Raw genomic sequence first — 57,671 nt, 5'->3', positions numbered from 1 at the left:
CCGTGTCCGAGGCGCCTGACTCGTGCACGGCGCGGGCGGCCTCCAGAGCGCGTGCTGCCCGGGCGGCCGGATCCGGGGTCAGCTGCGTCGCTCGCAGCAGGAACGCTCCAGCGGCCGCATAGCCTCCGCGGGCTCGGGCGCGGGCGGCCGATCGCTCCAGCTCACCGGCGACGCGCTCGTCGACCCCAGGGGTCGCCTGGGCCGCATGCCAGGCCCGACGGTCCGGCTCCGACTCCGGATCGGTGACAGCCGCCAGGGCCGCGTGGGCGCGGCGACGATCGACCGGTCCTGCCGCTGTGTAGACGGCCGACCGCACGAGCGGATGCCGGAAGCGCACCCGGCTGCCGATCTCGAAGAGTCCGGCCGCCTCGGCGGGGGCAGCCGAGTCGGCCGCGATGCCGGAGTGACGGGCGGCGCGCTGGAGCAGCGTGGGATCCCCGGTCGGGTCCGCCGCGGCGAGCAGCAGCAGTCTCTGGCTCTCCTCGGGGAGCCCGTGTGAGCGATTCCGGTACTCGCTCTGGACGCGACCGGAGAGGTCTGAGAGATCGGGCTGCTGGAACCCGCCGGCGAGCCGGGCCGGCGGGGTGTGGGTGGGAAGCTCCACCAGGGCAAGCGGGTGGCCGCGCGTTTCGGCGATGATCCGTTCCCGCACGTCCTTGTCGAGGGGCACCGGGACGACCGAGTCCAGCAGCAGCCGGGCATCCGTGTCGCGGAGTCTCCTCAGGGGCAGTTCAGGCAGGCCGGTGAAGACTGTGGCTCCGGGCTCGCCGTCGCGGACGCCGAACACCATGGCCACCCGATCGGCTCCGATCCGGCGTGCGACGAAGGCGAGCACTTCGGCCGACGCGGGGTCGAGCCACTGAGCGTCGTCGACGAGACACAGCAGTCCGTTGCTCTCCGCTGCCTCGGAGACCAGCCCCAGAGCTGCCAGGCCCACCAAGAACCTGTCGGGCGCCGAGCCGGCCCTGCGACCGAGCGCGACGCCGAGAGCCAGCTGCTGCGGCTCAGGCAGCGTGGGCAACTGGTCCAGCAGGGGAGCACACACCTGATGCAGGCCCGCGTACGCGAACTGCGTCTCGGCCTCGATGCCCGTGGACGTCTCGATGCGGAAATCGAGCTCCAGGGCTCTGGTGTGCAGGTGCTCCAAGAGGGCCGTCTTGCCGACGCCGGCCTCGCCGCGCACCACGAGCGCGCCGCTGCGCCCGGCCCTCGCCTCGCCCAGCAGCTGCTCGACCCGGCGGCACTCCGCGTGCCGACCCAGAAGCACCGGCCGTCTCCTTCCGCCCAGGAACGATCCGCATCAAACCCTGTGCCTACAACAGCCATTATGACCGTTCTCGCAGAAGCCGGCTCGGAAACTTTCTCGGCAGGGGCCCGGAGCCCGCAGAAGGTTGACCGTGTGCCGGGAACACGGTGCAGAATCCCGTTGCAGGATCTGTCGGCGCGAGAAGGGCGTGGAGCAGCGCCGAGAACACACGTCAGAAGCCCGTCATGGGGAGGCCCACCATGAACAACTCCGCATCCCCACGCGTCCGTTCCACGGACCGGACCTCGGCGAACGCGGTCGACGGACGTGAGGCGCGCAAGGTGGCGCCCCGCCGAGCCGCTGCCACGTGGGATCCCCGGGTGCGTCAGATGTCCGCCCTGGACCGGCTGCGGGCCCAGGATGCCGTTCGCGACCCGGATCTCCTGCCACTGAGATACGCACGTATGGCCTCCTCACCGTGGACCTACCTGCGCGGGGCCGCCGCCGTGATGGCCGCGGACCTCGCCTCTGCGTCGCACTCTGGACTGAGAGTCCAGATGTGCGGCGACGCACACATCCTGAACTTCGGCTACTGGGCATCGCCGGAGCGGCGACTGCTCTTCGACGCCCGCGACTTCGACGAGACACTCCCCGGTCCCTTCGAATGGGATCTCAAGCGCCTCGCCACCAGCATCCACGTGCTCGTCGAGACAGAGACGATCGACCCCGCGTGCGCAGAAGACTCCGCCGCAGCAGCCGTCGACGGCTACCGCAAGGCCATGCGGCGCTGCGCCCGCATGGGCGAACTGGATGTCTGGTACGACCACATCGCGGTCGACGTGCCTCTGAAAGGCCTGGCCTCGGACTTCGCGGAGGTCACGGTCAGCTCCATCGAGAAGCGGGCGAAGAAGCGGACCCACCACGGCGCCGCACGGCAGCTCGTCGAGGAGGTGGACGGACGACCCCGCATTCGCCTGGACCCGCTGAAGCGGGTTGACGAGAACATGAGCCCCGAGCAGGTCACGAGAGCCTACGAGGAGGTCTACGACACGTACCTGGCCTCCATCCCTCCCCACCTGCGTCGACTCGTCGACCGGTTCACCCGAGCCGACTCGGTGCGCCAGATCGTCGGCGTGGGCAGCGTCGGCATGCGCGTGTGGCTGCACCTGCTTGAAGGTGACAGCGGCCGCCAGCCGCTCTTCTCGCAGGCGAAGCAGGCCGAGGCGTCTGTATACGAGCAGTTCCTCGGTCCCAGCGAGTTCGCGAACCACGGCGAACGCATCGTGGTCGGTCAGCGACTCATGCAGACAGCCAGCGACATCTTCCTGGGGCACATGCGAGTCGGCGGCATCGACTACTACGTGCGCCAGTTCCGCGACATGAAGGTCATCCCGCGCGGACACGAGATCGCAGGCTTCCTGCCGCAGTTCGCACGTGCGTGCGGCCAGGCACTCGCCAAATCGCATGCGCGCAGCGGTGATCCCGAAGCCATCGCCGGCTACATCGGAAAAGGCACGGCGTTCACTGACGGAATCCTGGACTACGCGCGTGCCTACGCGGGCCAGACTCGCACTGATCACAGCGCCTTGAGCGCAGCCATCGCGAGCGGGCACGTGGAGGCCGCGGAACGTGCATGGTGAACGGCCGCCGCGTGCCGCGGCCCTCGCCGCCGGACTTCTCCCGCACTGCTCCGACGCGCAGACGATCCGCACCACCCACGGGAGCGGCCCGGTGGAGTAAAGTTGTGGAACTGTCCAGCTCACGATCCCGAAGCGACCGGCTCCCATTCCATGACACAGCTTTCATGACCGCGGCAGCGCAGCTCCAGGTCTACCGGCAGCACACCAGCCGCGGCGCCGAAGCTGATCTTGAGCGGGCACTGACTCTGCTGAACCGCACCCGGGATGCTCAGCGCACCCCCGATGCGCAGCGCTCCCGGGATGCGGGCCGACCGGGCGAAGCTGGTATCGCTCCGCTGCTGCGGCTCTACCGGCCGGAACCCACGGTGGCCTTCGGGCAGCGGGATGAACGGCTGCCGGGCTTCGCCGCTGCGGCCCAGGTCTGCCAGGAGGAAGGCTTCACCCCGCTGGTGCGTCGCGCCGGGGGGCGTGCGGCGGCCTATCATCAGGGATCCCTGGTCATCGACCACATCGAGCCGGACCCCGATCCGATCCGGCACTCCCAGGCCAGGTTCACCGAGTTCGGCGAGCTGCTGCGCGAGGCGCTTCAGATCGCGGGCGTCTCGGCCCGCCTGGGTCCCATCCCGGGGGAGTACTGTCCGGGGGATCATTCGATCCACGGGGTCTCGAGGGTTCATCCTGACGTCAGGATCAAGCTCATCGGAACCGCCCAGCGGGTGATCAGCTCGGGCTGGCTCTTCTCCTCCTCGATCATCGTCGAGGACGGAGCGCCGATACGTCGGGTGCTCTCCCGGACCTATGCGGCGCTGGGGATTCCCTGGGACCCGCTCACGGCAGGTGCGATCACGGACCTGGGCGCAGACGCCACCGTGGAGACGATCGAAGCGGCGGTGCTGCAGGTCTACCGTCGGCACTGGACGCTGGAAGGGATCGACGAACCCTCGCCGATCCCTTCCAGCATCACAGCAGGCGCCTGACCAGCTCATCAGCCGATCACGTCACCAGCCGATCAGTTCAGCAGCTGATCGAATCAGTCGCAGGTCACTCGCCGCGATCGATCCATTCCTGCAACTTGGGTGACTCGGTCCCGATGGTGGTCGACGGGCCGTGCCCGGTGTTGACCAGCGTCTCGGCCGGCAGCTCCTGGAACAGTCGAGTCCGGATCGACTCGATGATGGTCTCGAAGCTGGAGTAGGACCGCCCGGTGGCGCCGGGGCCGCCGGAGAACAGCGTGTCTCCGGAGAACAGCACCGGCTGCGTGGTCCCGTCGGGGCCGGTCAGCGCCTCGGAGTAGAAGCAGGTGGACCCGGGGGAGTGGCCCGGAGTGTGGATGGCCACCAGGGTGGCGTCACCGACGGTGAAGACATCGCCGTCGCTGATGTGCACATCCGGCACGGTGCCCTCATGGACGGCGTCCCAGAGCATCTGATCCTCTGGGTTGAGGTGAATCCTGCCGCCGAGGCGCTTCTGCACCTCGAGGGCCTGACTGATGTGGTCGTCGTGCCCGTGGGTCAGCAGGATCGCGCTGACGGCACGTTCCCCCACGGCCTCCGCCACGGCGTCGGCGTCGTGGGCCGGGTCGATGATGATCACCTCGTGCTCGTCACCGATGATCCAGACGTTGTTGTCCACATCCCAGGTTCCGCCGTCGAGGGAGAAGGTTCCGGAGGTGACGAGATTCTCAAAGCTGGTGCTCATGGTGCTCCTCAATTCTGCGTGGAGGACTGCAGCTCGACGACCGAGCGCAGCACCTCGCCGCGGTTCATCGTGTCGAAGGCTTCCTGGACCTGGTCGAGGCTCACGCGTTCGGTGACGAAGGCGTCGAGGTCGAGGTTGCCGCTGCGGTAGTGGCTGACCAGCATGGGGAAGTCCCGGGAGGGCAGGCAGTCGCCGTACCAGGAGGACTTCAGCGAGCCGCCTCGGCCGAAGACGTCGGCCAGCGGCAGCTCCAGGGTGAGGGAGGGATCGGGCACCCCGACCAGCACCACGCGTCCGGCGAGATCCCGGGCGTAGAACGCCTGCTTATACGTCTCGGGCCGGCCCACGGCGTCGATGACCAGATCGGCGCCGAAGCCGCCGGTCATCTCGCGGATGGTCTCCACGGCGTCGGACTCGCTCGAATTGATCGTGTGGGTGGCGCCGAGCTCTGCGGCCTTGGCGAGCTTCCGCTCGTCCAGGTCCACCGCGATGATCGTGGTGGCTCCGGCCAGCTTCGCGCCGAGCACCGCGGCGGTGCCGACCCCGCCGGCGCCGATCACGGCGACGGACTCGCCGCGCTTGACCTCACCGGTGTTGATCGCGGCACCGATGCCAGCCATGATCCCGCAGCCGAGCAGTCCGACGGCGGCGTTGGACTCCGCGGGGACATCCTCGATCACGGTGCACTGTCCGGCGGCGACCAGGGTCTTCTCGGCGAAGGCTCCGATGCCCAGGGCCGCCTCCAGAGGGGTGCCGTCGGTCAGCGTCATCTGCTGCTGGGCGTTGTGGGTGTCGAAGCAGTACTTCGGCTCACCCTTGCGGCAGGCGCGGCATTCTCCGCAGACTGCACGCCAGTTCAGGATCACGGTGTCGCCGACCTTCACGTTGGTGACACCCTCACCGATCTTCGAGACCCGGCCGGTGGCCTCGTGGCCGAGCAGGTAGGGGAAGTTGTCGCCCACCTCGCCCTGCTGGTAGTGCTGATCGGTCTGGCACACGCCGCAGGTGAGGACATCGACCACGACCTCACCAGCGATCGGGTCCGGCACGATGATCTGCTCGAGAACGGCGGGACCGTTCTTCTCTTTGACGACGACGGCACTAACGGTCTGGGACATTGCCAGCTCCTAAATATCTGCAGGTCACACGTTCAGCGAGTCTTGCACGCCGGTTTCCACGATATCCCAGGAGCACCAGGCCGGACCTCAGCCGGTGAAGGCCTGAGGGAACTGCACGATGATGCTGCCCAGCACCACCAGGTAGATCAGCACGATGAACACCCACCACCAGTCAGCGGAGAACTTCTGCAGCCCGGGACCGGCCGGCAGCGCACCGGTGGCGATGTTGCGAGCCGTGACGATCACGAACATCGGGATGACCGCCGCCCACACCACCATGCAGTAGGGGCAGAGCGCACCGATGACGAACACGGCCTGGGACCAGAGCCAGATGCAGAAGCCCAGCGCGAAGGTGACGCCTGACTGAAGCCCCAGCCAGTACCAGCGCGGCAGCTGGACCCGGCCGAGGATGGTCACCGCGACCAGGATCGCGACCGGGAACCCGATCACGCCCAGGAAGATGTTGGGGAAGCCAAAGCTGGAGGCCTGCCAGGAGTCCATCACGAGCCCGCAGGAGACCCACGGGTTGATGTCGCAGGCCGTGGTGTAGTCAGCGTCCTGCCAGAGCTGGATGCGCTCGTGCATGAGCAGTCCGCTGGCCACCGCGCCGATCACAGAGGTCAGCAGAAGCCACAGTCCTACCGAGCGCGTGGAGGCGACGCGGGGGCGAATCAGCTGATCAGTCGGGTGTAAGGCCATGCGGGGATTCTACGCAAGATAACTGGAGGGGTATGCGATACTGAGTTGCATCGGCGAGCGGACCACACCCGCAGACCGAGAAGGCTTGCATGACGTCCCCTCAGCCTCAGAGATGCCGCCGTGAGAAACGTTCACAGCAGAGGACAGGGGAGCGATGAGCATCCGCTGGAAGGCCGCGCAGAGCGCGCTCCGAGAAGCATAGGAGCAGCGCCCGGAAAGCCGGTGGAGCTTGGAACATAGGTTTAAGACAACATCAGATACGTGGAACGAGCAGGTCGCACCCTTTGTGAGAGCCAGGGTCAACGCGACCGGCTGAATCCACCTAAGCAGAGCCGCAGACGCGGTGAGTGTGGCACCGTGGGAGCGGTCAGGAGCAATTCCATATAATGTCCCACCCCGAGACCCCCGCAGACGACGCCGCGGGCAGCAACGACATCTTCAATCCGTTCAGCGCTCCGCAGCCGTCGAAAGAGAGCTCCGAGCCCTCCCGCGGCGACGCTGATGCCCAAGAGGCCGAAGCCCCGCGGGCAGCCGTCCAGGACGACGCCGTGAGCGTCCTCTTCCAGGCACCGGATCTGGCCACCGTGAAGGCACGGACCCCGTCGAAGAGTCGCAGCGCCGACACCGACGACGCTGATGACCAGAACGACGACGAGCCCGAGTCCGGATCGCGTCGTCGCGGTTCGCGCCGCAGCGGCTCCTCTGCCGGGCGCCCGTCCCAGGACGACGCCGGTTCTTCCACGCAGAACAACGACACCCGGAACTACGACTCCGGTGGCAGTCGCTCGGAGGACCAGGATGCCGAGGACGAGGATTCCCAGGGTTGGGATTCACAGTCCGAGGATGACCAGGACGGTGACGGCCAGGGCCGTCGCTCGCGCCGGAAGCGTCGTCGCGGCGGGCGGAACAAGAACCGCAGCTCTGATGACTCCCAGGCCGACGACTCCGGATCCTCCGAATCCCAGTCCTCCGGCGGGAACAGCAGCTCGGGGAACAACAGCTCGGGGAACAACGACTCCAAGAACAGCGACTCCGACGACGCCGACTCCAGCGACTCGTCGAAGAACGGATCCGACTCAGAGAACCGCGCCGAGCGTCGGTCCGGCTCCGCCGATGACGAGGAGCCGGTGATCCGCAAGCGTCGTCGTCGTCGCCGTGGCAGCTCCGATCTCGAGGTCGAGTCCAACGAGGACGACGCGCACACCGTGACCCGGGTGCGCGCACCGCGTGAAGCCGCCGAGGCTCCGGCCTCGGACAAGGTCACCGGACTCAAGGGCTCCACCCGGCTCGAGGCCAAGCGCCAGCGTCGCCGGTCCTCCCGGGACACCGGACGCCGCCGCCAGGTCATCACCGAGGCCGAGTTCCTGGCCCGCCGGGAATCTGTGGACCGCAAGATGATCGTGCGCCAGCGCGGCGAGCGGATCCAGATCGGCGTGCTCGAGGACGGCGTGCTCGCGGAGCACTACGTCTCGCACACCACCCAGGACTCGCTGATCGGCAACGTCTATCTGGGTAAGGTCCAGAACGTGCTGCCCTCCATGGAGGCCGCGTTCGTTGACATCGGTCGGGGTCGCAACGCCGTGCTCTACGCCGGTGAGGTCGACTGGGCCGCCTGCCGCCTGAACGGGGGGCCGCGCAAGATCGAGAACGCTCTGAAGTCCGGGGACTCCGTGCTCGTCCAGGTCACCAAGGACCCGGTCGGACACAAGGGTGCCCGGCTGACCAGCCAGATCTCGCTGCCCGGCCGCTACCTGGTCTTCGTGCCCGGCGGCTCGATGACCGGCATCTCGCGGAAGCTGCCCGACACCGAGCGCGCCCGACTGAAGAAGGTCCTCAAGGACCACATGCCGGACAACGCCGGCGTGATCGTGCGCACCGCGGCGGAAGGCGCCTCCGAGGAGGAGCTGACCAACGACATCAACCGGCTGCGCGCGCTCTGGGCGCAGATCCAGCGCCAGGCCGATGACAAGAAGGTGCTCGCGCCGGAGCTCTTCTACGCCGAGCCCGACCTGACCATCAAGGTGGTCCGCGACGTCTTCAACGAGGACTTCTCCTCCATGGAGGTCCAGGGCGAAGAGACCTGGGACAACATCGAGGCCTATGTCACCTACGTCGCCCCGCACCTGCTCGACCGGCTCCAGCAGTGGATCCCGGAGGAGCAGCAGACCAACGACATCTTCTCCCACCACCGGATCGACGAGCAGCTGAACAAGGCGCTGGAGCGCAAGGTCAACCTGCCATCCGGCGGCTCGCTGGTCTTCGACCGCACCGAGGCCATGACCGTGGTCGACGTCAACACCGGCAAGTTCGTCGGCTCCGGCGGCAACCTCGAGGAGACCGTCACCAAGAACAACCTCGAGGCCGCCGAGGAGCTCGTCCGGCAGCTGCGGCTGCGCGACATCGGCGGGATCATCGTGGTCGACTTCATCGACATGGTCCTTGAGGTCAACCGTGATCTGGTGCTGCGCCGTCTGGTGGAGTGCCTGGGGCGTGACCGCACCAAGCACCAGGTCGCCGAGGTGACCTCGCTGGGTCTGATCCAGATGACTCGCAAGCGGATGGGCACCGGCCTGCTCGAAGTCTTCTCCGAGGACTGCGAGCACTGCGCGGGACGCGGCGTCATCACCCACGCCGAGCCGATCGAACACGGCGCCTCCTTCACCTCCCACGGCGACCCGCAGAAGGCCCGGGCGCCGAAGAAGCGCCGCAAGGCCAAGGGTCGTCGCCCGGAGGATGACAACGACTCCCAGCAGTCCACGCCCGAGGTCAGCGCCGAGGAGAAGGAGCGGCAGGAGAAGGCCCGGCAGGCCCTCGCCCAGGTCGCAGCCGCCACCGCCTCCAAGCACGCCGAGGAGGAGCAGCGCTCCTCCGGCGGCGACCGTGCCAAGGACGCCGAGCAGGACCCGGCTGGGCAGGACAAGGCTGGGCAGAACAACACCCGGAACGATGGCGACCGCTCCCACGAGAACGCCCAGTCCGGGTCCGCCAGCGGGTCCGGCACAGGCTCACGCCCGGCACGCCGTCGAGGCCGCCGCAGCGCCAGCCAGCCCGCGGGCAGCACTGCCCAGAGCACTGCAGGTCAGACTGAGACGGCCGGCCCAGCCGGCGACTCGGGCTCAGGCTCTGCCAAGAAGGAGTCCGGCACCTCCGACGCAGCGGCTCCGGCCGATGCTCCCGCCGAGAAGGTGCTGCGGATCGGAGGCGAGGAGGTGCCGCTGCCGCGCGCCGAGAAGCGCGAGCAGAAGGCGCCGGCCTCCGCAGGGGCCTCCGGCCAGGACAAGCTGGCCTCGCTGGACACCCTGGGTCAGGCGCTGGACTCGCGTGAACCGCGCAGCCCGGCCCCGACTCGTCGCCGTCGTCGTGCCGCTGGATCCGTCCAGGGCGCCTCCGGTGAGGTCCAGCACATCGCCGCCGCGCAGAAGCCGGAGGGCAAGACCTTCTCCTCGGCTGCGGCCGAGCAGGGTGCTGCCGAGACCCCAAAGAAGAAGCCGGCCAGCGAACCGGTGATGTTCGGCGTCGGGGTCAAGGCCGAGGAGATCGTCCGCCCCGAGTAGCCGGCGGGCCGAGCCTGTCTCCCCTCCTGGGGGAGCGGGCTCGGCCAACTTGCCGTCCATGGGGTACTGGCGTAGGGTTGATCCTTGGTGTTGTAGGCACCAACATGTCTTCCGTGCAGCTTGACGGAGAATCTCCATCGAGGAGAATCCGCCGCCGAGATGCACGATTGGTTTAGTCCGAAATGATCATCGAGAGAAGTGAGTCCCAAGTGGTGTACGCGATTGTCCGCGCTGGCGGCCGCCAGGAAAAGGTTTCCGTTGGAGACCTCGTGACCGTTGACCGAGTTCCGGGCGCGGCAGGCAGCACCATTAAGCTGCCGGCAGTGATGCTGGTGGACGGGGACAAGGTCACTACCGCAGCAGATGAGCTCGCCAAGATCACGGTTGAGGCCGAGGTCCTGGAGAACCTGCGCGGTAAGAAGATCGTCATTGAGAAGTTCAAGAACAAGACCGGCTACCGCAAGCGCCAGGGTCACCGTTCTGAGCTCACCCGCATCAAGGTGACCTCGATCGCCTGAGGCGATCAAGGTTCGCAGATTCCCCGTTCTTCCCGAGAGGTAGGCAGACCCAATGGCACATAAAAAAGGTGCGAGCTCGACTCGCAACGGCCGCGATTCCAACGCACAGTACCTGGGCGTGAAGCGCTTCGGCGGCCAGAATGTCTCCGCTGGTGAGATCCTGATCCGCCAGCGCGGCACCAAGTTCCACCCCGGCGTCAACGTCGGACGCGGTGGCGATGACACCCTCTTCGCACTGGCAGAAGGCGCCGTCGAGTTCGGCAGCCGTCGCGGTCGGAAGGTCGTCAACATCGTCCCAGCAGCCTGATCCAGGCCTGCACAGACGTTTCGCACGTAAAGTCGAGGGTGGGCCCACTTGATGGGCCCACCCTCGACTTGTCTTAAGTCAGAATATTCTTCAAGGAGTCTCCAGCCATGGCACATTTCGTCGACCGAGTGGTCCTCCACACCACAGGCGGTAACGGTGGCCACGGCTGCGTCTCCGTGCACCGCGAGAAGTTCAAGCCCCTGGGCGGGCCCGACGGCGGCAACGGCGGTGACGGCGGCTCCGTGGTCCTCGTGGTCGACCCACAGACCACCACGCTGCTGGAATACCACCACCGGCCCCACCGCCACGGCGAGAACGGGGGAGTGGGCCAGGGCGATCTCCGCCACGGCACCCGCGGTCCTGTGCTGGAGCTGCCCGTGCCTGAGGGCACCGTGGTCAAGGATCGCGACGGCCGCGTGCTGGCCGACCTGGTCGAGCCCGGGGCCCGCTACACGGTCTCCGAAGGCGGACAGGGCGGTCTGGGCAACGCCTCACTCGCCTCGAAGAAGCGCAAGGCCCCCGGCTTCGCGCTGCTCGGCACCCCCGGTGAGGCCAACGACATCGTCCTGGAGCTGAAGTCCGTCGCGGACATCGCCCTGGTCGGGTTCCCCTCCGCCGGCAAGTCCAGCCTGATCGCCGCGATGAGCGCCGCGCGGCCCAAGATCGCCGACTATCCCTTCACCACCCTGGTGCCCAACCTGGGCGTCGTGGAGGCCGGAGACACCCGCTTCACCGTCGCCGATGTGCCCGGGCTCATCCCCGGCGCCGCCGAGGGCAAGGGCCTGGGTCATGAGTTCCTGCGCCACGTGGAGCGCTGCGCCGCCCTGGTGCATGTGCTCGACTGCGCCTCCCTGGAGAGCGACCGCGACCCGCTGGGCGATCTGGACGCCATCGAGGCCGAGCTCGCCGCCTACGCGCCGGACAAGGTCGAAGGAGCCGGCGGCACCGAGGACAACTCCTCCAACGCCGTCCCGCTCAATGAGCGGCCCCGACTGATCGCGCTGAACAAGACCGACCTGCCCGACGGCGCCGCGATGGCCGAGATGGTCCGCGCCGACCTGACCGACCGCGGCTACCGGGTCTTCGACGTCTCCGCGCTGAACCGCGACGGCCTGCGCGACCTCGGCTTCGCCATGGCCGAACTGGTCCTCGAGGCCCGCGCCCAGCGCGAGATCGAGCCCGCCCCGGTGCCGGTGACCGTGCGGCCCCGCTCGGTGAACCGCAAGCAGTTCACCGTCACCGCCGAGTCCAAGGGCGGCGAGCCGCTGTGGCGCGTCCGCGGAGACAAGCCCGAGCGCTGGATCCTGCAGACCGACTTCGGCAACGACGAAGCGGTCGGCTACCTCGCCGACCGGCTGGTCGCCGTGGGCATCGAGGACGCACTCTTCAAGCAGGGCGCCAAGCCGGGCGAGGCCGTGGTCATCGGCTCGGAGCAGGACGGTGTGGTCTTTGACTGGGAGCCCACCATGGCCGCCGGTGCCGAGCACCTCGGTGGTCCCCGCGGCACCGACCTGCGCCTGGACGACCACTCCCGCCCCACCCGTGCGGAGAAGAAGCAGGAACAGGCGGACCGCCGCGCCGCGAAGGTCGCCACCCGCGCCGAGATGGACGTGGAGTACCGCACCCAGAACGGCGTGCCGACCAAGCGCAAGGACGACGGGGCGCCCACCAGCGTCACCGACGAGGACGGCGTGGAGATCTTCTACCCGCACGGCAACCCAGATGATCTGCAGGACGAGGGCTTCGGCACTGATGAGGCGGAGGCCGACCGGCCATGAGCACGCCCCGGCTGACCGCGTCCATGGTCACCTCCCGCACCGACCTGGTCAACGCCCGGCGCGTCGTGGTGAAGATCGGGTCCTCCTCACTGACCACCCTTGACGGGGGGATCTCCGTGGACGCGCTGAACCGGCTGGTCGCCGACCTGCAGGTGCTGCGTGACCGCGGCACCGAGGTCGTGCTGGTCTCCTCCGGGGCGATCGCCGCGGGGCTCGCCCCGTTGGGTCTGGGGACCCGGCCGGCCGACCTCGCCACCCAGCAGGCCGCGGCCGCCGTCGGCCAGGGGCTGCTGCTGGCGCACTACACCCGTGCCTTCGCGCAATATCGGACCACGGTCTCGCAGGTGCTGCTGACCGTGGAGGACCTGATGCGGCGCACCCAGTACACCAACGCGCTGCGCACCTTGGAGAAGCTGCTCAGCCTCGGTGCGGTCCCAGTCGTCAACGAGAATGACGCGGTGGCCACCCATGAGATCCGCTTCGGCGACAATGACCGGCTCGCCGCGCTGACCGCGAACCTTCTGCGTGCCGACGCGCTGATCCTGCTCTCCGACGTGGACGCGCTCTACGACGGACCCCCGGAGAAGGGCGGTTCACCGGTCTCCCAGGTCTCCGGTCCGGAGGACCTCACCGGGGTGACCCTGGGTCGGCGCGGCAAGGCCGGAGTCGGCACGGGCGGCATGGTGACCAAGGTCGAGGCTGCCCAGATCGTCGCTTCCAGCGGCATCCCGGCGCTGCTCACCTCCGCGCCCAACGCCCGCCGGCTCTTTCACGGCGAGCACGTGGGCACCTTTTTCGAAGCCCGTGGCCGACGCCGCGGCGCCCGGTCTGCGTGGATCGCGCACCTCGCGCACCCCAAGGGTCAGCTGAGCATCGACGACGGAGCCGTGGCCGCCGTCGTGGAGGGACGCCGTTCCCTGCTGCCGGCGGGGATCCTCTCGCTCAGCGGCGACTTTGAAGCCTCGGACCCGGTGGAGATCATCGACCGGGCAGGGACCGTCCGGGCCAGGGGACTGGTGGGGTATTCCTCCACCGAGCTCCCGAAGATGCTGGGCCGGTCCACCGCCGAGCTGGGCACCGACCTGGGCCCGGAATATGAACGTGCAGTGATTCACGCAGATGACATCGTCCGCATCGAGACTAGGCTGTGAGCATGGCAGAAGATCAGCAGACCCAGCAGACCGAGACCGCCTCGACGGAGACAGCCTCCACTGAGGACGTCGCCGAGGGCATCCGCGAGGTCGCCCAGCGCGCCCGCGAAGCCTCCCGGGGGCTGCGCGGCCTCGACCGCGAGCACAAGGACCGGACACTCGCCGCCGTGGCCTCCGGCCTGCGCGAATCCGTGGCCTCGCTCACGGCGGCCAACCAGGAGGACCTCGACCGAGGCCGGGAAGCGGGCCTCAGCCGCTCCCTGTTGGACCGACTGGCGCTCAGCGAAGACCGCATCGAAGCTCTCGCCGCCGCCGTCGAGGAGATCATGGGTCTCAGCGACCCGGTCGGCCGGGTGCTCCAGGGCCGGACCCTGCCCAACGGGCTGCGCCTGACCCAGGTCAGCGTCCCCCTCGGAGTCATGGGCGTCATCTACGAGGCTCGTCCCAACGTCACCGTGGACATCGCCGCGCTGGGCCTGAAGTCCGGCAACGCCGTCATCCTGCGCGGCGGATCGGCCGCGCAGAAGACCAACGAGATGCTGCTGGCGATCATCCGTGAGGCACTGCGCACCACTGCGGTGCCCGCGGACGCGGTCCAGTCCATCGACGGCTTCGGACGTGAGGGCGCGACCGCCCTGATGACCCAGCGTGGATCCGTGGACGTGCTCATCCCGCGCGGAGGCCACGAGCTCATCCAGCACGTGGTGCAGAACTCCCGGGTGCCGGTCATCGAGACCGGCGTGGGCAACGTCCACATCTACATCGACGCCCACGCCGACGCCGAGACCGCACGCAACATCGTGGTCAATGCCAAGACCTCACGACCCAGCGTCTGCAACGCCGCCGAGACGCTGCTGCTGCACGCCGATGCCGCCGACGCCGGCCAGGAGGTCCTGCGCGGGCTGCTGCGCAGCGGCGTGAACCTGCATGTGGACGCGCGCGCCCGGGAATGGCTGCCCGCCACTCAGCCCGAGAGCCTCACCGAGGACCCGGTGAAGTTCGGCACCGTCACCGAGGTCACCGAGGACGACTACGCCACCGAATACCACGATCTGGAGATGGCGGTCGGAGTGGTGGACTCGCTCGATGACGCCATCGCCCACATCACCCGCTTCTCCACCGGCCACACCGAAGCCATCGTCACCGACTCGGTCACCAATGCCGACCGCTTCGTCGCCGAGGTGGATGCGGCCGCCGTGATCGTCAACGCCTCCACCCGCTTCACCGACGGCGGACAGTTCGGACTCGGTGCCGAGGTGGGCATCTCCACCCAGAAGATGCACGCCCGGGGCCCCATGGGCATGGCCGAGCTGACCACCACCAAGTGGGTCGTGCGCGGCGAGGGCCAGGTCCGCGCCTGATTCGGCGTACACTGGGGACCGATCAATCCACGTTCATCCCATGTGAGGGAGAAGCATGCTCAACCTGCACGTCATCGCCACCGTCCTCGGGGCAGAAGCCGAGGAGACCAGCGCGCTGCCGATCGATGCCCTCTGGTTCGGACTGATCATGTTCGCGCTCCTGATGTTCCTGCTGCTGATCACCGTGAGCTTCGCCAATAAGGGCCGCGAGCTCCCCGCCGCACCCCACAGCGATCACTGACCCTCTTGGCTGAACGTCACCCGCGCGCCGCGGCGACCTCAGAGCGTGCATCAGGTCGGCTGCGACTGGGAATCATGGGTGGCACCTTCGACCCGATCCACCACGGGCACCTGGTCGCGGCCAGCGAGGTGGCGACCGAGTTCGCGCTCGATGAGGTGATCTTCGTCCCCACCGGTGAGCCGTGGCAGAAGGTTGGCCGCGAGGTCGCGCCCGCTGAGCATCGCTACCTGCTGACCGTCGTCGCCACGGCGGCGAACCCCCGCTTCACCGTCTCGCGCGTGGACATCGACCGAGGGGGAGCGACCTACACCATCGACACGCTGCGCGACTTCCGCGAGATGTATCCGGACGCTGAGCTCTTCTTCATCACCGGCGCCGATGCGATGGCTCAGATCATGTCCTGGAAGAACGTCGACGAGCTCTGGGAGCTCGCGCACTTCGTCTCGGTGACCCGTCCCGGCTACGTCTCCGAGGATTTCGGCCGGACCAAGGAGATCTCCCTGATGGAGATCCCGGCAATGGCGATCTCCTCCACCGACTGCCGGGAGCGAGTCCGCGGAGAGAAGCCCGTCTGGTACCTCGTGCCCGACGGTGTCGTACAGTACATCGCCAAGCACCGGCTGTACCAGCCAGAGTCTGCTGACTCAGCGCGTTGAGTGCCTCGCATGCTCGCGCTGCGGCCTACGATGGTCATTGGCGCTTCATCGTCGAGACCGAATTGATTCAGGGACATGTTTCGACTCGGACAGCATTGTCTGACCAGGCACTTCAGGAGGCTGCACGATGACCGCAGAGAACACCGGGCCGAACCTCGCGCCAAGTGGCGATGACCTGCGCGCCCGCTACCTTCCGGTCTCACGCAAGGAGCTGCGCCGCCGCCGGGAAGCCGAGCTGAAGCAGTCCCGCCGCGGGAAGCCCAAAAAGGCAGCGGCCGCGGTCCCCGGGCCGTCCCTCGCTGACGAGAGTCCGGATGAGCCGATCCTGGACGACTCCGTCCTGACCGGCAGGGCTGTTGACCAAGAGGCCGAGAGGGAAGGCGATGTCCCTGCTGATGCGCCGGATGCTGACGTGTCATCACCAGGCGCTGAAGTTGATCCTGGCTCCAACAGCTCCCTGTCCTCCAACGCTGTTCCCGGGTTCACGACCGGCTCGGAGTCCGCCAGCGGAACCACCTCCAGTGGTGCGCCGGTCACACCCTGGGGATTCACGCTTCCGTCTTCGGCTGCGGACCCGTCCGCCGCCTCGGTCCCCGTGGCCGCCGCGGAGGCGGACCTGGCACAGGCTGAACCGACGACCGAAGACGCGGAACAGGATCTCTCCGAGACGCCGGCCTCCACAGAGCCGGCCGACGAGCAGACCGATCCCGAGGCCTCCGAGGACTCGGCCATCCAGGACACCGCTGCGGATGCCGCTGGTGCCGAAGGTGACGTTCCTCACGACCAGGTCCTCGAGGATCAGGGTCCTGAGGATGAGGTTCCCGACGTCCAGACAGCCGAGGATGGGACCGCGGAGGAACCGGATCTCAACGAGGAGGACGGCGCCCCGGTCCCCGCGGACAGGCTCACCGAGCTGCAGGAGCTCAACGCGGCCGTGGCCGCCGCGGATGATCCGCACCGCGTGGACCCGGAGCTGCTGAAGAAGCAACAGGCCCTCGCCGCCCGTGCGATGCGGGCCAATCAGGAGCGGCTGCGCGAGGAACAGCTCGAAGCGGACCCGGATGCGAAAGAAGGCCGTGGTGGCGCGGGCCCCGAGTCCGTGATCATCACGCGCAAGACCCTGCGGGGCCACATGGACTCTGACGAGTCCCCCGAGCCCTCCGACCACGCGACCGGTGCCATCGAGCCGATCCAGGCGCGCGGAGCTCATGGTCTCGAAATCGACGCGATGGTCGAACACAGCACGCGCCAGGGAGCGCGCCAGTCCATGATGGGCTGGCTCGTGATCATCCTTGCCGTGCTTCTGATCATCACCGTCGGCGTTGTACTCTCATTCATCCTCTAAGCTTGGACGTCATGGCTATCACCGAACTTGTGCTCTCTGAACTCCGCACCGCGGCCTCTGCGGCTGCGGACAAACTCGCGACGAACATCGTCGGGCTGGACGTGGGGGAGCGACTCGGCATCACCGACGCCTTCCTGGTCTGCTCCGCACCCTCTGAACGGCAGATCGGCGCCATCGTCGATGAGGTCGAGCGTCAGCTCAAGGAGGTCCACGACTCCTCGCCGCTGCGCCGTGAGGGCCGCGGCACCGGCACGTGGGTGCTGCTGGACTATGGACATATGGTCATCCACGTCCAGCACGAGGAGGAGCGGGCGGTCTACGGACTCGACCGGCTCTACGCCGACGTCGACAAGGTCGATCTGCAGCTTCCCGACGCGCCCTGACCAAGGACGTATAGCTCCATGTCAGCGACTGGGCCGGGTGATTCTCCTGCAGCTGGGCGCCGATTTGCGCAGCGATTCGGGTTCACAGTACAGTAGGGGAGTTGCCGCGGCGCAGATGCTGAGCCGGGGCGATGATCTGGGGGTATGGCGCAGCTGGTAGCGCGTCCGCATGGCATGCGGAAGGTCAGGGGTTCGAATCCCCTTACCTCCACCAGAGTGAAGCAGGTCCGGAGTCCCTACAGGGCTCCGGACCTTTTTCGTGTGCCCGCCCGCTGGGGCGCTGACCAGCCCGTTGCCTGCGCTCAGCGCGGTGCCCACAGGCCCGGGACGTGTCTGTGGCGTGTCCCTGGGCAGGAGTAGGGTGGAGGCAGACGTCACACCCAATCTCGGAGGTTCTCCTATGCAGCATCGTGTCCTTGGTCGCACCGGCCGCGAAGTGTCCACCATCGGCCTCGGCACCTGGCAGTTCGGCGGGGACTTCGGTCACGTCGAGGAATCCGACGCCAATGCCGTCATGGACGCCGCAGCCGAGCACGGCGTCACCATGTTCGACACCGCGGACGTCTATGGTGACGGCCTCAGCGAGCAGCTCATCGGCAAGTGGCTGACCAAGAACCCGGAATGGACGGGCCTGGTCGCCACCAAGATGATCCGCCGCGCCGAAGCACCCAGCCTGGAACACGCCACCGCCGAGAACTTCCAGGCCTGGATCGACCGATCCCGGAAGAACCTCGGCCGTGACACCCTGGACCTGGTGCAGCTGCACTGCCCCGATGACGATGTCTTCAGCTCAGACGCCGTCTTCGACCGCCTGGATGCGCTGGTCGAATCGGGTGCCATCGCGCACTACGGGGTCAGCGTGGAGACCGTGGACCAGGCACTCAGCGCCATCGCCCGCCCCAACGTCGCCTCGGTGCAGATCATCCTCAACGCCTTCCGGCAGAAGCCGCTGGAGAAGGTCCTGCCGGCGGCGCGGGAAGCCGGAGTCGGCATCATTGCGCGCGTTCCGCTCGCCAGCGGTCTGCTCAGCGGGCGCTACACGAAGGACACCACCTTCGAAGACACCGACCACCGCAGCTACAACCGATCCGGTGAGGCCTTCGATGTGGGAGAGACCTTCTCCGGAGTGGACTTCGCCACCGGCGTCGAGGCTGCCGCGCAGTTCACCGAACTCGCAGAGCAGGAGGGGCTGAAGCCGACGACGGCGGCGCTTGCCTGGATCATCCAGTCCTCCGGCGTGAGCACCGTCATCCCGGGGGCGCGCAACGCGAAGCAGGCCAGTCAGAACGCCGAGGCCGGCGCCGCACCGCAGCTTTCGGATGATTTCCGGGCAGCCGTGCGGAAGCTCTACGTCGACAAGATCGCTCCCTCGGTCCACGAACGCTGGTGAACCCTGCAGCGGACTCCGCGCACTGAGCACCCAGACCAGACACCACCGAGCAGGAGAAGCTATGCGCATCGCCGTCATCGGAGCCACGGGAAACGTCGGAACAGCGGTGCTGCGGCACCTCAACACCCGCCCCGAGGTGGACAGCGTGCTGGGCATCGCCCGCCGACTCCCCGACACCGACGCCGCTCCGTATGCGGAGGTGACGTGGCATCGAGCAGACATCCAGTACCCGGAGGTCGTGCCGGACCTGGCAGAGGCGCTCTCGGGCTGTGACCCGGTGATCCATCTGGCCTGGCTGATCCAGCCCAACAGTCAGCGCAGCCTGCTGCGTCGGGTCAATGTGGAGGGCACCCGGCACGTGCTCGATGCGGCGGCCCAGGCAGGGGTGCCCCAAGCAGTCGTCGCCTCCTCGGTCGGGGTCTACTCTCCGGCCGAGGACGACGTCGCTCACGACGAGCAGTGGCCCACCGAAGGCATCCCCGGGTCCCACTACAGCGAGGACAAGGTCGCCCAGGAGCGCGTCATGGACGAGTTCCTGGCCGAACATCCGGACTTCTCGCTTGCCCGCCTGCGCCCGGGTCTGGTCTTCCAGCGCGAGGCCGGCTCAGAGATCCAGCGCTACTTCGCCGGTCAGCTGGCCCCGGTGCAGCTGCTGAAGCTGTTCAGGCCCCCGGTGGTCCCGGTGCCCGGCGGCATCCGGACCCAGGCGGTGCATGCAGATGACCTGGCGGCGGCGTACGCACAGGCCGCGATCCTCGGCGCCGAGGGTGCCTTCAACATCTGCGCCGATGACCTGCTCGACGGCGATGCCATCGCGACGGTCGTCTCCGGCGACAAGACTCCCGGAGTCAAGCTTCCACTGCCCGGCGCGGCGCTGCGCCCGCTGATCAAGGCCGCGCACCGGGCTCGGATCCTTCCCACCGACGAGGGCTGGCTGGACATGGGGCTGCATGTGCCGGTGATGGACAGCTCGCGGGCGAAGAAGGAGCTTCACTGGGCACCGGCATACTCGGGTGCGCAGGCGCTGGAGGAGCTCGTCCAGGGCATGGCCGCTGGCGTCGGTGCAGCGTCCCTGCCGCTGCGCCCCCGAGACCTCGACGAGTCGGACCGGCCCGAGCTTCCCGGCGCGGAGCACGAGCTCGGTGAGGAGGTCGACGCCGTGCTGATGCGTCAGTACATGGCCGATCACCTCGCCGGGGCCACCGGCGGCACGAACCGGATCAAGCGGATGGCGGCGGACTACGTGGACACCCCGGTCTTCCCTGAGATCTCCGAGGTCGCCGAAGCCATCCGGCGAGAACGCGGCTTTCTGGTCCAGCTCATCCAGCGGCAGGGCTTTCCCACATCCCCGGCCTCCACCACCATCGCTTGGGTGGGGGAGCGGGTCGGACAGCTCAAGCCCAACGGTCGGCCCCCCGGAGGACGCTCTCCCTCCACGCTGGTGGTGGAGGCGGAGATGATGATCACCGCCGTGACCGGAAAGCTGCATGGCTGGAAGGTCATGCGGGACCACGCCGAGGCTCTCGGGGTCGAGCCGGCTGTGTTCCAAGGACTGATCAATGATGCGGAGAACCAGCGGGAGCAGCTGGAGACGGTCCACGAATACGCGCGCCACCGGGCTTTCCGGAAGGACCGGGACACGTTCGAGAAGACACGCTGAGCGAGTAGTTCTGAACTACTCGTAATAACTTGTCGAGCTTGCTAAGCTCAGAGAGTCCACCCCATAGGCCTGCTCGCCACGAGTCGGGCTCGTCAGAGTCCTTTTGCGTCCATGAGACGTGGGGGACCTGGCTGCAGCGAAGAGGAGAGCGAATTGGCACAGACCGATCCGATCCTGACCACTCGACAGGGCCACCCTGTCGCCAATAACCAGAACCAGCGCACCGTGGGAAGCCGCGGACCCGCCACGCTGGAGAACTACCAGTTCCTCGAGAAGATCAGCCACTTCGACCGGGAGCGCATCCCGGAGCGCGTGGTCCACGCTCGTGGATTCGTCGCCTACGGCGAGTTCGAGGCCACCGGCATGATCGGTGACGAGCCGGCGTCGAAGTACACCCGCGCCAAGCTCTTCCAGGAGGCTGGCAAGAAGACCGACCTGGCCATCCGCTTCTCCACCGTCATCGGTGGCCGCGACTCCTCCGAGTCTGCCCGGGACCCTCGCGGCTTCGCTGTGAAGTTCTACACCGAAGACGGCAACTGGGACCTCGTGGGCAACAACCTGCCGGTGTTCTTCATCCGCGATGCGATCAAGTTCCCCGACGTGATCCACTCGCTGAAGCCGGACCCCATCACTTTCCGCCAGGAGCCCAACCGCATCCTGGACTTCATGAGCCAGACTCCCGAGTCGATGCACATGCTGACCCACCTCTTCAGCCCCCGCGGCATCCCGGCGACATACCGCCACATGGAGGGCTTCGGCGTCAACACCTACAAGATGGTCAACGCCGAGGGCGAGACCGTCCTGGTGAAGTACCACTTCCACCCCCGCGCCGGCGTCGCCTCGATGACCGAGGCGGAGTCCGCCAAGGTGCAGGGCCAGGACCTGGGCCACGCCTCGAAGGACCTCTTTGAGGCCATCGAACGCGGCGACTTCCCGCAGTGGGACGTCCACGTCCAGATCATGGAAGACCACGATCACCCCGAGCTCGGCTGGGATCCGCTGGATGACACCAAGATCTGGCCCGAGGATCAGTTCCCGCTGCGCAAGATCGGCGTCATGACGTTGAACCGCAACGTGGACGACCACCACAATGAGAACGAGCAGATCGCCATGGGCACCGGTGTCCTGGTCGACGGACTGGACTTCTCCGACGACAAGATGCTGGTGGGACGCACGTTCTCCTACTCGGACGCCCAGCGCTACCGGGTGGGCCCGAACTACCTCCAGCTCCAGGTCAACCAGCCCAAGGGCCGTGACGGCAAGGTCTACACGAACCAGCGCGGGGGACTGATGTCCTTCGGCAATGACGTGCACCCTGAGCAGAACCCGCACGTGAACTACGAGCCGTCCATCCACAACGGACTCCACGAGTCACCGGAGGCGCAGCCCAACAACGCCCCAGCCGTCAGTGGTCAGGTGACACAGGCGAACCTGGATCGCCGCAATGACTACCTGCAGGCCCGGGGCCGCTACAACACCATGATGGACTGGGAGCGCGATGAGCTGATCAACGTGCTCACCGGCATGTTGGAGCAGTCGGAGCGCGACGTGCAGGAGCGCATCGTCTGGCACTTCCTCATGATCCACGACGACTACGGTCAGCGGATCGCGAAGAACATCGGCCTCACCGTGGACGACGTGAAGCACCTGCAGCCCCTTCCGGTGCAGAACTTCACCGAGGAAGAGACACAGCGCCTTGCCAACCTCGGCAACAATGGCGACACCATCGACCCCGAGCAGTGGGGCCGCTGGACCGGTTCTGTGGAGAACCGGCAGGCCTCCGGGGAAGACGTGCTCGCAGGCACGCTGGGAACCCCCAGCTACAGCGAGTGACGATTCGAGACGTCTGAGCACCCGCTGAGACAGTGATGGCCGGGAACCCCGCGGGGTTCCCGGCCATCACTGTCTGCGGGCACTTTGCGGGACGATCTCAGCCCGGCTCATCAGTGGCACGTCACCTCGGCGCCGCTCAGTGATTGCGCAGCGCGTCGATCAGTTCGTCCTTCTTCAAATCCGAATAGCCGGTGAGGCCGAGCTCCTTGGCTCGGTCCCGCAGCTGCGCCACGGTCCGGTCCTCGTAGTTCGACGCCTCACCACCCTTCTCGCCCTCACTGCTGCGACCTTCTTTCGCAGCGGCGTTGGCGATGCGGGCGGACTTCTCTTTGGAGTTGTCCTCCTCGCGAAGACGTTCGTAGAGCTCCTCATCCTTCACGCTTGACCGGGCCATGACGAGAATCCTTTCCTAGTGCGAGCTGGAACAAGGCTCGGGCTCAGAAGCCTTTTCCGCCGGTCACCGGGATGACCGAGCCGGAGACATAGGACGCCTCTTCGCTGGCGAGGTAGACGTACGCCCCGGCAAGCTCGGCTGGCTGCCCCGGTCGACCAAGGGGAGTGTCCTGACCGAACGCAGCGATGCCGTCGAACCCGGTGGCGGGGATCAGCGGAGTCCAGATCGGTCCCGGTGCGACACCGTTGACCCGGACGCCCTTCTCGGCGAGCTCGGCCGCCATCGACTCGATGAAGGCGACCTGAGCCGCCTTGGACATCGCGTAGTCGAAGAGCACCGGCTTGGGGCCGACCGCTTGGATCGACGTCGTCACGATGATGGACGCACCAGGGTTCAGATGGGGCACCGCCTCGCGGGTGATGACGATATGGGCGATCAGGTTCGTCTCGAAGACCTTGCGGACCTCGGCGGTCGGTGTCGAGTCGACGCCGTCGCGCGCCCGCTGGTAGGCGGCGTTGAGGATCAGCACATCGAGCCCGCCGAGGTCTTCGACGGCGCGGCGAACGATGCCCACGGCGGCATCCTCTTCGGTGATGTCCACCGGGTAGGTGGCGCACGCTCGGCCAGCCTCGCGAACATGCTGCGCGGTGACCTGCGCATCCTCCTCCTCGGCGGGGAGGTAGGCGATCGCGATGTCTGAGCCTTCACGGGCGAACGCGATCGCGACGGCGCGCCCGATGCCGGAATCGCCGCCGGTGATCAGGGTCTTGCGGCCCTTGAGCCGGCCATGACCGACCCAGCTCTCCTCGCCGTGATCGGGCTCCGGCGCGGTCTTGCCGGTCAGCCCGGGCTGATCCGCCTGCTCCTGCTCGGGAAGGTCGCTGTGGCGATATTTCGTGCGGGGATCCTGCTGGGCATATGGATCGGTCGTCATGACTGCATTCCTTCAGGGGTGTTGGGGCCGACCCGAGGTCGGCTCGGCCTGGACGCGCCGCTCAGACTGCTGACTTGGTGGGATCCAGGACGACCTTGATGCATCCGTCTTCCTTCTTCTGGAACATCTCGTAGGCGCCGGGAGCGTCGGTCAGCGGCAGGGTGTGGGTGATGAAGTCGTCCACGCCCAGGGGATCTGCTGGATCTTCGAGGAGCGGCAGGATCTTGTCGACCCAGTTCTTCACGTTGGCCTGGCCCATCTTGAAGGTGATCTGCTTGTCGAACATCGTGATCAATGGGAGCGGGCTGGCCGCCCCGCCGTAGACCCCGCTCAGCGAGATCGTGCCGCCGCGGCGGACGAGCTCGATGGCCGAGTACAGGGCCGCGAGGCGGTCCACGCCGACGGTCTGCATCATGGCCTTGCCGGCCGCGTCGGGCACGAACTGCGCCGAGATCTGCGCCGCCTTGGCGATGGGGGAGCCGTGGGCCTCCATGCCCACGGCGTCCACGACACCGTCCGGGCCGCGGCCACCCGTGGCCTCGCGGATCTGGTTCAGCGACTCCTCGCCGATGTCAAAGGCCACGACACCATGGCGGGCGGCCATCTCGCGGCGCTCAGCGACGGGATCGATCGCGTAGACCTTCATGCCGTGGTGCTTGGCGATGCGGGCCGCGAACTGACCGATCGGGCCGAGCCCGATGATCGCGATGCTGTCGCCGCTCTTGAGTCCGGTGTAGGCGACCCCCTGCCAGGCGGTGGGAATGACGTCGGAGAGGAAGAGGTAGCGGTGATCGGGAAGCTCGTTGCCCACCTTGATCGGGCTGTAGTCCGCGTGGGGGACACGCAGGTACTCCGCCTGGCCGCCGGGGACCGCGCCGTACATGGCGGAGAAGCCGTAGAGTGCGGCGCCCATGCCCTGATCGCGGACCTGAGTGACCTCACACTGGGTCTGCAGGCCGCGCTGGCACATGAAGCAGCTGCCGCAGGAGATCTGGAACGGGATGACGACCCGATCACCGACGGTGAGGTTCGAGTCGGCGCCCGCCTCGACCACACGGCCCATGGGCTCGTGGCCCAGGATGTCGCCGGGGGTCATGAACGGACCGAGCACCTCGTAGAGATGCAGGTCAGAGCCGCAGATCGCGGTGGAGGTGACCTCGATGATCGCGTCGTTGGTCTGCTGGATCTGTGGATCCGGAACCGTCTCCACACTTACCTTGTGATGGCCCTGCCATGTCACTGCTTTCACGTCGTGTCTCCTCCGAGGTTCTGTTGCGAGGCATACCGGGGAGAAATGTCATTCTTCAATCCCTCAATCACCCTTACTGTTCCTACGGTATCGACTATCACCTGGGAGTGGGCTGGACGTCAGCCGTACGTTGGCCCCCACGCGAGGACCGACGATCTGTGATCAGCCCGCTCAGCAGTCGTCTGCCAGCCAACAGGGTGCCCAGCACGCCCAGCGCCACAAGGATGAAGGACCACTCGGCACCGCCGCCACCACTGAGCACGCGCACCGTCATGCCCAGTGCCACGGTGCCGAGGATCACGACGACGGCGTCGGGCCAGAGCCGCGAGGGACGACGCCAGAACCGCACGGCAAGCGAACTGACGAGCAGTCCGAGCAGAAACGGGGCTGCCGTGCCCATCACTTGGGCCAGAGCCAGCCCGGTCTCGTGGGAGCGATTTCCCATGGCGGCGAAGCCCACCACGAGCAGGCTGTCCAGTACCAGGAGCAGCCAGGGGAGTGGGGCCGAAAGGGACGGCGCTGGCCGGCGCGAAGGGAAGGGGTGCATAGGGCGAGTCTAGGAAGATTCGGCCGCGTGCGTCGGCGCAGCCCGGTCGTCGATCGAGGCGGTGCAGGCATCGATGCGGTCGATCGCGGCGGTCAGCGTCTCCACCATGGTCCAGAGCTGCGGGTGCTGGTGCTTGATGTCCTTTAGGGAGGTCCCAGAGGACTTCAGTATGGAGAGATCGAAGCTGGCGTTGGTGCGGGCACCTGCCACGGCGGCGCGGAGTGCCCCGAAGGCGACAACGACGTCGGCGATCACGGCTCGCTTCCCGTGCTCCGCCAGCCAGGAGAGGTCCTCGATCGCGGCGGCGGCGTGTTCGCCGAGTTCGGCGGAGGTCTGCGCCGCCGTGATGGAGGCTTCCCTGATAGCTGCATCGCGCTCGGGGCCCGGGTCGACCTTGAAGGCGGCACCGAAGGCGTGGGAGGCGGTCGCGTCTTCGTCGGCCAGCTGCAGAGCGGTCTGCCGCAGGTCTGTAGCTCGAGCGAGTATCGCGTCGAGCCGGTCCCGCAGGTCGCGATCCGCCTCGGTGTACCCGGCGACCATGGAGGTCAATGACGCAGCGATCGCGAGCATCACCCCCGCGCCAGCACCTCCACCAGGGGAGCCGTTGGACTGGGCCAGACCCTCAGTCCAGTCAGCGACGGTCGAGCGCTTGGTGGTGAACTCTCCTGCGTCTGTCATGGATCCAGTCTGCACTACACGCAGGACGAACCGAGACAGTGGACGAAGGGGCGGTGAGCCGCACCAATTCCTTGCTCGGCGCCGGGACTACGGGTCAATGATTGGGAGAGTCTCTGGGCGAAGACTTCACTATGCGCGTTCACGCGGCACTCCAGGGGTTCTCTACTCCGACGTACTGGGTCGTCGTGTACTCAGCGATGCCTTCAGCTCCACCCTCGCGACCCAGACCCGATTGCTTGACACCACCGAAGGGAGCCGCCGCATTGGATACGACGCCGACGTTGAGGCCCAACAGCCCAAATTCCATCCGATCACCGATACGCAGCCCACGAGAGATGTCTTCGGTGAACACATAGGATGCCAGACCGTACTCAGTGGAGTTCGCAAGAGCCACTGCCTCGTCCTCGTCGCTGAAAGTAAGCACCGGAGCGATGGGCCCGAAGATCTCCTCGCGCAATACGCGAGCGTCCAATGGGACGTTTCGCAGCAGCGTTGGTTCAAAGAAGTATCCAGGACCGTCAGCGCGTCGACCTCCGACCACCACATCTGCGCCTCGATCCACAGCGTCAGCGACGAGCGTCTCCATCGAGTCTCGAGCTTTGGCTTCCACCAGAGGACCCACGTCGACACCATCATCGATGCCGGAGCCCAGGTTCAGCGCGCCCATCTTCTCTGCAAGCTTGGCCACGAACTCTTCGGCGCGTGATTCGTGGACCAATAGACGATTGGCCGCAGTGCACGCTTCACCCATGTTGCGCATCTTCGCAGCCATGGCCCCGGAGACTGCCTTGTCGATATCGGCGTCCTCGAACACGATCAGGGGTCCGTTGCCGCCTAGTTCCATGGACGTCCGGAGCACGTTCTCAGCCGCCATCTTCATGAGGTGCTTGCCCACTGAGGTGGAACCGGTGAACGAGACCTTTCGCAGACGTGGATCGGCGATGATCGTCTCGGAGATGGCCGCAGGCGAGTCCGTCGAGGTCACGTTGAGGACTCCAGCAGGCAGCCCCGCATCAATCATGATCTGGGCGAAATAGTTTGAGGTCAGCGGCGTCAGTGCGGCCGGTTTGAGCACCATGGTGCACCCGGCTGCTACGGCGGGGGCGACTTTGCGTGTCGCCATCGCCAGCGGGAAGTTCCAGGGAGTGATCAACAGACACGGGCCCACTGGCTTACGGGTGATCAGCATGCGCAGATTCCCCTCGGGCGCGTGCGCGTAGCGGCCGTAGTCTCGGACCGCCTCCTCGGAGAACCACCGCAGGAACTCGCCACCGTAGGTGACCTCGCCGCGTGACTGCGCCAGGGGTTTGCCCATTTCCAGAGTCATGAGCAGGGCCAGGTCTGAGGCGCGGTCCTGGACCAGGTCGAATGCTCGACGCAGGATCTCGGCCCGCACGCGTGTGGGGGTTCGAGCCCAGGACCGCTGGGCGTCTGCAGCGGCGTCCATGTCCGACTGAGCATCAGAAGCGGTGGCCGAGGCCATCGTGGCCAGGACCTGACCGGTGGCCGGGTTCTCCACGTCGAAGGTGGAATCCTGGGCGGACTCCCGCCACTCTCCGTTGATCAATAGTCCGGTCGGAGTCTTCGCCAGTACGGCGTCGACGCATTCTTGGACAGAGGAAGCCGAGTCAGTCATGTTCCGAGCGCTCATTCTTATGCCTCTCGAGTAGTTCCTGGTTCAGTCCTGCTTCGCGAACGTTCCATCGTCCTCGCCCACGAAGAACTGGCGTCCGTAGATGACTGCGCACAGCAAGATTCCGACGGCCAGTCCCCAGCCCGCTCCCAGGAGCGCCAGAGCGCCCGCGGTCACACCGGCAATTCCTAGATCACGTTGGCTGCGAGCCTGCATGATGCCTATGCGCACACTGACGAAAGCTTGAATGAGCAGGGTCAAGGCCAGGGCCACTCCGAGGATCGGCTCGACGAGAGTGACGATGGGCAGCAGCAGAAGTCCCGTGTTGGTGCCCCAACGGAAGGACCCCATGCCCCCATAGAGGTTCTTCATCGCCTTCTTGCCCTCTTTGTAGCGCTCGGAGATGACCACCTGCATGGCCGCCCAGACGGGTCCGGCCATGGCGACATCGGGACCGATGACTCCCATCAGCGTGTTGCGGGCCCCGAAGATCATGTGGGCCCGGTCAGGGTTGTATTCCACCTTCTGGTCGGGCCGAGTCTTGTCTGCCTCCTTGATGACCGCATCTGCCTGCAGTGAATCTCCAAAGACCACGATGTAGGTGGCCAGCACCGTTGGGATGGCCATGAGGAACATCGACATTGGGGGCAGCCCCAGGCCGAAGACCGTATATTCACGCCACAGGGTCATGAAATCGGGTTGGATGATGCCCCATTCAACTTCAGACCATTCCGCTTCTCCAACGAGGGGAGCGACTACTACGGCGACCAAGATGCAGGGAAGCACGCCCAGCTTGCCGATCTGCATGGCGAAGCTGTTACGTGCGCGCCACGAAGCGAAGCCGCGTGAATACATGAGAAAAAACGCTAGTCCTACCGCGATGGTGATGGTGATGGGGAAATCACCGAACTCCCCTCCTTCACCGAAGATGCGCTGGACGGCCGCGATTCCGGCACCCATGAGCACCCCAGCTTTGATCGCGGCGGGAATGGCTGTGACCACACGCCGTGCCAGACCGGTGACTCCAAGCGTGATGGAGAAAAGCCCCAGCAGAATCTGGAAGGAGATGAGCGCGTGGATTCGTTCTTGGCCCTCGGGAAAGGTTTCACAGTACGCCATCACGAGGGGAATGGCGGGGGTGATCCAGCCAGGCACCACCGGGTCGCCGAGCATGTGATGGGTCAGGTAGAGAAGACCGTTGATCAGGACTACTGCCAGAGCTACTTCGAAGGGCATGCCCAGGAGGTCGACCATGAGTGGGATGGCCGCCAGGTCGACGGCGCACATGAACAGCCCCTGGGTGTAGTCGGGCCATTCGATGCGGTAATGCTTGAAGGGAAGCCGAACTTCGAAGGGTCCCGCCTTCCAGTGGGGGGAGGGCGCTGGGCCCCGCGGATCGTCCTCTTCTGGGGCGGGACCCGCACTCCTGACGGTGTCGGACATGACTACTCTCCCTGCTCTTCGAATTCGATGATTTGACGCACGGCTCGACCGTCGGCCAGGTCGTCCATGGCCTGGTTGATGTCTTCAAGTCGGATGCGGGAGGTGATGAGTTTCTCAACGGGCAATCTGCCCTCGCGCCAAAGCTGTTCGTAGTGCGGGATGTCACGACTGGGCACCGAAGACCCCAGGTAGGATCCGATGATGGTCCGGGCCTCTGACGTGATGGTCAGTGGTGAGATCGTGGCGGTCGCAGAGGGGTTGGGCAACCCGGTGGTCACGGTGCGGCCTCCAGGCTTGGTGGCGCGGAAAGCTGTTTCAAAGGCCAAGGGATTGCCGGCACATTCGATCGCGTGGTGGGCCCGGATCCCTTGATCCTCGACCTCGTGCGGAGTGTAGGCCTCGTGGGCACCCAGGTCGCGCGCCATCGCGAGTTTGTCCTCCGACATGTCGACACCGATCACACGTCGGCATCCCTCTGCCAGCGCGGTCAGCAGTGCGGCCATGCCGACACCGCCGAGGCCCACGATCATCACGCTCTGCTCCGCTGCGGGTTCAGCAGCATTGAGGAGGGCGCCCCCGCCGGTCAGGACCGCGCAGCCCAGAACAGCGGCTACCGCAGGCGGGACATCAGCGCCGACAGGGACCACCGTGGCCCGATCGACCACGACGTAGGTGGAAAACCCGGAGACGCCTAGATGGTGATGAACCGTCTCACCGTTGCGGCTGAGCCTGCGGGCTCCCGAGAGGAGGGTGCCGTCATTGTTGGCCTGCGAACCTGGGGTACAGGGAAGCTGGCCCCCGGCCGCGCAGTTCTCGCAGTTCTCGCAGCGCGGCAGGAAGGTCATGACCACACGTTGACCCAGCGGTACGTCCAACACGTCCTTGCCAGCTTCTTCGACGATCCCTGCAGCCTCGTGTCCCAGCAACATCGGCACTGGTCGCGGACGGTCGGCGTTGACCACTGAGAGGTCCGAATGGCACACGCCGGCAGCTTCCATACGGACCAAAAGTTCGGAGGGTCCAGGACCCTCCAGCTCCAGACTCTGAACGGTGATCGGACGGCTTTGAGCGTACGGACCGGGACGGCCGACTTCTTCCAAGACTGCACCAGTGATGCGCATGAGAGTGGCTTCTTCCTGCTTCATCGAAAGCGTGTGATTTGTATCACGGCTGTGGGTGATATAACCAGCATTTGGGAAGGGAATCCACCACAACGTGTGTGCGTGGTCACCATAATCAGACATAATCTATGTGCATGACTGACATTCAAGCCGGTAATCGGGAAGCATTCCTTCTGGCCCTTCTCGACATCACGGCAGAGCTGTCCAGCCTCCAGGACGTGGAAGCAGTTCTCATGTCGATCGTGCGGCATGCCCGACAACTCATGGGATCAGACATGGCGTACATCAGTCTCAACGACTACGCCACGGGAGAGACCTATATCCGGCAATCGGATGGCGTGCTGACAAGTGAGTACCGAACCATCCGCATGCCGATAGGCACCGGCATCCTGGGCCTGGTGGCCTCCGGCGTCGCGCCCTACCAGACCACTGACTACCTGAAGGACGATTCGGTCCCACACATCGCTCGCATCGACGAGATCGTGGCGGCAGAGGGCGTGCGAACCATCATGGGTGTACCAGTGCTGGTCCGTGGACGAGTGATCGGCGCCCTGCTCGCCGCAGAACGCACTCCACGGGTGTTCAGCCCTGATGAGGTGGACATGGTCAGCTCTTTGGGTTCGCACGCCGCCATCGCTTTGGACAATGCGCAGAAATACGCCCAAGCGCTGGAAGACGCGGAATCTCTTACTCGACGAAACAAGGAGAGCCTTCAGGAAATCCTCTCACTGCGGCGGACCGCCGAATTCGATGATGAACTCATGCACCAGCTTCTGAAGGGGAACGACGAAGAAGGCGTACTGCGTGTGACGGCTGCAGCTTTGGGATGTTCCATCATTCTGCTCGACGAGATGGGGCGAGCGGTCTCCATGGGCTCGCCTCGGGCAGCAGAGTCGACTCGGGGTATCGACCTGCAGCAACCAATCTCGACACCCGGCAGAGACGCACGGCAGGCATTGGACTCCGCCGCGGGTACCGGACGCGCCCAGCACTTACGGGGCCCCGGCGAAAGCGTCATAGGGACAGTCGCCGCGGTACGCAGCGGTCGAAGCCTGCTGGGTTTCCTATTCACCACAGCCGAGCTGACTTCCAGCCAGCAGCTGCTGCTCGAGCGCTCGGCCGTCCACTGCGCTCTTGCGCTGTTGTTCGTCCAGGCCGAGGAGGATGCACAGCATCGCATGCAGCTCGATGTGTTTGAAGAGCTGCTCTCCGGAGACCCGATTCCTGCGGCTCGACTAGATCGGAGGCTTCGCCCGTGGGGCCTCACCTCGAGGGAGGTTGTATCGATTGCACTGATACGTCACCCACAGGTCTTCGAGCGGGACTTCCAGCGCACCCTCAGACAGCTGAGCGGTACGCGATTCCTCGCGCCCGCGCAGGATGATCTGTGTGTGATCTTCACCGATCGAAATTGGATACAGCGCTTCGCGTCCTTCGAGGAGAGCCGAGGCGTGGGGCTGCTGGCAGCGGTCTCGGGTCCTATGCCTGATATCACGGACCTGCCAAGCTCCTTCAGGCAGGCGCAGGCAGCGTTGTCCGTGCTCGAATACGCCGGTGAGACAGGAGTCATCGATTCAGGCGAGGTCGGCTTGGTTGGGACCGTGATCCACCTTGCGCAGGAGTCTGACACAGTCGATCTCGCTGCGGGAGTGCGAGCACTGATCAATTATGACGAGACCAGGGGGACGTCACTGTCGGAGACTGCGCTGAGATTCTTTGACTGCGACAGGCGCATCGATCGCACGGCAGAGTCCCTCTTCGTCCATCGAAATACGGTCAATCAACGTCTTCGCACCATCGAGAAGCTGATGGGCTCAGGATGGGACCGCGCCCCTCGAGCATTGGATGTGCACCTAGCTCTGCGGGCGTGGTGGCACTCTCCGTCCGGAGGTAGTCGCTGAGTATGGGTCGCGGAGTTTGCCTGATTAAGCCTTGCTGTGCAGCACCACGGGTCGAAGATCGTGCCAGGGGAGCGGATCCACCGTCTCTCCGAGCGCCACTGGTCGCGCGTCAGCGGGTCAATGCGTTGGAATGGCCCCTTGAGAGGTATCGGTGACTGGACCTTGAATGCGAGGTCCGAGCATCCGTAGGTGCCCCTCGCTGCAACGGGGAGCTCTGCTGTGCGGGGCGGACTCCACAGCAGACGAGGGGCCCGGCCAGACCAGCGGCTCACGGTGGTGGTGCGGCGCCGTGGGTATGGGTCGAGCAACTGCAACCTGACATAATGTAGATTATCGGCGGTAGACAAGCGGGCGCTGTACGGACCCTCATTCCGTTGCATCACGCGGCTGCAGCCGGTGCCCACGTCTGCGAAATGTAACGGCCCAAGGACGAGCCTCATCGTTGCGGACAAGGCGCCCGTTGCGCCGCCTGAGCCTGAGGCCAGGTGTCGCCGGCGCTCTTCCGTCAGGTCGGGAACTCTGTCCCACTCGAACAGGCTCTCATCCAGCTAGCCTTGAGACCGTGACCTCACCCTGGCCCCTGACCTGCCCCTCGTGCACCGCACCGCTCAGTCCGACCCCCGCCTCCTCGGTGGCGATCCAAGCGCTCGGCTGTCCTGTTGGTCACCATTTCGACGCGGCACGACAAGGTTATGTCAACTTGCTCTCGGGGCGCGGGACCCGGTTCACCCCTGATTCTGCGCAGATGATCATGGCGCGTGAACGCGTCCAGGACGCCGGAGTCTTCGCCGATCTCAGCACTGAGCTGGCACGGATCCTGGCCCTGAAGGTGCCCGCGGATCGACTGGGCGACGCCGCCGATCCCGCTCTGCTCCTCGACTGCGGCGCCGCCACCGGCCACTACCTGCACGAGCTGCTCGACACGACGCCACATACACGGGGCATCGCGCTGGATCTGTCGATCGCCGGGCTGAAGCGGGCCGCCCGCCATCCTCGAACACTCGCCCTTGCCTGGGATCTCTGGCAGCCCCTCCCCCTGGCCTCCGATTCGGTCGATCTGCTGCTCGACGTCTTCGCGCCCCGCAATGTGAGCGAATACGCCCGCGTGCTCCGAGCCGGTGGACTGGCCGTGGTTGTGACCCCAGGTGACGCGCATCTGAGAGAGCTGCGCGCAGCAGGTCTGCTCACGGTCCAGGGTCAGAAGCTGCAGCAGCTCCGGGACCAGATGACCCCTGCATTCGGCTCCGCAGAACTCAACACCCAGGTCACAGCCACGGCGTCGGTCGACTCAGAGCTGGCCGCTGATCTGGTATTCATGGGTCCCGCCGGGCATCACCACGAGCATGCCGCACTGCGCGACGGTCTTGTGGCCAGCGGCGTGTCACAAGTCACCGTCGACCTCGACGTGAGCCTGTGGCGCGGATAGTCTGAAGTCACGCGGATATGGGCTGATGAGGAGCTGAGATGATCGAATGGCTAGGCGATAACCTCTGGGCGCCGTGGCTGGCACTGGCACTCGGACTCCTGGTGCTCGAAGCCATCACCCTCGATCTGCTCTTTCTGATGCTCGCGGTCGGAGCCGGCGCAGCCACCACCGTGGCGCTTGCCGGCGGTGAGCCCTGGCTCCAGGTGCTGGTCGGCTGCGCCACCGCACTGCTGATGCTCGGAGCGGTCAGGCCGATCGCTCTCAAACACCTCAAGAAGGGTCCGGCGAACCAGCTGACGAACATCGACCGGATGACCGGGATGGAAGCCCACGCGCTGGAAGCCATCACCGGAGACGCCGGCCTGGCCGAGGTCGACGGCGATACATGGACCGCACGCACCACCGGGGACGTCCGGATCGAGCCCGGCATGGACGCCGTCGTCGAATCGGTGGAGGGTGCCATCGTCTACCTGCGCCCGACGCGACAGATCAATTGGGATGAAGCTGGACCCGACACCTTTGGGCCCAACACTCCCCGACCGGAAGGCGCCTGAGCGACCTTCAGGCGCGCCACTGATACAGAACGGAACGTCATGGAAGTCACTGCACTCGTAGTCCTCCTGGTCCTCGTCGCCCTGGTGGTGATCATCATCGCGCGCAGCGTGCGCATCGTGCCGCAGGCCCGGGCGGGACTGATCGAACGCCTCGGCAAGTACCAGCGCACCCAGGGCCCTGGACTCACCCTGCTGGTCCCCTTCATCGATCGGCTGCTGCCGATGCTGGACATGCGCGAGCAGGTCGTCTCCTTCCCGCCGCAGCCGGTGATCACCGAGGACAACCTGGTGGTCTCCATCGATACGGTGGTGTACTTCCAGATCACCGATCCCAAGGCCGCCACCTACGAGATCCAGAACTACATCATCGCGGTGGAGCAGCTCACCACCACCACCTTGCGCAACGTGGTCGGTGGACTGAACCTCGAAGAGGCGCTGACCTCACGTGACCGCATCAACGGCCAGCTTCGTGGCGAGCTGGACAAGGTCACAGGACGCTGGGGCATCCGTGTCGCCCGCGTGGAGCTCAAGGCGATCGAGCCGCCCCACTCCATCCAGGACTCCATGGAGAAGCAGATGCGTGCCGAGCGCGAACGCCGCGCGGCGATCCTCACCGCCGAAGGCACCAAGCAGGCCGCGATCCTGACCGCTGAAGGTGAGCGCCAGGCCTCCATCCTCGCCGCCGAAGGTGACGCACAGGCACGGATCCTCGGCGCCAACGCCGAGGCCCAAGCCATCGAGACCGTCTTCAACGCGGTCCACGATTCCGAGCCGGGCCCCGAGCTTCTGTCCTACCAGTACCTGCAGATCCTCCCGGAGATCGCCAAGTCCGAGTCCAACACCATGTGGATGATCCCCGGCGAGTTCGGCGACGCGCTGAAGAACCTCGCCGGAGCCTTCGGCGGACCCGAATCTGCGCAGCAGTCCGGCATCAGTCTCGAAGATCGCGAGGCCGAGCGTGCAGCGCGCACCGAGCGGCTGAAGCAGCGCCGGCTGGAGAAGGCGCAGGAGTCCGAACAGAACAAGGGCAAGCCGGCCATCTCCTCCGCGATTGCGGATATGGCCGAATCGGCCCGCAGCACCTCGGTCACCGATGAGAACCCGCACTACACGAGCCGCCAGGAGATCGAGCAGGAGGCCCGCAAGGCGCAGGTCGGCAACGCAGAGGTCGCTGAGTCACGCCCGGAGACCCCCGCGCAGGAAGGGGCGGAGCTCACCGAACAGCCGGTCTTCCAGCAGCAGCCTGAGCCGATGGAGGATCCGCAGCGCTGATAAGAGATGGGAATAACTCCTTGGTGCTCTAGAGTTGTAGCCAGGGAATGACTCTGCCCATCACACAGGAGGATCAACGATGAGCGATCGCAGTCTGCGCGGAATGCGCCTCGGCGCGCAGTCCATGGAAACCGAACAGGGCGTCGAGCCGGCGCCGCGCCAGGAGATCGAGTATCTCACCGAGGATGGCGAGCGGATGCGGGTGATGTTCTCCGCGGAGGCCGACGTCCCGGCCACCTGGGTCTCGCCCACCGGCAAGGAGGGCCTGCGCGTCGACGTCGACAGGCCTGAGGCCGAGCCGGTGAAGCCGGTCAGGAGCCACTGGGACATGCTGCTGGAACGACGTTCCACAGATGACCTCGAAGTGATCCTGCAGGATCGTCTCAAGCTGCTCAAGGAGCGTCGCGGCGAAGCCGCCTGACACTCTGGGCTGACCATACAGCGACGGCGTCCCTCCCGAGGAATCGGGACGGACGCCGTCGCTGTATGGTCTGTGCCGAATCTCAGCGCTGGCGCAGCTTCTGCCCCAGCGTGCGCGCGCGGGCGCTGAGTCCCCAGCGGGTCACATTGATCATCGCTTCGAGAACGATGTTGGAGCTCATCTTCGATTCGCCCTGGGTGCGCTCCACAAAGGTGATCGGCACTTCGGCGATGGTCTTGCCCATCCCGGCCACCCGGAAGGTCATGTCGACCTGGAACCCGTAGCCGACGGATTCGATGCTGCTGAGGTCGATCTCCTCGAGCACCGAGCGTCGGAACACCCGGAACCCCGCGGTGATGTCGCGGACCTTCAGGCCCAGCATGGTCCGGGAGTAGAGGCTTCCCGCTCGCGAGATCGCGATCCGGTGCAGCGGCCAGTTGACCACCGAACCTCCCGGCACCCAGCGTGATCCGATGACCAGATCGGCTTCATCGATCTTCGCGAGCAGCTTCGGCAGCTGCTCAGGCTGATGCGACCCATCTGCGTCGAGCTCGACGAGCACGTCGTAGCCGCGCTCGAGTCCCCAGCCGAACCCTGCGATATAGGCGCCGCCCAGACCGTTCTTCGCGGTGCGGTGCAGCACGTGGATCTGTGGATCTTGGGAGCTGAGCTCCTCGGCGAAGTCTCCGGTCCCGTCGGGGCTGTTGTCATCGACGATGAGCACATCCGAGGTCGGAACTGCCGCACGCAGACGGGCGACGGTGCCCGGCAGGGCGTCGATCTCGTCGTAGGTCGGGATGATCGTCAGGATCTTCACGAGTTGCTTCGCGTCCTTCTGGGGTTGTGGAGCTAGGTGGCAGATGGTTCGAGACAGTCTACGGTCACGCGCCGGTGATCATGCCTGAGCTTGGGTACCGGCGTGGGAGGCGGGCCGGGAGACCTCGACGCCGTCGATCACGGTCCAGAGCAGCGTCGGCAGCGTCTCACCGTCGAGATAGGGCAGCAGCGGCGTCCGCGCGCGCACATCGGTGCTCCACGCCGCGGTGCGGGAATCCGGGGTCTGGACCGCCAGCGAGTCGACCTCCCAGACCGTGTACGTGGCCCGTGCGCCCGGATCCAGCTGCGCGGAGGTGGCCGGGGTGCCGCTGGTCTCGGGCAGCGAGCGGTAGGCGCCACGGGTCTGCGCGTTGAAGCCTGCCCGCACCGAGACCGGATCGCTCTCGTGGTGGACGTGGGCGGTCACCGCGACCCAGGGGCTCTGGCCGTCCTCGGCGACGGCGCTCACCGGCACCCCGACGCTGAGCGCAGTGGCCAGGTGGCCCCGACCGCGCAGCACCACCTGCACACCGGTGTTCAGCAGCGACTCCCAGTCCTCGCGTGCCGCAGAGTCGAACCCGTGGAGCACCGTGGGCAGCCCACCGGGCGGGCTCTGCCGCTTGGCGCGCATCTCGCTGGTGGAGCTCACCAGCGCGGCGACCGTGTCGGCCGCCGGGGTGATGCTCTGATCCGTCTGCAGGATCAGCTGACGCTGGGCCTGGGCGGCGGCGAGCCTGATGCTCAGCAGCTGCTCGAGCACCTCGTGGGCGAGCAGCTGCAGGGCTGCGGGGCGACCCAAGATCGCATCCACGGTCCGGAGCTGCTCCGCGGCGACGCGCACGGCGTCGAGTCGATCTGCCACGCCCATGTCGGTGAGCCCGGTGAGCGTGAGGACCGGATAGGCGCGCACCCGATGGTCGGCGGCGGAGCGGAACGCGGCATTCAGCGCTTCCTGCACCGCGTCGGCCTCGGTCAGCGCGGCCACGGGCAGTTCGACGCTGAGCCGGACGGCGCCGCAGCCTTGGGCCGCCGCCGCGTCGAGGGCTGCGCCGACCCGAGCAGCCCAGGAGCTGTCCCCGGGGGCTGCCCCGGTGGAGCCTGCCTCTGGGGCGCCAGTCTCACCGGAGGCCGCCAGGTTCACCCAGCCCACGAAGGCCGGGGCCACCAGGGCGCGGTCGAGGTCCTGGATGACCAGATCAGCGTCTTTGCGCTCGGCGGCGGTCTCGTCGGATCCCACCCAGGCGATCAGTCCGTCCTCGACCAGCATCGCGTCCGCGTAGGGCTCGGACGGAGAGTGGATCGTGCCGTTGGTCAGCAGTCGCGGCGGGTGAGCGGCACTGGTGCTAGTCATCAGTTGGTTCCTCCAGGTTCTGATAGGCCACCGAGGAGTATGCCACCACTCCCCTGCCGATCAGCTGCACTGCCTCATGACAGCGTGCCGAGAGCTTGGCCGGGGTGTGTGGGATCTTGCTCAGCTGGTCCAGGGTGTCGATGCACTGCTTGGTCCAGCGCACGAAGTCCCCGGCGGCCAGCGGGGAGTCATCCAGCGCGCTGCGCAGACTCTTGCCCCCGGCCCAGGCGTACATCGGCAGGACCAGACCCAGCTCCGGGGCGGCGGTGGGCTCGAGGTGATGGCGCTTCTCAAGGGCTTCAAGTTCAGCGTGAACCTCGATCCCGATCTGCGCGGCCTGGCCCAGGCGCTTGGTCGGCATCACGGGCATCGCACCCTCGTCCTCGCGCTTGGCCTGGTAGACCAGCACGGTGACGAAGGCGGCGAGCTCCTGGGCGGTGAGTCCGGAGAGGACGCCGCGCTCCATGAGCAGTCCGGTGAACAGGTCTCGCTCGCCGTAGATCCGGCGCAGCTGCTGACCGCGGTCGGTCACGGCGAACTCGGTGGCGAACCACTCCTCCGCGGTGAATCCGGGGCGCTGCAGCGCCGGTTCGGGAGAGATCAGCTGCTCCGGGCTCTCCGGTGGCACGTGCGGCATCAGCTCCGGGTCCACGGCCTCCATGTGTCCGAGCTCGTGGAGCACCCCGCAGACCCGGTCGAAGGTCTTAGCGATGGATCCGGTGCGCCGATCGATCTTCAGCTTGAGCTGGTCGATCTCACGCTGAAGCTTCCAGGCGCGCTCGGCCCAGCGGGCGTGGTCCTCCCGATCGCTGCAGCCGTGGCAGGGGTGGCGCTGCAGGGCGCTCTGCAGCTGCTCCAGCGACTCAGACTCGGTGTCGTCCTCGCGGAAGCCGAAGCCTGCGGTCGGTGCGTTGGAACGCGGTGGGACCCGCTCATGCATGGCGGCTCGCATCGAGGAGGCGAGGTCCCGGCGGACCTTCGGCACCTTGACCTGGGGCTTGCGCGGAAGCCGGATGCTGGCAATGACCTCTGGCGGCTGGCCGAAGTCATCGGCCGTGACGTTGCGGAACTTGCCGTCGGCGGTGATCACCCCGGGACGCGGATCGTGTTCGGGGGCGCTGTGGACCACCAGGGATTCCCCGAAGCCGCGCTTGCCGCCCACGTCGATGACATCGCCGGGCTGCAGCGCGGCGAGGACCCTGATGATCTCGCGGCGCCGCTGCCGGTGGCGGGCCTTGGCCTGGTCCTTCTCCGCCTCTCCGAGACGACGACGCAGCGCGGCGTATTCGCGGAAGTCCCCGAGGTGGCAGGCCATCGCCTCTTCATAGCCGGCCATGGAGGATTCGCGCTTCGCCACATCCCGAGCGGTGCCGACCACCGAGCGGTCGGCCTGGAACTGTGCGAAGGAGGATTCCAGGATGGTGCGCGCTCGACGTCGTCCGAACTGCGCGGTGAGGTTCACCGCCATGTTGTAGGAGGGCTTGAAGCTGGAGTTCAGCGGATAGGTCCGCTTCGAGGCCAGCCCCGCAACCTGGCGCGGGTCCATGCCCGGCTGCCAGACGACGACGGCGTGGCCCTCCACGTCGATGCCCCGCCGTCCCGCACGGCCGGTGAGCTGGGTGTACTCCCCCGGGGTGACGTCCACGTGAGACTCGCCGTTGAACTTGTCCAGCTTCTCCAGCACCACCGTGCGCGCGGGCATGTTGATCCCCAGCGCCAGGGTCTCGGTGGCGAAGACCACCTTGAGCAGACCCTCGGCGTAGAGCGCCTCGACGAGCTCCTTGAACGGCGGAAGCATCCCGGCGTGGTGCGCGGCGACCCCGTTGATCAGGGCCTCGCGGAAGCTCTCGAAGCCCAGGATGGCGAGGTCCTCTGCCGGAAGGTCCCAGCCCATCTGCTCCACCCGGGACGTGATCTCAGCGGCCTCCTCACGCGTGGTCAGCACGATGCCGGCGTTGAGGCACTGCTCCACGGCGGCCTCGCAGCCGACGCGGGAGAAGATGAAGCCGATGCAGGGCAGCAGGCCGTCACGGTCCAGCGCCCGGATCATCTTGGGTCGGTTCAGCCGCGGGCGTCCGGCGCCGGATCCGGAGATCCCTGAGGTCCCCGAGGGCGCGGAGCCGCCGCGGCCACCTGGTCCTCCCCGGCTGGAGGACGCGCTGCTGCGCATCTCCTGCCGCGCTCCGCTCTTGCCGGGGCCACCTCCTGCGCCGCGACCCGGACCGCGCCCGGGTCCGCGGCCGTTGCCGCGGGACCGGTATCCGCCGCTGCGTCGCGAGGTCGGGCCCTGACCCTGGTGCGCGAGGCGCTGCAGCTCGGGATTGACCAGCGTCGGTGCGTCGTCGTCCTCCTCATAGATGAAGAGGTCGTGCAGCTCGTTCTCGACGAACATGTGCTGCCAGAGCGGCACCGGACGGTGCTCGGAGACCACTACGGAGGTCTCCCCGCGCACCGTGTCGAGCCAGGCGCCGAACTCCTCGGCGTTGGAGACCGTGGCGGAGAGGGCGACGACCTGGACGTGTTCGGGGAGGTGGATGATCACTTCCTCCCAGACTGCGCCGCGGAACCTGTCGGCCAGGTAGTGGACCTCGTCCATCACGACGTATCCCAGATCTCGCAGCGTCGCGGAGTCCTGGTAGAGCATGTTGCGGAGCACCTCGGTGGTCATGACCACGATCTGCGCCTCGGAGTTGATCGAGGTGTCGCCGGTGAGCAGGCCCACCTTCTCGGTGCCGTGGGTCTCGGCGAGCTCCTGGTACTTCTGGTTCGAGAGCGCCTTGATCGGCGTCGTATAGAAGGTCTTGGTGCGGTTGGCCAGACCCAGGTGGACGGCGAACTCCCCCACGATGGTCTTGCCCGCGCCGGTGGGGGCCGCGACCAGCACCGCCCGCCCGGCTTCCAGGTGCTGGCAGGCCTGGACCTGGAACTCGTCGAGGTCGAAGGCCTGAGCCTGGCGGAAGGCCCCGAGCTCTGTCTTGGCCTCTGCTGCTCGTCGACGTGACTGTGCGTAGCGCTCGGCCGGTGAACTCATGCTTCCAGCCTATGACATCGCCGCCGGGGGGATTTCACATGGCGACTCCGCTCGCCAGCCCGGCCTGCCGGGCCGGTCCACACCTGACGGGTGGGTCTCAGCGGGCCAGGCGGATGCGGCCCTGGCAGCTCGCTAGACTGCAGCGATGAATTTTCGGAGTCCGTGCCCTGTCTCCTCCAAACCAACACGGATCAGAACACAGGTTCGGGTCAGGGCTGTCTCTCATCCATGGGCTGGACTACAATCCATCCATCAGTGCCTGATGGATGGAGAAATTCATGGCGCGCACAAGGATCGAATACGGCGGCAGGTGGGATGACCAAGTCGTCGAGCAGGAGCTAAAGATTTCCCCGCTGGCAGTGCCCCCGGTCGATGCCCCTGTGCTTACCGTGGACGGTCTCGTCGAACCGGATGCCAGCGCGTGGCTGGCTCAAGTGCACGCACGCACGTCCGGCACCCAGACCGCCAGATCTTACGCCGAAAGCCTGCGGCAATTCGCCGCGTTCATGCTTCAGCGAAACACCAGTCTGCGGGGTGCCCGACGCGAACATGTCGTCGAATATGTCAGGTACCGCACTATCGAAGAGCCCACGCGCGTCTCAGGCATGACGTGGCAACGCGACCGGACCACCATTAAGCAGTTCTACGAGTGGCTTCGTGAAACCTACGGTATCGACCTGCCTTTCACACTCGACATTCTCCCTACTGAGCGGGGCCCAGTAACTTCTATGCGCGAGGGCCGCGGGATTCCCACCGCCAGCGCATCCGGGACCCCGCTCGAACCCCCGCAGATCCAAGAACTCCTAGCGGCCGCATGGGGGATCCGCCCGAACGCCCGACTCCCAGACGACAGCCGCACCAGCGCCCGCGACGCGGCATTCATCTCACTGGGACTTGCTTGTGGAGCCCGGGCCGACACATTGACTCATCTGACAGTTTACGAACTGCCTGACCCCATCCGGCCAGGGGACGTGGTTGAGATGTACCTCCCTGGCGCCGTCAGCAAGTCCCGTCGGGAGGTCAGGCTCCCGGCATTCCGGCGACATCTACAACCTGTCTATGACTACCTCAGTGGTGCCCGTCGATTGTTGTTGCAAGCCTGGATGCCGCATAACCCCATACGGGTGGCCGCGCCGCCGGAGCCAGGTAGCCGTGAAATCAAGGACGTCCACGGCAACAGGTATCGCTTCAACGAGATGACCGTCGATCAACGCCGGCGGTTGCTAACCCCCGCAGGGGAACCCGCGATGCTGTTTCTCTCGGTGCGGGACGGTGCCCCGCTCTCCTACCATGGGACCAAAGAAATCACCGCTGATATCTCCCGTATTGCCGAAGAGAACGCCCGCACCACCGGCAGATTCTTCCCCCACGTACACACCCACGACCTGCGGCATACCTACGCTACTCACCTCGCTGCCCTGTTTATGCTCGGCATCGCCACGAGTCCGCACCGAGACATGCACGGACGTCCCCACCGGGTCGATGTTCGCAGCGCGGTCAGAATGGCGTCGATCGGTCTTGGACACGTCAGCGAGGCCACCACGGCCCTGTACATTCAGCAGGTCGGTTTGATGTGCCTGCGTTACAGCGTCGATGAATTCCTGGGACCCAACTGATGCCTGCCAGGAGCGACCGCACCAGACAGCGACGCCGGGTTACAGATGACCGCGGTGTCCACGTCAATTTTATCACCCTGGCAGAAGCCGGTCCTGATGGGGGAATCCGCGTACAAACCCGGGGAAGAAGCACAGAAAGCATACATAGGTCGCTTGGGATTACACCGTCGGCACGACAGCTCACCGAGGCTCTTCTGAACAGTTTATACATTCACGGCGGAACCTGGACATCTAACGAGACGCTGACTCAGCAATATCGCTTTTGCCGGAGATTTCTTGAGCGATTGGAAACCGAAAGTGGCATCAGTGACCTTTGCGATCCGCGACTCACTCCGGAGACAGTGTGGGAAGGGATCCTGGCGCTTGGAACAAACGTCAGGCCACAACGCAACCTCCGAACCCTTCTCGCTGACACGCTCCCCACACTCCGAAAAGATGGAAAGGCTTACCGAGAGTACCTTTATGGCAGATCTCTATCGGTCGAGAGATCCCGGGTCCAGGGCTATGAGCCTGACGTTGCCGTGGAAATTGAGAGAATCGCGCGGAAACAGATCGGTCAGTGGTTCCAACGGCACCGGGAGGCGGTGCGGATTGCATTGGGGTCCTTGCCGCACGACTGGCTCCACCGGGATGCTACTCAACTGGTTCCGGAGGGAACCAAGACCTGTCCACCGTCCTTTACGGTCAAGCGAGACGATCTTGCGGCTGCCATGGTCCTGCTGGCCCTAATTGATGACAAGGGACCCAACCTGGCCACTATTCAGTCCTGTACCAGTGACTCTGTCGAAAGAGCTAGTGATGACACCGGCTTTGTAACCGCTATAAAGGCACGTAATCGCGAGGTGCTTAGAACCCCTGCACCGGCCGGTGGTCTCTATAGCTACGGTGGCTTGCTTGAATTTGTCGCGGCGGCGACCCGAGTCGACCGGATGCTACGAAGTGGGGGCACCGATTTTGATCGGCTCCTCTTCGTTGCCACGGGAGCAATCACAGTCTTGGGCCGGACAGGGGTGAACACGTGGTGGTGGTACGAACGGTCTTGGGACGGCGCCGGACCAGAGCGTCCGGAAACGCTTTCATTCCAGCGCCTCCGCAAGACCGCACTTCTGCGCGGGCAACACCGAGGCCACAACCTCATCGGCCAAAAGGAAACCACCGCACGCCTTTACCTGGCCGACGCCCTGCCTGATGCCATCCTTACCCCGGGACTCCTGAACACCCAAAAATCCATGGCTGACTACTGGCGGTCCAAATATCGAGCCGTAGCGCCCGCGATGACGGTCGACTCTGCGCAGTCCCTCTCCGGCGCCCAGGCAGCCGAAGTCGTCCCGCTCATCCAAGCCGAAGCGGTGATGGATGTCGGAGTAGCTGCCTGCATCAGCAACGGCCAGTCACCGCAAGACGACAACAAACCCTGTGGCCTTGGGCCAGTGGCCTGTTTCGTCTGCCCCAACGGATACCGGATTCCGGAAATCATCCCCGGTCTGATTGCCACCGTGCAGTTCACCGAGAACATCCGTAAGTACGAACCCCAAGAGTGGGTTACTGGGGAAGCCCCCGCTCTGAACTCACTAGCGCGCAAGGCCCTGGGGCAATTCCCTCGACAGTTTGTCGAGGCAGTACAAGCTGAAGAGATCGCCAACAGCCGCGCCCTTATCGCTTGCGTTTATACGGAAGGCCGCCGTGACTGACAACTACTCAAACATCCATGCGCTACCCATCCCAGGTGCCCGTCCTAGTCTCGACGAGACCATTGACTTGCGAACCCTAATCCCCCTTGCCGCAACTGTTGTGGGACCGATCCGCTACGGAGCTCGAGTTTGGGATTTCGAGGGCTACCCCTTTGTCAACCAAGGGCAGAGGAATCTGGACTTTAGTCAGATCCCTCCCCGGTGGCGCCACGTGGTCAAAGACTGGGTGCTGCTGCGCCTCAACCCTGAGTTGGCAAAGAGCGGCGCTTCGGGACTTGACACCGATGATGTCATGGCTCGGGCTGGGGCCGCCGAACGCCCCCTGAAACTGACCACCGCTTTCACGCACACGCTTCGCCTAGGCATCTGCCTCAAGGTCATCGAACAGAATGCTTGGGGACAAATGGGCCCGAGGGACTGGTCCTCATTCGCCTCACAGATAGCTGAGGCCAATCCGGACGTGACGGCACACACACTCGCTGCTCATACGAGGCCTCTGTTGTCTCTGTGGACCTACAGGGGGTTACTAAGGGTGCCGAATATGTTCGGCGGTCGACCCTTCAACGGCGCGACCCCAGAACAAGTCTTTAAGGCGCCTGTCCGCGGCCTGAACGTTGATCGCCCTGCGCCGGAACTTTGCGGCCCATTGCTTGGCCTGTCGCTCTGGATCATCGACCACTGCGCCGAGGACATTCTCGCCCGGCTCGAGTTTCTCGAAGCGGTTCCGGACTGCCGTCACCTGAGCCGCAGCGAACAGATTGAAATCGTGACGCGGCGACTACTGGAGTGGGAAAAAACGGGCCGCCCACTACCAGGGTTCGTTACCTTGCACAGTGGGGAGCTGGTCCCGGCCTGGGCGACCTTCGTAAGACTCTCGGGATGCTCCAACCAAGTGTTGGGGAGGCCTGTAGGTGAGGCTCGGACAGTCCTGATGAGGATTCTCGTTAGCCGCGGGGTGTCCGCGTCGGAGGACGGCTTCGGATTGCCCATCTCAAGCGCTCCTGCGCATGATGGCTCTCAGCGGCCATGGATCGATTCTTTGCCCGCGACACGTTACGGGTTGGGTTTGGACTTCTGGGTGGGAGCCCTGGCCTACTGTTGTGCTTTCGTCATAGCGATGCTTACTACCGTGCGTGATAGAGAGCTCGCAGCTCTTCCGCACAACTGCATCTCGGACGCTTGGCACGAAAGTGGAGATGCGGACATCCCCGTGACCCTTATGCGGGGGTATCTGGTTAAGAATCGAGCGGTGCCGACACCCGCGACCTGGGTTGTCGGCGACGACGTGATACACGCCGTGGAACTAATTCACCGACTGAAAAGGGCCCTTCAACTCCTACCGAGGCCCCACCCTGAGACAGGTCAGGAGGTCCTACTCCACCCAGGCTTAGGTCGGGCGGTGCAGAAGCAAATTCGCGGGGACACGTTGCAACTCGCAAACGACTACCTCGAACGTTTCCAGCGGAGCGCATCCCACCTCAGCGCGCGGGGTCACACACCTCCCCTGCCTGCATTCCCCGATAGGCTGTCGCACCGAACTATTCGCATCACAGGTATCGAGGCTTATGCGAGCCAGCCCTGGGGAGATGCGTTGGCCGCGGCTCAAGCGCACTGGTCGAGTCGCACGGTCGCGGAGGGATACCTCGGCCACCTTCCGAGGTCCGTATTCGTCGCGGATCCCGAGTCAGTGGAAGAAGTTCGGCAACTGACCACAACCCAGGTCCTTCTGGACGTTGCCAGGGATGCCGCTGCAACGGGCAGCTCGGTTGCGGGAAACGGGGTCGATCGCCTTGAATCTGTGCTCAACAACGCCGACGCCTACGAACTGGTCACGGGTCCAGTCACGAAACGTCAGTTGTTGCAAGTTGCCAAGGAGAATGCCAATGTCTTTATCGGAGAATTCTCCATCTGTGTCTTTGGTCCAGGCGGATTATGCGGCAACGAGGAGGAGGCTGACTTCAAACTATGCAGGCCCTTCGCCTGCAAAAACTCAGCCATGACCAAGTCACAGCGCGCCCGCCTAGAGTTGCGCCGTCGTGCATGGGAGCCGCTGGGCGGTGTATTTGATCGGGCACGACGAAAGATTGAGCAGGATGTTCCTGGGCTGGCCAGAGAGTTCAAAGCATGGAATGACGCTCGCCTTCGGAATTTCGTTCTGGACGACTTGCCGGGACGCTACATGCAAGCAGCGAGAGGGGTTGACGAGACATGAGCAACCGTGATCTCGCCGAGGCCATAGACGAGGCGCTGAATGCCCGCGGGGCCCGTGGGAAGCCGCCAGTCCCGCTGCAGGCCTTGATCGCAGGCGTCATTATCTGCAGCCAGGAGAAGGTGCCCAGTCGAATAGGCATGGCCAAGGTAGCTGGATACTCCTACGGCAGTTCGCAAAAACACTACGCCGCACTACTTACGACCATCGTGGATAAGGTTCCAACCTTGGTCAGCGAAATGACTGCTGGTGAGATCGATGCAAACGCAACGGCGAGGCTCACCCAAGAACTTCGTCAGCGGGACGAGACAATAGCGCACCTCCGCCAGGAGTTGAGGGCACATACCGAGCGTCAGGAGCATGTGAAGCGCTACGCACTCGCGTTGCACGAGCGACTTCGCTTCATGGAGGAACAGGCCGCCGCAGAAGGCGGGGCGTACGTGGTTCCGTTGCACCCATTGCCATGACGATCTATGTCGAAGCATCATGGCCGTAGAGGGGCTGGTGGACGGGGCGCCGAAGCGTCACTCTGGTTCGTCTGCTCTTGACGCTCTATCCGGGGGTAGTCCTGCCCCTTCAACCCCTTGAGATCGATCCTTTGGAGCACTGCGTTCCGCACCAGTCTGCCACGAAACGAGCTTTCTGAATGGTCCCCGTCGCCCTGGAATATGATTTTGACGATTCGACTAGTGTGTAGTGGAACCAAGGTAGCGCCTATGGGTGGCTGCCCGTTGCCCGTTTCCCAGAACTGGAGAATTGCCTCACGTGTCTGTCCTTTCCGGCTTCGTGTGGAGTGTCGCCGACACCCTGCGCGGTCCGTACTCCGAGGCTGAGTACGGCTCGGTCATCCTTCCTTTTACGGTTCTGCGTCGTCTCGAGTGCGTTATGAAACCGCACCGCGAATCGATGGCGACGATCGTAGGGCAGTACTCAGGTGAGCAGCAGCGGCGCACGCACCTGAAGCTCAAGACCCGCTCCGAGGACAGTGCTGGGCTGTCGTTCTGGACGACCAGTGAATACTCCCTTAAGAAGGCGCTGCAGGACCCGGAGAACCTCGCAGAGAACCTCATTGACTACGTCGCCGGATTCTCGGCGAACCTCGACGTGTTCCAGTCTTTCGACTTCGAGAACGTGATCCGCACGCTAGATGCCCGTGGCCGGCTCGCCCAGGTCGCCCGCCACTTCGAGGGAATCGATCTGTCGCCCGATACGGTGTCCAATGCCGATATGGGCGACCTGTTCGAGAATCTCATCTACCGGTTCGCCGAATCGGCTAACGACGGGGCTGGCCAGTTTTACACACCCCCAGACGTCGTCAGGCTCCTCGTCGATCTTGTCTACGCGGAAGACACCGAGGCGTTGCGTGGACGCGGTATCGTTCGATCGATCTACGATCCCACCGTAGGTACCGGCGGCATGCTCACTGTCGCCGACGAGCACTTGCGCAGGTTCAACCCCGACGCTTCGACGGCCTTGTTCGGGCAAGAGATTAACCCACGCACCTATGCCATCTGCAAGGCGGACCTCCTCATTACGGGACAGGACCCGTCCAACGTCCGTCAGGGTGACACGCTCGTTGTCGACCGGTTTGAGGACCGGCGCTTTGACTACGTCCTGTCCAATCCGCCATTCGGGACGGATTGGAAGGCCGTCGAGTCCGAGGTCAAGAATGAGCACGCACACGGCGGGCAGGGGCGATTCGCGCCCGGACTGCCGGCAGTCGGCGACGCAGCGATGCTTTTCCTACTCCACGTCGCCTCGAAGATGCGCGACGTTGATGAGACGGGCCGCGGAGGTAAGGCCGGGATCGTGCTCAACGGGTCGCCGCTGTTCAACGGCGGCGCGGGCTCAGGTCCTTCGAACATCCGCGGCCACATGCTGGAGAACGATCTAGTCGAGGCCATCGTCGCGCTCCCGAACGATATGTTCTACAACACCGGTATCGCAACATACCTGTGGGTCCTGTCCAACAAAAAGCCACCGGAGCGCAAAGGCCAGGTGCAGCTCGTCGACGCCACGCGGCTGGGGTCGAAGATGCGCAAGTCGATCGGTTCGAAGCGAGTCGAAATTTCCGAGGCCCACCGTAAGGACATTGTGCGCGCCTTCGTTGGCGATCAGGCCGATGTGGACGAGCCCGTCGTGCCGGTCAAGGTTTTCGCCAACAGAGACTTCGCCTACTGGACCGTTGTGGTGGAAAGACCACTGCAGCTCCGTTTCGAGTGCACCTCCGAGAGGCTCCGTATGGTCGTCGAGAATAGGAAGCTTAGCCACATCGAAGGACTCGTCGAGGCGCTCCAAGCGTTCGGTGACGATCGGTATCTGAATCGGGAGAAGTTCAACCATGCTCTTGGCAAGCACCTCGAGGACCACCTCGTACGATTGACCACGCCACAGCGCAAGACCCTGTGGCAGACCATCGGCGTGCACGACGAGGCCGCCGACATCTGCCGTGTCACGTCGGGCAAGAACACGGGCGACCCGGAGGCTGACCCTGCGCTGCGCGTCACCGAGAACGTCCCTTTCGGGTGGGGTGGGCACCCCAAAACTCACGAAGCGCTCGAAGAGACCGTTCAAGCTTATTTTGACGCCGAAGTAAAGCCCCACGTAGCGAACGCATGGATCGACCGGGACAAGGCTAAGACTGGCTACGAGATCCCCTTCACTCGGCACTTTTACACCTACGTGCCACCCCGCGCGCTCGGAGAGATCGATGCTGACCTTGAGCGTGTCGTCGGCGAGATCATGACCCTGCTGCGTGAGGTTGAAGGATGACTGCTGTCCGAGACCTCGTCGACTCGGGTGTTGAGTGGTTGGGACAGTTGCCTAGCGATTGGACCGTTGCCACCCTCGGGAGGGAGTGCTGGGTCCGGGCTCGTCTCGGCTGGAAGGGGCTCAAGGCAGATGAGTATGTCTGCGACGCGGGCTACCCGATGCTTTCAACTCCCGATATCAAAGGCCCCAGCATCGATTTTCAGTCCGCGGCGCGAATCACCAAAGCTCGCTTTGACGAGTCGCCGGAGATCATGCTTCAAGTCGGCGACGTTCTGCTGACCAAAGACGGCTCCACGATCGGTACCGCGAATATTGTTCGAGATCTACCAGAGCCAACGACTCTGAACGGCTCGATCGCGCTTCTTACACCATCTCGACTGCTTGATGGCCGGTACCTGTACTACGTCGTCGTATCGCAGTACGCGCAGGCAGTCTTCGACAGGTTACGTGGTGGTGCGGGGGTACCTCACCTCTTTCAGCGCGACATCAATCGCGTTCGTATCCCGCTCCCACCGCTCGATGAGCAGTGCGCCATCGCTGAGTACCTGGACCACGAGACGTCCCACATCGACGCGCTTATCGCCAAGCAAGAAGAGTTCATAGGGCTCCTGCACGAGCGTCGGACAGCAACGATTGGGACCGCAACGGGGTGGGAGCGTGAGCTTCCAGACTCCTGGAGGCGTCTCCGCCTTCTGCACCTGTTCAAGTCAACAGGAAGTGGTACGACCCCGGCGAACGACGAAATTCTTGATGCCGCATCGGGCGACGTCGCCTGGGTAACTACAAGTGAATTGCGGGAAGAACGAATTGCGACCACCCAACGCGCAATCTCCTACTCGACGGTTCAGAAGTACTCGGCGCTGAAGGTGTTCCCCGCAGGAACTCTCCTCATCGCAATGTATGGAGCAACAATTGGGAGAACAGGGATCCTGGGGTCCCCTGCCGCAACTAATCAAGCGTGTTGCGCGTTGGTGGGACCCGTCGGGGCGTCGGCGGAATTCGTGGAATATAGCATCATTGCGGCGCGAGAGTGGCTCCTGCTCGAAGCATCAGGTGGCGGACAGCCGAATGTCAATCAGGAGAAGGTGCGATCCTTCCGGATTCCTGTCCCTCCGCTGGACGAGCAGGAGGAGATCGTAGCAGGCCTTGAGGAAGTGACCCGTCGCATTGGCAACCTCATTGGTAAAACAAGGGAGCATATCGCTCTGGCCAAAGAGCGTCGCTCGGCGCTGATCACGGCTGCAGTTACGGGACAGATTGACGTGCGCACGGCGCGGAAAGTGAGCTGAGGACAATGGCCGCACCTGACGGGACTCGTGAGGAGGTATTCGAGGCTGAAATCGTCGAGCATCTTGCCGCGAATGGGTGGGAGTACAGCGAGAGCGATAGGGGTTATGACGTTGACCGGGCAATCTGGCCCGAGGATGTGTTCTGGTGGTTGTCGGAGACGCAGCCCGACGAGTATGCGAAAGTCGTCCGGGTTGGATCGAGTGCGGAAGCTGCGGACCGCGAAGCGCTGCTCACCTCCCTCGTGTCTCGCCTCGATACGCCGATGAACTCGGGCGGAGGGACGCTGAATGTGCTGCGCCGGAAGTTCTCCCATACTCGGGGTGCGACCGCGCACCTGCGGATGTGCCAGTTCAAGCCAGCCACGACCCTGAACCCGCGCGTGAGCGAGCATCACCGAAAGGTGCGGTTGCGGGTGGTCAGGCAGGTGCACTTCTCCCCGAAGCGCGGCGACTCTCGTTCGATCGACCTGGTGTTCTTCGTCAACGGCCTGCCGGTGGCCACCTGGGAGCTGAAGTCGTTCTTCAAACAGGAGTGGCGAACCGCCGTCACTCAATACAGGAAGGACCGCGATCCGGCCGGACAGCCGCTACTCGGATTTGGCACCCGCGCCCTGGTGCACTTCGCCGTCGATGATGATCAGGTTCACATGACCACGAAATTGGCCGGCGACAAGACATATTTCCTGCCGTTTAATCGCGGTCAGGACGAGACGGGCGCGGCGGGGAATCCGCCTAACCCTTATGGTGCTTCCACTTCCTACCTCTGGGAACAGGTTCTGCAGCGAGACAATCTCTTGGCCATCCTGGGGTCGCAGATGTTCCTGAAAACTGATGCCGACGCGGATCCCGCGACCGCCAGAATCAAGCGATCCACAGCACTGATGTTCCCTCGATATCACCAGTGGCGCGCGGTGACAAAGCTAGTCGAGGCCGTCACCGAGGAGAGGCCTGGCCGCCGGTACCTGATCGAACACTCGGCGGGATCCGGCAAGACGAACACGATTGCGTGGACGGCGCACCGACTTGCCCGGCTCCACGACCAGACGAATGCAAAGGTGTTTGACAAGGTCCTCATTGTCTCTGACCGCCGCGTCCTTGACGCACAGCTCCAACAGGCGGTCGAGCAGGTCGATGACACGGTCGGCACCGTCGCGATCATAGACTCGGCGGCCATACGGCGTTCCGGCGGTTCGAAGTCCCGAGCGCTGTTAGACGCTCTTATGGGTTCGGCGCTCATCGTCGTCGTCACCATTCAAACCTTTCCCCACGTTAAGAAGCTGCTGGAAACTACGCTGGGTCATCGGAACTTCGCGGTGATAATTGACGAGGCGCACACGTCTCAGTCGGGCAAGACGGCAAACGATTTGAAGAAGGTCCTCACCGAGAGCGGCGAGATCACCGACGAAGACGAGCTCGACAGTCAGGACATCGTCAACCAGGTTGTAGAGTCCGAGTCCGCCCGTGAGCAGCAGATCGCTGCCGAAACGGCAGCGCGCGCAGGGGCACGGAACGTGTCCCTGCTGGCGTTCACGGCCACGCCTAAGAACAAGACGAAGTCGCTGTTCGGACGAGAGAACGATGAGGGGAAGCCGGTCTCCTTCGACGTCTACCCCATGCGGCAGGCGATAGAAGAGGGCTTCATCCTCGACGTGCTGCGCGGCTACCAGACCTACCGGACCGCCTTTGCGATCGAACAGCATGGAGAGGTCGGTCTCGTCACAGAGATGACCGCCGGCGGAGCCGACGAGGAAGTGGACCGCCTCGTCGACCCGAAGGTTGCAACACGAAGAATTATGCGGTTCGCAAACCTGCATCCGACGAACGTCGGGCAGAAAGCCGAAATCATCGTTGAGCACTTCCGCGCCAACGTCGCCCACCTCCTAGACGGCCACGCCAAGGCCATGGTCGTGACCGACTCACGTCAGGCCGCAGTTCGCTACAAGATGGAGACGGACAGGTACATTGCCCGAAAGGGGTATGGCTATCAGTCCATTGTGGCGTTCAGCGAGAAGATCAGTGACGACGAGTACGGCTTGGACGATGCCACCGAGGCGTCCATGAACCCGGGCCTCGGATCAGACTTGGCTCGGGAGTTCCGCCGGCCCGAGTACCGGCTCATGCTGGTTGCTGACAAGTTTCAGACTGGCTTCGACCAGCCGTTGCTGTGCGCAATGTACGTGGACAAAAAGCTGCCCGACGTCCACGCCGTCCAGACGTTGTCGCGGCTCAACCGCACATATCGGGCACCCTCGGGCGAGGCGAAGGACCGGACTTTCGTGCTCGACTTCGTCAACGACCCCGACGAGATCCGGCAAGCGTTCCTGACCTACTACCTGGAAGCCCACGTAGAGACGACGACAGACCCCAATCTTGTCCACCGCCTCGCGACCAAACTGGTCCAAAGGCGGATCTATACGCCGACTGACGTCGAAAAATACGCCGAGGCCTGGTGGGCCCCCAGACAGTCCCACGCAGCTCTTTCTGCCGCAGTGAGGCCGGCGCGCGATGAGTACGTGAACCGTTGGGCGAATGCTTCCGAGGTCAGGGACAGTCAAGCGCTGGATGAGCTCCGGACCTTCCGTAAGGATTGCGCGTCCTACGTGCGTCTGTACGACTTCATGTCCCAGGTAGTGGACTACGGCACTAGTGACTTGGAGAAGCTGGCTGAGTTCCTGCGCCAACTCACCCACCTGTTGCCGTCCGCGGGTTTGGACGGCGACGTGGACGTATCCGGCCTCGAGCTACGACGGGTTCGGCAAATCGATCAGGGGAAGGCTGAGATCAGCCTGTCCGGTGATCAAGACACGCCGAGCCTGACCGGCATTACTGGACTCGGATCGGGCGTCTCCCGCCAGGACCCGCAACAGGCGCTGTTGTCCGAAGTCGTCGCTCGGATCAATTCGCTATTCGGATCGGAGTTCGCCGACCCGCAGGTCGAAGGCTTCGTGATCGCTGCGGCCGGGATGGCCGAGGAGGATCCACACATCGCCGCCCAGATCGATCACAACGCGCTCGATCAGTTCATGACTTCACCTGAACTGCGCGAGACTCTCACCGACGCGGCTGTTTTGAACGAGGGCGCTTTCGGGAAGCTCACCGGTGCGCTCACGGGCGACGGGGATCGCGCTGACGAGTTCATTCGTCTCATCGGCGAGTATCTATATCAGTCGCGTCGGCTCCGTATGGACGATGACTAAGAATTGAACGAGTCACGCGCAACAGGTGACGAATGACAGTCATACTTGTTGGAGATTTGCGAGTGTTGTTTGCAAGACCGGGGTGGGGGTTTTCCGCGGTCTGGTAGTTGTGGAACGCACTGCCTGCTTTCCATCGAGCGGGAAGAGCGAGTCATGCAGAATGACCATCCCACAGTGCGAGAGAGCCTCGCGTCTCCGCCGAGCGTGCCGTTCGCTGACGCGGAAGGTGACCGACTGAATATGAAGCACACCACGAGTCCCTGATTGGATCGAGTCCTGGTGATTGGGTGCCTGAACCGTCTGAACCAGAGCCGGTCCCCCACCCATGTATAGACCCACTTTCGGGCTCAGATCGTGCCGGCCACGTCCTCGTGGAAGCTTTGCAATCCGCTGTCGTAGAGATGCGGCATCGAGTCCGGGCCAGGGACGCGGCGGCGCCAGGGGGAACATGTCGACCGGATCGTCAGCCCCGTACCTTGGGCGTTCTTGTAGCTTTCCACACAGTCACTGCTCGCGAAAGAAAGACTTCCTCGTTGGCGGTTGTCACGGAGACTATCCGATCGATTCGTTGACTTCTCCCCTGGAAGCGAGCCACATTGTGTGCTCACGGCTGATCGCTTCCTCGGCGTCGGCGACAGACTTAGGCCAATCAGCGTCGCTTACTGCCTTCAACGTAGAGATTTGCTTCTCAAGTTCAGCGGCAGTCAGGGCGTAGGCCGAACTCAGTGTCGTGTGCTGTTTTAGCGCCAACCACGCCGCGGCCGCCCCAACTCCGGCGGCAATCACTCCAGCTAGGTCAATAGTCCATCCTCCGAAAAGACGACCCGCTGCCAAGATGATAGCTACGGTCTCCGCAGTCAACAGCGCAGCGCGCCATTGTCTCGAAGCCCTCCTGTTAACATCCGCTTTCCGTGTGTACCAATCTCTCTGGGCTTGCGTCCGACCAGACAGGTAAGTTGATCTGCGGACTTGGATAGACGACTGGCGCAGAATACGCATCGCCTTAGTTGGTGAACTTCCGTCGCCGCGAGGTAGGGGAACCACCTGCGACACTTCCGTAGCAACTTGGCTGAGACGCGTCCGGAACAAGTTGTCCACTTCCCCGTCGGGGAGGTCGAGAAAGAAGGGGTCGGCACCGACGGAGTATCGCCAGCTGAGCGTCTTTGTCGATTCAGCTCCGGCTCTCGCTTGATACCACCCCTTTTCCGGACGCTCCATCGCAATGTAGAGCTCGGCCACGAACGCTGCCGCAAAACCGAGAAGTGCGATGACGGCCCAAGTGTCTACTTGGCCGACGACGAAAGAGAAGATTCCCCCAAGTGCACCTACGAATACTCCGAGCAATCGCACGCGGTTGCAGTTCAAAGTCGCTTTCTGCGCCTTGAGGGATGCGCTGTCGGCGGCGATGAAGAAAGGTGGTAGGTCTGCATCGTCGAGCTGAGACACCTTACCCAGCATTTCTTAGACGCAGGGGTCGGCTGTTGTCCACGACGTCTCCATGGGTCGACCGCCGATTATAGGCATTATCTATCATGGCGGCGAGGATTGCGGCGGACGAAGGGTATTGCATCCATCTTGCGTACCCCGCGTCGCCGTCCAAATTATCTTTGACACGTTCGGGAGGTTTCCTCCCTGGCAGGCCGGAGACAGAAGGGAGCGTGACCGCCACAAGACCGTTGCGTGAGCTAGTTGACGTGTTGCGGAGAGAGGCAGCAATCTCCCAATCGACAAAACGGCGGCCCCACGTTGCAGCGCCCACCATGACCAGCGTGACTGAGCTGTCTCGGAGATAGAGCTGACGTATACGCTGTTTGATGTAGTCGGGGTTGGTGCTGTCGATTATGTCACCAGACATCGAGGCACCGATTCCACGGGAGATCAGTATGTCGTGATCGTGGTCGAAAGTATTTATGAAAGAGGAGACTTCCTCTTCGTCACTATGGTGGTAGGAAATGAAGGTCTTATGCCGCGTGTATGACTTGAGAAGGGTCGCCATGAGAGTCCTTTAATAGATGTACGTCTTACCCTAGTGCTTTCGACGTGATGCGCCCAGAAGGGTGCTCGTAGGCGGCAGAGAGAATACGATTCGACCGACGGCAAGGGGAGTCCATGTTCCGGATCTTCCCCGGTTAGAATCACGACAATGCTTTACCGGACAAATCGGGAGTGATCCTGGTGCGTAAGTCCAGCCACTGCCTTCACACACTAGACGAGATGTCGGGAATAACGAGGCCCTCCCGACTGGAACTTCTGGCGGCTGCGAGTAGTTGAGGAATCCGGACCCAAAGATCGTGCAGAGCAGCTCGCTTAGCAGCTTCCACCAGCGGGTCGGCGTAACCCCGAGGTACCTGCTGGTCGCCGTGATAATCGCGCCCATCGTTTCTTCATGGGTGGGACCGCCATTTCAGTGATGCGACGCACAAGAGGCTCAGTGGCAAGCCTCCTGATCTCGTTGCGCTCCAGCATGGTCATGGCCGAAGCATCTGGCGGGATGACACCAAGGGATACCCTGGACCTCGCAGGTCGACCCCGCAATGCGGTCGCGAGCGACCCTATTTTCAGCCCACGGGGCGGGGCGGCATCTGGTCTAGCCCTCCGGCGGACCACGTCTCTGCGGTTTGGTCCCGTGGTCGATGGCAATGTTCGTCAGTTCTGGCACGCCGAAGCGGGATTAGGAGACACCATCAGGCACGCAGGAAGTAAGAGACACCCACGGATTCCGAAAGAAATGACGACCACGGCGCACTCCCCCCGACGAGAGATCCTGCTCGGGGCGCTGCTGCCGGCGTTCATCTTCAGCGTCGGCGCCGGCGCCATGATCCCGATCCTGGCACCTTTCGCCGTGGAGCGTGGCGCCACCCTCGCTGTGGCGGGACTCATCGCCGCGATGCTCCCCCTGGGTCAGATCCTCGCGGATCTGCCCGCGGGGGCGTTGGCAGCGCGCGTCGGGGACCGCCGTGCCATGCTGCTCGCCGCCGGAGCCGCCGCGCTCGGCTTCCTCGCTGCGGGGCTGGCCCCCTCGCTGGTCACTCTCGGTGCCGCCGTCGCCCTGGTCGGTGCCGCGAACGCGGTCTTTCACCTGGCCAGGCACTCCTACCTGACCGAGGTCACACCGGTGCATCAGCGCGCCCGGGTGCTCTCCACGCTGGGCGGAGTGCACCGGATCGGACAGTTCATCGGGCCATTCCTCGGCGCCGGGGTGATCCTCCTCGGGGATCTCCGCGCGGTGTTCCTGCTTGCCCTGCTCACGGCGGTCGCCGCTGGCGTCACGGTGTTGCTGGCCCCGGAGATCGACACCCGCCCGGAACGGTCCCCCGGAGTCGCCCGGGCCGGATTCGGTCAGGTGATCGCCACCCACCGGGATCTGCTGCTCACCCTCGGCGCCGCGTCGATGCTGGTCGGCGCGATCCGAGGGGCCCGGCAACAGGTGCTCCCGCTCTGGGGCGAGCACATCGGTCTGGACCCCACCACGATCTCGCTGCTCTTCGGCCTCGCCGGCGGCATCGACATGCTGCTGTTCTATCCGGCGGGCAAGATCATGGACCGGT

Annotated in this window: 45 protein-coding genes, 1 tRNA gene and 1 pseudogene (2 of these 47 only partly in view); 30 read left to right on the top strand and 17 right to left on the bottom strand. The window is 64.8% G+C overall.

What is annotated here, in order from left to right; translation table 11 throughout:
- Window positions 1–1,267: the 5' portion of an AAA family ATPase gene (locus ACHAA4_RS01495; protein ID WP_435772424.1), read on the bottom strand. It extends 1,463 nt beyond the left edge of the window; only the first 1,267 of its 2,730 coding nucleotides appear in the window; the start codon lies at window positions 1,265–1,267; the stop codon falls past the left edge of the window.
- A gap of 239 nt (window positions 1,268–1,506) precedes the next feature.
- Here ACHAA4_RS01495 and ACHAA4_RS01490 point away from each other — a divergent pair, with 239 nt between their 5' ends.
- Together ACHAA4_RS01490 and ACHAA4_RS01485 are read left to right on the top strand one after the other, a co-directional pair.
- The gene (locus ACHAA4_RS01490) at window positions 1,507–2,886 is read left to right on the top strand and encodes a DUF2252 domain-containing protein (protein ID WP_435772423.1); all 1,380 of its coding nucleotides are present in this window, start codon (window positions 1,507–1,509) and stop codon (window positions 2,884–2,886) included.
- A 164-nt stretch (window positions 2,887–3,050) separates the two neighbouring features.
- The gene (locus ACHAA4_RS01485; protein WP_435772422.1) at window positions 3,051–3,863 is read left to right on the top strand and encodes a lipoate--protein ligase family protein; all 813 of its coding nucleotides are present in this window, start codon (window positions 3,051–3,053) and stop codon (window positions 3,861–3,863) included.
- 64 nt (window positions 3,864–3,927) lie between these two features.
- Here the strand turns inward: ACHAA4_RS01485 and ACHAA4_RS01480 are convergent, their stop codons facing one another.
- From ACHAA4_RS01480 to ACHAA4_RS01470, 3 genes are all read right to left on the bottom strand, one after another.
- The gene (locus ACHAA4_RS01480; RefSeq protein WP_435772421.1) at window positions 3,928–4,584 is read right to left on the bottom strand and encodes an MBL fold metallo-hydrolase; all 657 of its coding nucleotides are present in this window, start codon (window positions 4,582–4,584) and stop codon (window positions 3,928–3,930) included.
- An 8-nt stretch (window positions 4,585–4,592) separates the two neighbouring features.
- Window positions 4,593–5,702, bottom strand: coding sequence for an S-(hydroxymethyl)mycothiol dehydrogenase (locus ACHAA4_RS01475; protein ID WP_435772420.1), 1,110 nt, complete (start codon window positions 5,700–5,702; stop codon window positions 4,593–4,595).
- An 87-nt stretch (window positions 5,703–5,789) separates the two neighbouring features.
- Complete coding sequence (locus ACHAA4_RS01470; protein WP_435772419.1) at window positions 5,790–6,401, bottom strand: vitamin K epoxide reductase family protein; 612 nt, start codon at window positions 6,399–6,401, stop codon at window positions 5,790–5,792.
- A gap of 386 nt (window positions 6,402–6,787) precedes the next feature.
- On the opposite strand from ACHAA4_RS01470, the gene ACHAA4_RS01465 reads away from it, so the two are divergent.
- The 14 genes from ACHAA4_RS01465 (at window position 6,788) to ACHAA4_RS01400 (ending at window position 22,578) form a co-directional block, all read left to right on the top strand.
- Window positions 6,788–9,955 (top strand): Rne/Rng family ribonuclease, encoded by a 3,168-nt coding sequence (locus ACHAA4_RS01465; RefSeq protein ID WP_435772418.1) that lies wholly within the window; start codon window positions 6,788–6,790, stop codon window positions 9,953–9,955.
- A gap of 209 nt (window positions 9,956–10,164) precedes the next feature.
- Entirely contained in the window at window positions 10,165–10,473 is a 309-nt protein-coding gene (rplU, locus tag ACHAA4_RS01460) for a 50S ribosomal protein L21 (RefSeq protein ID WP_036475557.1), read from the top strand.
- A 52-nt stretch (window positions 10,474–10,525) separates the two neighbouring features.
- A complete protein-coding gene (rpmA, locus tag ACHAA4_RS01455; RefSeq protein WP_036475435.1) occupies window positions 10,526–10,780 on the top strand; it encodes a 50S ribosomal protein L27 in 255 nt (84 codons plus the stop codon).
- A gap of 107 nt (window positions 10,781–10,887) precedes the next feature.
- Window positions 10,888–12,558 (top strand): GTPase ObgE, encoded by a 1,671-nt coding sequence (obgE, locus tag ACHAA4_RS01450; protein WP_435772417.1) that lies wholly within the window; start codon window positions 10,888–10,890, stop codon window positions 12,556–12,558.
- Window positions 12,555–13,709, top strand: a complete 1,155-nt coding sequence (proB, locus tag ACHAA4_RS01445; RefSeq protein ID WP_435772416.1) for a glutamate 5-kinase — start codon at window positions 12,555–12,557, stop codon at window positions 13,707–13,709. The genes obgE and proB overlap by 4 nt, the downstream gene beginning before the upstream one ends.
- Before the next feature lie 2 nt (window positions 13,710–13,711).
- Entirely contained in the window at window positions 13,712–15,070 is a 1,359-nt protein-coding gene (locus ACHAA4_RS01440; protein WP_435772415.1) for a glutamate-5-semialdehyde dehydrogenase, read from the top strand.
- Between the two features lie 55 nt (window positions 15,071–15,125).
- A complete protein-coding gene (locus ACHAA4_RS01435; RefSeq protein WP_106123020.1) occupies window positions 15,126–15,311 on the top strand; it encodes a hypothetical protein in 186 nt (61 codons plus the stop codon).
- A gap of 59 nt (window positions 15,312–15,370) precedes the next feature.
- Complete coding sequence (gene nadD / locus ACHAA4_RS01430; protein WP_435772969.1) at window positions 15,371–15,967, top strand: nicotinate-nucleotide adenylyltransferase; 597 nt, start codon at window positions 15,371–15,373, stop codon at window positions 15,965–15,967.
- A 127-nt stretch (window positions 15,968–16,094) separates the two neighbouring features.
- Complete coding sequence (locus ACHAA4_RS01425; protein ID WP_435772414.1) at window positions 16,095–17,312, top strand: hypothetical protein; 1,218 nt, start codon at window positions 16,095–16,097, stop codon at window positions 17,310–17,312.
- An 11-nt stretch (window positions 17,313–17,323) separates the two neighbouring features.
- Complete coding sequence (rsfS, locus tag ACHAA4_RS01420; protein ID WP_435772413.1) at window positions 17,324–17,695, top strand: ribosome silencing factor; 372 nt, start codon at window positions 17,324–17,326, stop codon at window positions 17,693–17,695.
- Window positions 17,696–17,833: 138 nt separating this feature from the next.
- Window positions 17,834–17,909, top strand: a tRNA-Ala gene (locus tag ACHAA4_RS01415).
- A gap of 186 nt (window positions 17,910–18,095) precedes the next feature.
- A complete protein-coding gene (locus tag ACHAA4_RS01410) occupies window positions 18,096–19,085 on the top strand; it encodes an aldo/keto reductase (RefSeq protein WP_435772412.1) in 990 nt (329 codons plus the stop codon).
- A 61-nt stretch (window positions 19,086–19,146) separates the two neighbouring features.
- On the top strand, window positions 19,147–20,745 hold the full coding sequence (locus ACHAA4_RS01405) for an NAD-dependent epimerase/dehydratase family protein (protein ID WP_435772411.1): 1,599 nt from the start codon (window positions 19,147–19,149) through the stop codon (window positions 20,743–20,745).
- Window positions 20,746–20,898: 153 nt separating this feature from the next.
- Complete coding sequence (locus ACHAA4_RS01400; RefSeq protein WP_435772410.1) at window positions 20,899–22,578, top strand: catalase; 1,680 nt, start codon at window positions 20,899–20,901, stop codon at window positions 22,576–22,578.
- A gap of 136 nt (window positions 22,579–22,714) precedes the next feature.
- On the opposite strand, the gene ACHAA4_RS01395 is transcribed toward ACHAA4_RS01400, so the two are convergent.
- The 8 genes from ACHAA4_RS01395 to ACHAA4_RS01360 all read right to left on the bottom strand — a co-directional run bounded on the left by ACHAA4_RS01395 (window position 22,715) and on the right by ACHAA4_RS01360 (window position 30,577).
- Window positions 22,715–22,972 carry a DUF7218 family protein gene (locus ACHAA4_RS01395; protein ID WP_435772409.1) on the bottom strand — a complete coding sequence of 86 codons (258 nt, stop codon included), beginning with the start codon at window positions 22,970–22,972 and terminating at the stop codon, window positions 22,715–22,717.
- Window positions 22,973–23,015: 43 nt separating this feature from the next.
- Window positions 23,016–23,906, bottom strand: a complete 891-nt coding sequence (locus ACHAA4_RS01390) for an SDR family oxidoreductase (RefSeq protein WP_435772408.1) — start codon at window positions 23,904–23,906, stop codon at window positions 23,016–23,018.
- Window positions 23,907–23,967: 61 nt separating this feature from the next.
- Window positions 23,968–25,155, bottom strand: a complete 1,188-nt coding sequence (locus ACHAA4_RS01385; protein ID WP_435772407.1) for an alcohol dehydrogenase catalytic domain-containing protein — start codon at window positions 25,153–25,155, stop codon at window positions 23,968–23,970.
- Window positions 25,156–25,252: 97 nt separating this feature from the next.
- Window positions 25,253–25,702, bottom strand: a complete 450-nt coding sequence (locus tag ACHAA4_RS01380; protein ID WP_435772406.1) for a DUF3054 domain-containing protein — start codon at window positions 25,700–25,702, stop codon at window positions 25,253–25,255.
- A 9-nt stretch (window positions 25,703–25,711) separates the two neighbouring features.
- Window positions 25,712–26,380 (bottom strand): cyclodeaminase/cyclohydrolase family protein, encoded by a 669-nt coding sequence (locus ACHAA4_RS01375; RefSeq protein ID WP_435772405.1) that lies wholly within the window; start codon window positions 26,378–26,380, stop codon window positions 25,712–25,714.
- A 139-nt stretch (window positions 26,381–26,519) separates the two neighbouring features.
- Window positions 26,520–28,016 (bottom strand): NAD-dependent succinate-semialdehyde dehydrogenase, encoded by a 1,497-nt coding sequence (locus tag ACHAA4_RS01370; RefSeq protein ID WP_435772404.1) that lies wholly within the window; start codon window positions 28,014–28,016, stop codon window positions 26,520–26,522.
- A 42-nt stretch (window positions 28,017–28,058) separates the two neighbouring features.
- The gene (locus tag ACHAA4_RS01365; protein ID WP_435772403.1) at window positions 28,059–29,456 is read right to left on the bottom strand and encodes a hypothetical protein; all 1,398 of its coding nucleotides are present in this window, start codon (window positions 29,454–29,456) and stop codon (window positions 28,059–28,061) included.
- 2 nt (window positions 29,457–29,458) lie between these two features.
- On the bottom strand, window positions 29,459–30,577 hold the full coding sequence (locus tag ACHAA4_RS01360; protein ID WP_435772968.1) for a zinc-binding dehydrogenase: 1,119 nt from the start codon (window positions 30,575–30,577) through the stop codon (window positions 29,459–29,461).
- A gap of 134 nt (window positions 30,578–30,711) precedes the next feature.
- On the opposite strand from ACHAA4_RS01360, the gene ACHAA4_RS01355 reads away from it, so the two are divergent.
- The 6 genes and pseudogenes from ACHAA4_RS01355 (at window position 30,712) to ACHAA4_RS01330 (ending at window position 36,151) form a co-directional block, all read left to right on the top strand.
- Window positions 30,712–32,478: a helix-turn-helix domain-containing protein gene (locus ACHAA4_RS01355; RefSeq protein WP_435772402.1), complete on the top strand. Its 1,767-nt coding sequence runs from the start codon at window positions 30,712–30,714 to the stop codon at window positions 32,476–32,478.
- A gap of 562 nt (window positions 32,479–33,040) precedes the next feature.
- Window positions 33,041–33,172 (top strand): annotated as a pseudogene (locus ACHAA4_RS01350) (putative RNA methyltransferase); the annotation flags it as partial.
- 51 nt (window positions 33,173–33,223) lie between these two features.
- On the top strand, window positions 33,224–33,904 hold the full coding sequence (locus ACHAA4_RS01345; protein WP_435772991.1) for a class I SAM-dependent methyltransferase: 681 nt from the start codon (window positions 33,224–33,226) through the stop codon (window positions 33,902–33,904).
- A 38-nt stretch (window positions 33,905–33,942) separates the two neighbouring features.
- Window positions 33,943–34,458 carry an NfeD family protein gene (locus ACHAA4_RS01340; protein ID WP_435772401.1) on the top strand — a complete coding sequence of 172 codons (516 nt, stop codon included), beginning with the start codon at window positions 33,943–33,945 and terminating at the stop codon, window positions 34,456–34,458.
- 39 nt (window positions 34,459–34,497) lie between these two features.
- On the top strand, window positions 34,498–35,730 hold the full coding sequence (locus ACHAA4_RS01335; RefSeq protein WP_435772400.1) for an SPFH domain-containing protein: 1,233 nt from the start codon (window positions 34,498–34,500) through the stop codon (window positions 35,728–35,730).
- A gap of 79 nt (window positions 35,731–35,809) precedes the next feature.
- Window positions 35,810–36,151 carry an RNA polymerase-binding protein RbpA gene (locus tag ACHAA4_RS01330; RefSeq protein WP_435772399.1) on the top strand — a complete coding sequence of 114 codons (342 nt, stop codon included), beginning with the start codon at window positions 35,810–35,812 and terminating at the stop codon, window positions 36,149–36,151.
- Between the two features lie 82 nt (window positions 36,152–36,233).
- Here the strand turns inward: ACHAA4_RS01330 and ACHAA4_RS01325 are convergent, their stop codons facing one another.
- The 3 genes from ACHAA4_RS01325 to ACHAA4_RS01315 form a co-directional block, all read right to left on the bottom strand.
- Entirely contained in the window at window positions 36,234–36,968 is a 735-nt protein-coding gene (locus tag ACHAA4_RS01325; protein WP_435772398.1) for a polyprenol monophosphomannose synthase, read from the bottom strand.
- 78 nt (window positions 36,969–37,046) lie between these two features.
- Window positions 37,047–38,318 carry a hypothetical protein gene (locus ACHAA4_RS01320; RefSeq protein ID WP_435772397.1) on the bottom strand — a complete coding sequence of 424 codons (1,272 nt, stop codon included), beginning with the start codon at window positions 38,316–38,318 and terminating at the stop codon, window positions 37,047–37,049.
- The gene (locus ACHAA4_RS01315; protein WP_435772396.1) at window positions 38,311–41,349 is read right to left on the bottom strand and encodes a DEAD/DEAH box helicase; all 3,039 of its coding nucleotides are present in this window, start codon (window positions 41,347–41,349) and stop codon (window positions 38,311–38,313) included. The genes ACHAA4_RS01320 and ACHAA4_RS01315 overlap by 8 nt, the downstream gene beginning before the upstream one ends.
- A 278-nt stretch (window positions 41,350–41,627) precedes the next feature.
- Between ACHAA4_RS01315 and ACHAA4_RS01310 the strand changes: the two genes are divergently transcribed.
- The 7 genes from ACHAA4_RS01310 (at window position 41,628) to ACHAA4_RS01280 (ending at window position 54,123) form a co-directional block, all read left to right on the top strand.
- Entirely contained in the window at window positions 41,628–42,965 is a 1,338-nt protein-coding gene (locus tag ACHAA4_RS01310) for a site-specific integrase (protein WP_435772395.1), read from the top strand.
- A 521-nt stretch (window positions 42,966–43,486) separates the two neighbouring features.
- Window positions 43,487–44,656 carry a hypothetical protein gene (locus tag ACHAA4_RS01305; RefSeq protein WP_435772394.1) on the top strand — a complete coding sequence of 390 codons (1,170 nt, stop codon included), beginning with the start codon at window positions 43,487–43,489 and terminating at the stop codon, window positions 44,654–44,656.
- A gap of 1,687 nt (window positions 44,657–46,343) precedes the next feature.
- Entirely contained in the window at window positions 46,344–46,868 is a 525-nt protein-coding gene (locus ACHAA4_RS01300) for a hypothetical protein (protein ID WP_435772393.1), read from the top strand.
- Entirely contained in the window at window positions 46,865–47,332 is a 468-nt protein-coding gene (locus ACHAA4_RS01295; protein WP_435772392.1) for a hypothetical protein, read from the top strand. The genes ACHAA4_RS01300 and ACHAA4_RS01295 overlap by 4 nt, the downstream gene beginning before the upstream one ends.
- Window positions 47,333–47,630: 298 nt before the next feature.
- Window positions 47,631–49,637 carry a type I restriction-modification system subunit M gene (locus ACHAA4_RS01290; protein WP_435772391.1) on the top strand — a complete coding sequence of 669 codons (2,007 nt, stop codon included), beginning with the start codon at window positions 47,631–47,633 and terminating at the stop codon, window positions 49,635–49,637.
- Window positions 49,634–50,926 carry a restriction endonuclease subunit S gene (locus tag ACHAA4_RS01285; protein WP_435772390.1) on the top strand — a complete coding sequence of 431 codons (1,293 nt, stop codon included), beginning with the start codon at window positions 49,634–49,636 and terminating at the stop codon, window positions 50,924–50,926. The genes ACHAA4_RS01290 and ACHAA4_RS01285 overlap by 4 nt, the downstream gene beginning before the upstream one ends.
- 5 nt (window positions 50,927–50,931) lie before the next feature.
- Window positions 50,932–54,123 (top strand): type I restriction endonuclease subunit R, encoded by a 3,192-nt coding sequence (locus ACHAA4_RS01280; protein WP_435772389.1) that lies wholly within the window; start codon window positions 50,932–50,934, stop codon window positions 54,121–54,123.
- Between the two features lie 552 nt (window positions 54,124–54,675).
- On the opposite strand, the gene ACHAA4_RS01275 is transcribed toward ACHAA4_RS01280, so the two are convergent.
- Window positions 54,676–55,569: a DUF4231 domain-containing protein gene (locus ACHAA4_RS01275; RefSeq protein ID WP_435772388.1), complete on the bottom strand. Its 894-nt coding sequence runs from the start codon at window positions 55,567–55,569 to the stop codon at window positions 54,676–54,678.
- Window position 55,570: 1 nt separating this feature from the next.
- Window positions 55,571–56,119 (bottom strand): TIR domain-containing protein, encoded by a 549-nt coding sequence (locus ACHAA4_RS01270; protein WP_435772387.1) that lies wholly within the window; start codon window positions 56,117–56,119, stop codon window positions 55,571–55,573.
- Between the two features lie 732 nt (window positions 56,120–56,851).
- On the opposite strand from ACHAA4_RS01270, the gene ACHAA4_RS01265 reads away from it, so the two are divergent.
- Window positions 56,852–57,671, top strand: the 5' portion of a protein-coding gene (locus ACHAA4_RS01265; protein WP_435772386.1) for an MFS transporter. It continues 398 nt past the right edge of the window; only the first 820 of its 1,218 coding nucleotides appear in the window; its start codon is at window positions 56,852–56,854; its stop codon lies beyond the right edge, outside the window.

It is taken from the genome of Nesterenkonia maliinae (assembly GCF_051262655.1).
GTDB lineage: Bacteria > Actinomycetota > Actinomycetes > Actinomycetales > Micrococcaceae > Nesterenkonia.
The sequence above is the reverse complement of the archived record's forward strand: the minus strand, read 5'-3'. Positions and strand labels throughout refer to the sequence as shown.

What these genes read in the sequence shown, in the direction of transcription:
- ACHAA4_RS01490 (WP_435772423.1), top strand. Translation starts at nt 1,507, where the DNA reads ATGAACAACTCCGCATCCCCACGCGTCCGTTCCACGGACCGGACCTCG.
- ACHAA4_RS01485 (WP_435772422.1), top strand. Translation starts at nt 3,051, where the DNA reads ATGACCGCGGCAGCGCAGCTCCAGGTCTACCGGCAGCACACCAGCCGC.
- ACHAA4_RS01480 (WP_435772421.1), bottom strand. Translation starts at nt 4,584, where the DNA reads ATGAGCACCAGCTTTGAGAATCTCGTCACCTCCGGAACCTTCTCCCTC.
- ACHAA4_RS01475 (WP_435772420.1), bottom strand. Translation starts at nt 5,702, where the DNA reads ATGTCCCAGACCGTTAGTGCCGTCGTCGTCAAAGAGAAGAACGGTCCC.
- ACHAA4_RS01470 (WP_435772419.1), bottom strand. Translation starts at nt 6,401, where the DNA reads ATGGCCTTACACCCGACTGATCAGCTGATTCGCCCCCGCGTCGCCTCC.
- ACHAA4_RS01465 (WP_435772418.1), top strand. Translation starts at nt 6,788, where the DNA reads ATGTCCCACCCCGAGACCCCCGCAGACGACGCCGCGGGCAGCAACGAC.
- rpmA (WP_036475435.1), top strand. Translation starts at nt 10,526, where the DNA reads ATGGCACATAAAAAAGGTGCGAGCTCGACTCGCAACGGCCGCGATTCC.
- obgE (WP_435772417.1), top strand. Translation starts at nt 10,888, where the DNA reads ATGGCACATTTCGTCGACCGAGTGGTCCTCCACACCACAGGCGGTAAC.
- proB (WP_435772416.1), top strand. Translation starts at nt 12,555, where the DNA reads ATGAGCACGCCCCGGCTGACCGCGTCCATGGTCACCTCCCGCACCGAC.
- ACHAA4_RS01440 (WP_435772415.1), top strand. Translation starts at nt 13,712, where the DNA reads ATGGCAGAAGATCAGCAGACCCAGCAGACCGAGACCGCCTCGACGGAG.
- ACHAA4_RS01435 (WP_106123020.1), top strand. Translation starts at nt 15,126, where the DNA reads ATGCTCAACCTGCACGTCATCGCCACCGTCCTCGGGGCAGAAGCCGAG.
- ACHAA4_RS01425 (WP_435772414.1), top strand. Translation starts at nt 16,095, where the DNA reads ATGACCGCAGAGAACACCGGGCCGAACCTCGCGCCAAGTGGCGATGAC.
- rsfS (WP_435772413.1), top strand. Translation starts at nt 17,324, where the DNA reads ATGGCTATCACCGAACTTGTGCTCTCTGAACTCCGCACCGCGGCCTCT.
- ACHAA4_RS01410 (WP_435772412.1), top strand. Translation starts at nt 18,096, where the DNA reads ATGCAGCATCGTGTCCTTGGTCGCACCGGCCGCGAAGTGTCCACCATC.
- ACHAA4_RS01405 (WP_435772411.1), top strand. Translation starts at nt 19,147, where the DNA reads ATGCGCATCGCCGTCATCGGAGCCACGGGAAACGTCGGAACAGCGGTG.
- ACHAA4_RS01395 (WP_435772409.1), bottom strand. Translation starts at nt 22,972, where the DNA reads ATGGCCCGGTCAAGCGTGAAGGATGAGGAGCTCTACGAACGTCTTCGC.
- ACHAA4_RS01390 (WP_435772408.1), bottom strand. Translation starts at nt 23,906, where the DNA reads ATGACGACCGATCCATATGCCCAGCAGGATCCCCGCACGAAATATCGC.
- ACHAA4_RS01380 (WP_435772406.1), bottom strand. Translation starts at nt 25,702, where the DNA reads ATGCACCCCTTCCCTTCGCGCCGGCCAGCGCCGTCCCTTTCGGCCCCA.
- ACHAA4_RS01375 (WP_435772405.1), bottom strand. Translation starts at nt 26,380, where the DNA reads ATGACAGACGCAGGAGAGTTCACCACCAAGCGCTCGACCGTCGCTGAC.
- ACHAA4_RS01370 (WP_435772404.1), bottom strand. Translation starts at nt 28,016, where the DNA reads ATGACTGACTCGGCTTCCTCTGTCCAAGAATGCGTCGACGCCGTACTG.
- ACHAA4_RS01365 (WP_435772403.1), bottom strand. Translation starts at nt 29,456, where the DNA reads ATGTCCGACACCGTCAGGAGTGCGGGTCCCGCCCCAGAAGAGGACGAT.
- ACHAA4_RS01360 (WP_435772968.1), bottom strand. Translation starts at nt 30,577, where the DNA reads ATGCGCATCACTGGTGCAGTCTTGGAAGAAGTCGGCCGTCCCGGTCCG.
- ACHAA4_RS01355 (WP_435772402.1), top strand. Translation starts at nt 30,712, where the DNA reads ATGACTGACATTCAAGCCGGTAATCGGGAAGCATTCCTTCTGGCCCTT.
- ACHAA4_RS01345 (WP_435772991.1), top strand. Translation starts at nt 33,224, where the DNA reads ATGATCATGGCGCGTGAACGCGTCCAGGACGCCGGAGTCTTCGCCGAT.
- ACHAA4_RS01340 (WP_435772401.1), top strand. Translation starts at nt 33,943, where the DNA reads ATGATCGAATGGCTAGGCGATAACCTCTGGGCGCCGTGGCTGGCACTG.
- ACHAA4_RS01335 (WP_435772400.1), top strand. Translation starts at nt 34,498, where the DNA reads ATGGAAGTCACTGCACTCGTAGTCCTCCTGGTCCTCGTCGCCCTGGTG.
- ACHAA4_RS01330 (WP_435772399.1), top strand. Translation starts at nt 35,810, where the DNA reads ATGAGCGATCGCAGTCTGCGCGGAATGCGCCTCGGCGCGCAGTCCATG.
- ACHAA4_RS01320 (WP_435772397.1), bottom strand. Translation starts at nt 38,318, where the DNA reads ATGACTAGCACCAGTGCCGCTCACCCGCCGCGACTGCTGACCAACGGC.
- ACHAA4_RS01315 (WP_435772396.1), bottom strand. Translation starts at nt 41,349, where the DNA reads ATGAGTTCACCGGCCGAGCGCTACGCACAGTCACGTCGACGAGCAGCA.
- ACHAA4_RS01310 (WP_435772395.1), top strand. Translation starts at nt 41,628, where the DNA reads ATGGCGCGCACAAGGATCGAATACGGCGGCAGGTGGGATGACCAAGTC.
- ACHAA4_RS01295 (WP_435772392.1), top strand. Translation starts at nt 46,865, where the DNA reads ATGAGCAACCGTGATCTCGCCGAGGCCATAGACGAGGCGCTGAATGCC.
- ACHAA4_RS01285 (WP_435772390.1), top strand. Translation starts at nt 49,634, where the DNA reads ATGACTGCTGTCCGAGACCTCGTCGACTCGGGTGTTGAGTGGTTGGGA.
- ACHAA4_RS01280 (WP_435772389.1), top strand. Translation starts at nt 50,932, where the DNA reads ATGGCCGCACCTGACGGGACTCGTGAGGAGGTATTCGAGGCTGAAATC.
- ACHAA4_RS01270 (WP_435772387.1), bottom strand. Translation starts at nt 56,119, where the DNA reads ATGGCGACCCTTCTCAAGTCATACACGCGGCATAAGACCTTCATTTCC.